Source organism: Pantoea allii (assembly GCF_002307475.1).
In the GTDB taxonomy this organism is placed as follows: domain Bacteria; phylum Pseudomonadota; class Gammaproteobacteria; order Enterobacterales; family Enterobacteriaceae; genus Pantoea; species Pantoea allii.
Genome location: NZ_NTMH01000011.1, coordinates 346029 through 402300, shown reverse-complemented (window position 1 = coordinate 402300; position 56272 = coordinate 346029). Strand labels below are relative to the sequence as shown.

Sequence of the window (56272 nt, the reverse complement as noted above, 5' to 3'; positions counted from 1 at the left end):
GCCCGGGAGCGCCGCCTGCGTGCGGCCAGACGTCAACATGCCAGTGAACCGACAGGAGAGGAAAAGTGAATACCCGTCGTCGTCATCGTCTGTATGTTGTGCTGGCGATACTAACCGGATTTGGGCTGGCCACGGCGCTGGTGATGTATGCACTGCGGTCCAATATCGATCTGTTTTACACGCCGGGTGAAATTATCAATGGCAAAGGCGAAGCGCATATCAGGCCTGAGCCGGGACAGCGCCTGCGCGTGGGCGGCATGGTGATGCCCGGCAGCGTGACACGCGATCCCCAAACCCTGGCCGTCGCCTTTCAGCTTTATGACGGCAGCGCCGTGGTCAGCGTTAACTTTGTCGGCATCTTACCGGACTTGTTTCGTGAAGGTCAGGGCGTCGTAGCCCAGGGCGTTCTTGAACCCGGCAATCTGATTAACGCGAAAGAGGTGCTGGCGAAACATGATGAAAACTACACGCCACCCGAAATTACCATGGCAATGAAGCCCGCACCGCAAGGGCAGGAAGCCGTGAAACAGCAGGCAGGGAACACACCATGATGCCAGAAGTGGGCAGTTTTTTACTCTGTCTCGGCTTAGCGCTGGCGCTTCTGCTCAGCGTTTATCCACTGTGGGGCGCATGGCGTCAGGACGCGCGTTTAATGGCAATGGCGCGCCCACTTGCCGCCGGTTTGTTTGCCTGCATCGCGGGCGCATTTATGCTGCTGGTATGGGCCTTTATCGTTAATGATTTCACCGTCAGCTATGTCGTGAATAACGCTAATACGCTCCTGCCGGTGTATTACCGCATTGCCGCGACCTGGGGCGCGCACGAAGGCTCGTTGCTGTTGTGGGTGCTGCTGCTCAGCAGCTGGACGCTGGCCGTGGCAATATTCAGCCGTGGTATGCCGCAGGACGCGCTGGCCCGTGTGTTGTCAGTGATGGGGATGATTAATCTGGGCTTTTTGCTGTTTATTATCCTCACCTCAAATCCGTTTAGCCGGACGCTCCCCGATTTTCCTGTAGACGGTCGCGATCTCAACCCAATGTTGCAGGATATCGGTCTGATTTTTCATCCGCCACTGCTGTATATGGGTTATGTCGGCTTCTCCGTGGCCTTTGCGTTTGCCATCGCCTCGTTAATGGCGGGACGGCTGGATACGGCCTGGGCCCGCTGGTCGCGCCCCTGGACCACCGCCGCCTGGCTCTTTCTCACCATCGGCATTGTGCTGGGTTCAGCCTGGGCTTATTACGAACTGGGCTGGGGCGGCTGGTGGTTTTGGGACCCGGTCGAAAACGCGTCCTTTATGCCGTGGCTGGCGGGCACCGCCTTGATGCATTCGCTGGCGGTCACGGAAAAACGCGGCACCTTCAAAGCCTGGACGGTGTTGTTGGCCATCACCGCGTTCTCACTGAGCCTGCTCGGCACCTTCCTGGTTCGCTCTGGCGTGCTGGTGTCGGTGCACGCGTTTGCCTCCGATCCTGCGCGCGGCATGTTTATTCTGGCATTCCTGGTGATTGTGATTGGCAGTTCACTGCTGCTGTATGCCATTAAAGGCGGACAGGTGCGCAGTCGGGTGCAAAATGAACTCTGGTCGCGCGAATCTTTCCTGCTGGGGAATAACGTACTGTTGATTGCGGCCATGCTGGTGGTGCTGCTCGGTACGCTATTGCCCTTAGTGCATAAGCAATTAGGCCTGGGCAGCATTTCGGTAGGCGAACCCTTCTTTAATACGATGTTTAGTTGGTTAATGGCCCCGCTGGCATTGATGCTCGGTATTGGGCCGTTAGTGCGCTGGCGACGTGATGAACCGCAAAAACTGGTGCGCCGTTTGGTGTTAGCGCTGCTCGTCACGCTGATTGCGTCCGTGCTACTGCCCTGGTGGTTGCAGGATCGTGTTGAAGCCATGACGGTGGTGGGATTACTGATGGCGGTATGGATCATCGTGTTGACCCTGATGGAGCTGCATGAACGCGCCACCCATCGTCACCGTTTTTTCACCGGATTACGTCATCTTTCGCGCAGCCACTGGGGCATGGTGCTGGGACACCTTGGCGTGGGCGTCACCGTGATTGGCATTGCGTTCAGTACTCAATACAGCGTTGAGCGCGATGTAAGAATGAAAGCAGGCGACAGCGTCGATATCCATCACTACCATTTTGTTTTTCGTGATGTTCAGGAGTTACAAGGCCCTAACTACAGCGGCGGCGTCGCAGTCATTGATGTTTCTCGCAAGGGCAAGCCGGAAGCCATCCTGTATGCCGAAAAACGCTTTTACTCTGCTGCGCGTACCATGATGACCGAGGCGGCTATTGACGGGGGTTTTACCCGTGATCTTTACGCTGCGCTGGGTGAAGAGCTGAATGACGGCAGCTGGGCGGTGCGTCTTTACTACAAACCTTTTGTTCGCTGGATCTGGTTTGGTGGACTGTTCATGGCTGTCGGCGGCCTGTTCTGTTTACTGGACCCCCGTTATCGCTCACGCAAGAAAGCCGATCCTGAGGCGCAGGCATGAAAAAAATTCTGTTTGTTCCGCTGGTATTATTTTTACTGCTGGCAGCCGCCCTCCTGTGGCAACTGTCACGGAATGCTGAAGGGGACGATCCTTCCCGGCTGGAGTCAGCTCTGATTGGCCAGCCCCTGCCCGTTTTCAGGCTGGAGGCGCTGGATAAACCGGGTCAAACCTATAATCAGCAGACGCTGATTACCGGTAAGCCGCTGTTGCTGAACGTCTGGGCGACCTGGTGTCCAACCTGCCGTGCCGAGCATCGCTATCTTAATGCGCTGGCAGAGCAGGGCGTCCGTGTTGTAGGGCTGAACTACAAAGACGATCGCCAAAAGGCGGTGACCTGGCTGAATACGCTGGGCAATCCTTATGCGCTCAGCCTGTATGATGGTGACGGAATGCTGGGCCTCGATCTTGGCGTCTACGGCGCACCTGAAACTTTTCTGATTGATGGCAACGGGATTATTCGCTATCGCCATGCCGGTGACCTGAATCCGCGCGTCTGGCAACAGGAAGTGAAGCCGTTGTGGGATAAATATATGAAGGAGAGCGGCGCATGAAATCCCTTGTGATGATGATCTGTGGGCTGCTGTTTAGCGCCAGCCTGTGGGCCGCGATGGACACCTATGCATTTGACTCCGTCGCCCAGGAAGAGCAGTACCGGGACATCACGGCCTCGCTGCGCTGCCCTAAGTGTCAGAACAACAGCATTGCCGACTCCAACGCCATGATTGCGTCAGATATGCGGTTAAAAGTTTACCACCTGATGAAACAGGGACAGAGTCGTCAGCAGATCATCGACTATATGGTGGCGCGCTATGGCCATTTCGTCAGCTACCAGCCGCCTGTCACCCCATCCACCCTGATCTTATGGGCCGGGCCGGCACTGTTTGTGGTACTGGGCGCTGCCGTGATCGTGCTGCGTAGTCGTCAGCGTAAAACCCGCAGCGAGCTTGATGATGAAGAACAGCAGCGCCTGGCGGCGATTCTGAAGTCGGACAGGAAAGTATAATGGCGGTTTTTTTAATCACGATGTTGCTGCTCCTGCTGGCGGCCTGCGTGCTGTTTTTGGCTGCAGGCTGGCGACAACGCGAGGCGCGCGGAGATGCGCGCGACAGCCTTAACACACATTTTTATCAGCAACGGTTGGCTGAACTCACTCAGGATGAAGAACAGGGCGTGATTGCCGATCGGGCCGTGATGGAGCGAGAGTTACAGCAAACCCTGCTCAGTGACATCCCGCCTGCGTCGGAGACCCACGCGCACAGCAGCAGCCGTCGTTGGGTGCTGTTACCCGGCCTTATCGTGTTGATCGTCGTGTCTGTGGCGAGCTATCTCAAAACCGGCGGATTAACGCAGTTGAGTAGCTGGATGCAGATACAGGAAGACTATCCTGCGCTGCGCGCGCAGGTTATGGACCCTCATGCCCGGCCGCTTACCCTGGAGCAACTCTCACGTTTACAGCTCGGTTTGCGCAGCCAACTGCAAAGCGAACCTGATAATCCTGGCGGCTGGGCGATGCTGGGCCGTCTTGGTATGGTACTCAATGATGCCACAACCGCCCGGCAGGCGTTTGAGCGAGCACTCCAGTTAGCACCCAACAATATGGCCTTAAAGCAGGATTATGCCGAGGTACTGACGCGATCGGGCGATCCTCAGGATAACCGCCAGGCCGGGCTGTTGCTTAAGGATCTGCTTAAACAGCATCCGCAGAATATCCGCACGCTGAGTCTGCTGGCCTATAATGCGTTTGAACAGCAGCAGTATTCGCAGGCCATAGACAGTTGGGAAACGCTGTTGCACGTGTTGCCGACCGATGATCCTCGTCGCGACGGCATCGCGCGCAGCATTGAACAAGCCAAAACAGACGCCGGGCAGCAAAACACACAGCTGGCGGTCGACGTGACACTTTCTCCGCAGGCAGAAAAAATGTTACCGCCGGGCGGAGTCATGTATATTTCGGTTACTGACGGTATATCGCCTGTCCCGGTGGCGGTGAAGCGGCTATCGCCCGGCCATTTTCCCGTATCGTTGACGCTGGATGACAGTAATGCCATGTTGCAAGATCGCCGTCTTTCGGCGCAGAAACAGATCCAGGTGCGCGTCAGAATTTCACGCAATGGCCGCGCCAGTCCAGAGCCGGGTGACTGGTTCGGGCTTAGCGCAGTGGTTCCCTGGGATGGTCATCAGCACATTGCCGTGGCGATCGATCAGCAGCAGCCTTAACCGGCTGCTATCTGGCAATGTCTGAATCTGTAAACCGCACGGGAGATATCAGCTATGCTTGCTGCAATGCGCTGATCTACCCGGTGAAACTTGCAGGGTATAAATAACTTACATGCACAGGGAGAAAAAAATGGATCACCGCCTGACCAGCCTGGCCTTGGCCAGTGTGCTTCTGGTTGGTTGTGCCAGTTCAAAGCCTGACGACGACGCGCCTGCAGGGCGTAGCGATCCGCTTGAAGGCTTTAACCGCACAATGTTCAACTTCAACTATAACGTGCTGGACCCGTACGTGCTGCGCCCTGTGGCAGTCGCCTGGCGCGACTACGTGCCCGTGCCTGCACGTGCTGGCCTGAGCAACTTCCTGGGTAACCTTGGCGAGCCAGCCAGTATGGTGAATGCTATCCTGGTCGGCGATCCGCGTAACGCAGGTATCCACTTTACGCGCTTCTTCCTGAATACGGTGCTGGGGCTTGGCGGTTTCATCGATGTCGCCGGTAAAGCCAATCCGGAACTGGCACGTCAGGGATCGCAGCGTTTTGGTACTACGCTGGGCCATTATGGTGTGGGCTACGGTCCTTATGTGCAGTTACCTGGCTATGGGAGCTTCACGGTGCGTCAGGACGGCGGTGACTACGTCGATACGCTTTATCCTGTGCTTGGCTGGTTGACCTGGCCCATGTCGATTGGTAAATGGACACTGGAAGGCATTGAATCACGCGCGCAACTGCTGGACTCGGATGCCATCCTGAAACAGCAACGCGATCCTTACGCCTTTGTGCGTAGCGCCTATTTCCAGCGCTATGACTTCCTGGCGCGCGGCGGCAAGCTGAAGCCAGAAGATAATCCTAACGCTGCGGCGATTCAGGGCGATCTGAAAGATATTGATTCTCAGTAAGCCACGGCGAGTGAAAAGCCGCCTGTGCAAAGGGCGGCCTCAGGATTGGCGCAGGATGATGTAACGCTGTTACGCTGCCGTCCTGATAACGTTGATGATCGTTGGACAATAAAAAAGCGACACGCAGTGTCGCTTTTTTTATGCGTTTAGCGCATCAGAACTTGTAGTTAAAGCTCGCGCCATACAGCCAGGCTTTACCGCTGGAGTTAAAGGTATAGTTGCCTTCCTGTACGGTGACTTTCTGACCGTGCATGTAAGACACGCCGACGTCTACCGATGCAGCGTCGTTAAACGCATAAGAGGCACCGGCGCTCAGCCACAAACGGTCCTGATCCGGGATAGAGATAGAACGTTTATCTGCCGGAACCGGGCTGTCATCAAAGGCGATACCGCTGCGGAAGGTCCAGTTTTTGTCGTACTGATAGGTGGTACCCAGTGCGATGCGGTAGGCATCATGGAAACCCTCATCTTTGTAAAACAGCGTCTGGCCGTTTGAGCCCGTCGCTTTCAGCTCCTGGAACTGGCTCCAGCTGGTATAGGCCAGGCTATAGTGCACGGCCCACTGCGGTGCCACTTTATGCCAGCCTGAAACTTCCCACATTTCTGGCAGGTTCAGGGTTAGTGACCCCGGAATGGTATTACCGCTTGTGCCAAAAGGTGCACCGGGAAGATTAAAGGCATTGATAGCGGCGGGCAGATTACTTTTGTAATCCCCATCGAAATCGACTTTCACTTCAGAGCGGTAGGTGAAACCGAAACGGTTATTTTCATCCACTTCATACAAAATACCGGCGTTCCAGCCGTAGCCCCATTTGTCACCTTTCAGGCGGGCAATCTGCGTATCAGCCGGAATTCCGAGTGCAGAGAAGGATTCGCCAGCATAACGCTCAATTTTTGCTTTGGCATAAACAGCGTCAAAGCCCACACCGAAGCTGAAATGCTCATTCAGACGATAAGCGGTGCTGAGGTTCAGGTTAGCGGTCATCAGGTCGGTTTTACCGCCGAATCCCCCCGCGGTATAGCCATCGTTAAATTCTGTCGCCAGGCCGTAGTTTGAGGTCGCTGATGCGCCAACCCACCATTGATCGTTAATCGGCTGGACGTAATGCAGGTTAGGGATCCACTGATTGGGGGCGATGTTTTTCGCATCCAGACTGCGTCCCGATGGACTTTGCCCACTGATATCGACCTGAGGATCAATATAAACCGCACCGATAGAAAACTCAGGACGATCCATGAGCGCCATGGTTGCCGGGTTACGACTGGCTGAGGCCGCCGTATCACCCATTGCGCCTTCGCCAGAATAAGCGCGACCTAAACCAATGGAAGAAAATTCATTTAACTGAAATCCGGCTGCGTATACGTTAGAGGAAATTAGCGCTACTGCAGCTGCCACGGCTGACTTTGCGAACAGGTTTTTATGGTTCATGACCACAACCTCATGTGAATTATTATTTAACGTTGTGACGTCGCGTAACAAGGAACGGCGGATTGTATGGACTGATGTCAAACGTACATATCAGACCAGTGCGGAGAGTATAGGTCCGACCTGTACACATGTTGCAATATTGTTTTTAAAATATTTCCAATTTGATCGATGAAAATTCGATCTGCTTAACACTTCTCAGGATAAAACGGCAAGAGAGGCAGGATTAAAACTGATCCATATCAAATTTTATTGTGATATTCGTCACTTAGCGCGGTGTGTCTGGCAGCCTGAAAAATGAAGGCGTAAAATTTTTAGCAGAAAATTACCCACCTTATGATGTGTTGTCAGGAGAGACCCATGACTGATGCTTTAAAAAAATGTAGCGCGACAGAAACGGCCGCGTGCTGTTGTGTCGATGTCGGTACGGTGATGGATAATTCGGACTGTACGGCCAGCTGGTCAGAATGGTTTGCCCGGCGTGCCGAGGCGGAAAGTAAACTGGCCCGCCTGACTGAAAAAGCGCGGCAGGTCGAGTCCGAACCCTGCGTTATCCAAGCCAGCATGGTGGAAGAGGCCGACGGCGTGCAGCTTAATATCGATTTCACCTTTAGCTGTCAGGCTGAAACCCTGATTTTTCAACTCGGTTTACGTTAAGGCTTTCGACGCCGCTTCTGTGCGGCGTTTTTCATTTTCGTGTTTCTCATCTCACTTTTCTCCTCCTGATGTTGGCGGCGCCCCGGCTTGTGGTTAACACTGTGGATCAGGTCAGACCTCTTTCGGCAATGATGCCTCGGTCACGATGTACAGGTGAAAACAATGAGCAAAGCGCAGTCACTGCTGACGCGTAATGGCGAGCGCATCGCCATAACCCACGGATTACGTACACCTTTCCTTCGCCAGGCTACGGGTTTTCATGGCATCCCAGCGGTCGAGCTGGGCCGCATGGTGATAAGCGAAATCATGGCCCGCAGTGAGCTTCCGGTCGACATCATCGAACAACTGGTCTTCGGGCAGGTGGTGCAGATGCCGGAAGCACCGAATATTGCGCGTGAGATTGTGCTGAGCAGTGGCCTGAGTGTGAATACCGACGCCTACAGCGTCAGCCGGGCCTGCGCCACCAGCTTTCAGGCGGTGGCAAACGTCACTGAAAGCTTACTGGCCGGTACCATTTCTGCGGGCATTGCGGGCGGGGCTGACTCCTCCTCGGTGTTGCCTGTCGGGGTGAATAAAACGCTGGCGCGTGCGCTGGTGGACATGAATAAAGCGCGCAGCCTTTCGCAGAAGTTACATATTCTACGGCGGTTGCGGCCCCGAGATCTGTTACCGGTGCCGCCTGCGGTCGCGGAATATTCCACAGGATTACGCATGGGTGATACTGCAGAACAGATGGCGAAAACGCACGGCATTAGCCGGGAAGAGCAGGACGCGCTGGCCTTGCGATCGCATCAGCGTGCAGCCCAGGCCTGGCAGTCAGGCGTGCTGAATCAGGAAGTGATGGCCGCTTTTGTACCCCCGTGGAAAACGCCCATTGAACAGGATAATAATGTGCGCATGGATGCGAAAGCCGCCGACTATGCCCGACTGCGCCCGGCGTTTGACCGCCAGCACGGTACCGTCACCGCGGCAAACAGCACGCCGCTTACCGACGGTGCGGCGGCAGTCATTTTGATGCGTGAAGGCCGGGCAAAAGAGCTCGGGTTACAGCCGCTGGGCTACTTACGCAGCTATGCGTTTACCGCTATCGACGTCTGGCAGGACATGCTGCTAGGGCCGGCCTATGCTTCCCCTTTAGCGCTGGATCGCGCCGGAATCACGCTAAGTGATTTAACCCTGATAGATATGCACGAGGCGTTCGCGGCGCAGACGTTAAGCAATTTAAAAATGTTCCGTGATGAACGCTTTGCCCGGGACGTGTTAAACCGTCCGCATGCGCTGGGCGAGGTCGACGAGGCGCGCTTTAACGTCTCGGGCGGATCGATCGCCTTTGGGCATCCCTTTGCCGCCACCGGTGCGCGCATGATCACCCAGACATTAAATGAATTACGCCGCCGGGGCGGAGGGCTGGGTTTAGTCACGGCCTGTGCCGCCGGGGGTTTAGGTGCAGCAATGGTTCTGGAGGCCGAATAATGGAACAGAGCGCTTTCACATTACAGATGCGGGACGATCACGTTGGCGTGATCACCATTGATGTGCCAGATGAAAAGATGAATACATTAAAGGCGGAATTTGCGGCGCAGATTGCGGCGATCATCGCGCAGGCGCGCAAGAACCCGCAGTTGCTGGGGCTGGTGCTGATTTCCGGCAAGCCTGACAACTTTGTTGCAGGTGCCGATATCAGCATGATCGATCGTTGTCGAAACGCCCATGAGGCGGAAGCGCTGGCGAGACAAGGACAGGAGGTGATGGCCGCTATCGCAGCCTTACCTTTTCCGGTGGTGGCAGCGATCCACGGTGCCTGCCTGGGCGGTGGTCTTGAGCTGGCGCTGGCCTGTAACACGCGCATCTGCTCGCTGGATGATAAAACCCGCATCGGCCTGCCGGAGGTACAGTTGGGATTACTGCCGGGCTCGGGCGGTACCCAGCGTCTGCCTCGCTTAATCGGCGTGCAGAAAGCGCTACCGCTCATTCTTACCGGTAAAAACCTGCGAGCAAAACAGGCGAAAAAGCTGGGCATTGTGGACGATGCCGTGCCGCAGGCCATTCTGCTGGATACCGCCATTGCGCAGGTAAAAAAAGGAAAATTCCGCAGAGCGCCGCTGCCATTGCGCGATCGACTGCTGCAAGGCCCGGTGGCTCGCCAGGCGCTGTTCGCGCTGGTCAGGCGTGAAACCGACCGTAAAACGCAGGGTAACTATCCTGCGGCACAGCGCATCATCGAGGTGGTACGCATCGGCCTGGAGCAGAACAGCCAGGCCGGTTATGCCGCCGAGGCACGCGCGTTTGGCGAGCTGGCGATGACACCCGAGTCGGCCGCGCTGCGCAGTCTGTTTTTTGCCTCAACAGCGCTGAAGAAAGAGAACGGGACCCGTGCTGAACCACGACTCATCCAGCGGGTTGGGGTTTTGGGGGGCGGACTGATGGGCGGCGGGATCGCCAGCGTCAGCGCCATCAATGCCGGGTTGCCGGTGCGCATCAAAGACATCAGCCTGCAAGGCATCAACCATGCGCTGCAAACCAGTTGGGCGCTGCTCGGTAAAAAAGTGAAACGTCGGCAGTTAAGTCCGGCGCAGCGTCAGCAGCAGATGGCACGCATCAGCGGCGGCACGGATTATCAGGGTTTTGCTCACCGCGATATGGTCATTGAGGCGGTGTTTGAGGATCTGGCGCTTAAAAGGCAGATGGTGGCCGACGTCGAGGCGCATTGTCAGCCTGATACGATCTTTGCGTCTAACACGTCATCGATCCCTATTGCGGAGATTGCCGCGACGGCCCAGCGTCCGCAGAACATCATCGGTCTGCATTACTTTAGTCCGGTAGAAAAAATGCCGCTGGTGGAGGTGATTCCGCATGCGACAACCTCACCTGAAACGCTGGCCAGCACGGTCACGCTGGCACGAAAACAGGGTAAAACGCCGATAGTGGTGGCGGACAAACCGGGCTTTTACGTCAACCGTATTCTGACGCCTTACATCAATGAAGCCATGCGCTGTGTGGTGGAAGGGGAGCCGATCGATCACATCGATCGGGCACTGGTGAAGTTTGGTTTCCCGGTCGGGCCCGTTCAGTTACTGGATGAAGTGGGGATTGATGTCGGCAGTAAAATCTCCCCGGGGTTACAACAGGCTTATGGCGAGCGGTTTGCTGCGCCTTCTGCGCTGGATGCGGTGATTCAGGACGGACGCAAAGGGCGTAAAAACGGTAAGGGGTTTTATCTGTATGGATCGTCGCGATTCGCGCGCAAAAAAGTCGATCCCGCGGTGTACAGCTTATTGAAGCGTAAACCGGTGAAGACGCAGAGTGGCGCGCAGATTGCCGAGCGTTGTGTGTTGATGATGGTAAACGAAGCGGTGCGCTGTCTGGATGAGCAGGTTGTTCGCTCGCCGCGGGACGGTGATATCGGTGCCGTGTTTGGCATTGGCTTTCCGCCGTTCCTGGGAGGGCCGTTTCATTACATTGACAGGCTGGGCGCAGCAGAGGTTGTGAGCAGATTAACGCGGCTTGAGCAGCAATACGGTGACCGTTTTGCGCCCTGTGACGCACTGCTGCGCGCGGCGGAGCAGCAGACAAAGTTTTACACTTCTTCATAAATACGAATACCCATCCTGATTCAGGGGGTTAGAAACGCGCCGCACAAGCGTGAGGCGCTACACGAATCTGACAGGTGCTTATTTAATAAACAACCGGTTGACTATACTGAAGTCATTAGGGTACAACACGACGTTCATTCGCAGAATGAAGCGCCTGACGCGAATGCATCAGGCGATGTCGACAAACTACAGCGGTGCTTTATGCAAGTTTTTATCATGCGTCACGGCGATGCGGCTCTTGAGGCTGCCAGTGATTCGGTCAGGCCTTTAACGCTTTGTGGATGTGACGAATCACGTCAAATGGCAAACTGGTTAAAAGGTCAGTCTGTTGACATTGAACGTGTACTGGTCAGTCCTTATCTGCGTGCGCAGCAAACGCTCGCCACGTTTCGTGAGGCCTTTCCTTTGCCAGACGGTGAGGATATTTTGCCGGAACTCACGCCCGGCGGCGATCCCGGTCTGGTGGGATGCCATTTGCAGGCGCTGGCCAATGAAGGGGTGAAATCGGTGCTAGTGATCTCTCACTTACCGTTGGTGGGATACCTGGTGTCGGAACTGTGCCCCCAGGAAACACCGCCAATGTTTGCCACTTCTGCAATCGCCTGCGTTGACTTCGATCCCGCTGAAAGCCAGGGCACATTGCTGTGGCAGATTAGCCCGAAAAAACTGGCGAAAGCCATGTAATGATGTCGGGCCATAAAAAGGCCCGAACATGCATGAATCCACAACGGAACAACCATCCCGTCAGGCTTTTCCCGAACAGATTACGCAATCACAAAACGTGATACCGAGCCTGCCAGCGTTTGTGCCTGGTCATGAAGCGCACTGGCCGCCGCAGAGGACTGTTCCACTAACGCCGCGTTTTGCTGCGTCACGTTATCCATTTCAACGATAGCCACGCCCACCTGCGCAATGCCGCGGTTCTGCTCTTCAGATGCCTGAGAAATCTCGTTCAGTATCTCTGTCACATTGCTGACTGAGGTAACGATTTCACCCATGGTGTTGCCTGTCTGACTGACCAGTTGCGAACCCGCGCTGATACGGGCAACCGAATCCTGAATCAGCGTTTCGATTTCTTTCGCGGCTAACGCGCTGCGCTGCGCCAGGTTTCTCACTTCACTGGCGACGACGGCAAAACCCCGACCCTGTTCGCCGGCCCGTGCCGCTTCGACCGCAGCGTTCAGTGCCAGAATATTGGTCTGAAACGCGATGCTGTTAATCACGGAGGTGATCTCCGAGATTTTTCCTGAGCTGGCAGAAATTTCATTCATCGTGCTGACCACGCTGGTAACCAGTTGTCCGCCACGGCTGGCCGTGTCGAAGGTTTCCTGCGCCAGTCTGCTGGAATGATGAATATTATCGGCATTCTGTTTTACGGTGGATGTCAGCTGCTCCATGCTGGCTGCCGTTTGCGCAAGGGCGGCCGCCTGACTTTCCGTTCGCGCAGACAGGTCATTATTCCCGGAGGCGATTTCTGCCGACGCCTGACTCACGCTGGTGACGCCGCTGCGGATACCGCTGATAATCCGGCGTAGTTCATCACTCATTTCACCTACCGCATGCATGAGTTCGCCCAGTTCATCCCGGCGAGAGGTGTGCATCACGGTGCTGAGATCGCCACGTGCCATTTGTCGGGCAATATGCAGAAGCTCAGATAAGGGACGCGTCAGCTGGCGGGTAATAAACAGCGCAATAAGAATACCCGCAATGATGGCACCAATAACAATGGTCGCCATCAGCCAAACGGCTTGTCTGGCATCGTGATTGGTGGCGTCCAGCTGTTGGGTAAACAACGCATTGCTCATATCGGTCAGGGTTTTGCCTGCCGCCGCCAGTTCGGCTGTGGCCTCTTCGCCCGCTTTTACCGAAGCCATCATCGCGCTGATATCCGCTTGTTTTGTCACGAGCTGTTCACTGATTTTGTCGATTGCTGCAGCGTCTGCGGGGGTAAGCCGAGATTTGATCTGCGCAATAAGTCCGACGGTTTCAGTGAGGAAGCTGCTGAGCACATTGCGATCTTCATCTTTATGCTCAAGGCCAAAGAGTTTCACCCGCACCGCTACGCCGCTCAAATGCTTATTGATCTCCTGCAACGCGGCGGCGGTCTGCGCGTCACCGTTATTGCTTGCGGCGAGCTGACCAATAGCACGCATCTCATCAGCCACGGAGAGGTTCGTCAGCGCCTGCGTACCGTCACGGACGGCCTGCACGGTACCGGCCCGTTTCTGCCGGTAAGTGGCAATGGCCGACGGCATCGCGGTAATCATTGCCTGCTGACTGTCATCCCAACGAAAAACGCCCAGGTTTTTCAAGTTCTGATCTACCTCTTTCAGCATGTCTTCGTTCAGAACGATGAATTTTTCATCATGTGTTTTAACGAATTGCAGGCGGGCATCTTTGGCCTGTGAAAACCGGTCATTGACGCTTTTAAGCTCCCTGAGCTTTTCGGCCCGCACGCTAATGTCATTCAGATTTTTAATGCCGCATATCGCGACAGCCAGACTCAACAATAAAATAAGCCCAAAACCGAGCATGAGCTTTTTGCCCACTTTTAAATTCTCAAAAAAATTACTCAACCCGCTCATTCAAAAAGTTCCCTTGGTCAATGTGCCAATAATGTTTAAACGTAATATGCCTAAATGCTTGAACGTTATCGGCAGCGGGAAAATTGTATTCAGTATAAATAGTTTCTTAAGCAAATAGTCTGCGTCAGCCTGAACAGAAATCAGCAGAACGCCCGGACAATAAGGGGCGGAATGACGCGTGATAAGGGAAGAAGGTGTAACGCAGTGGCGCGGATTCCCCCGGCAAAGGGGGAACAAGCGGGACGGCAGGGCAAGGGGCTTAAGACGTTTTTCTGCCTGAATATCAAGGCAATTCTGGCGGTTGCCACTCTTCAATTTCAATAAGAACTAATAACGCGGCATCGCCGCCAAACATTTTGGGTGCCTGGTGAAAGGCCATGACCCAGGGATGCTGGGCCAGCCACAGTGGCGTTTGTTGCTTTAAAATATGTTTACCATGTCCGGTCATCACGCTGGCACAAAAGAGGTGTTCGCGACGACAGGCGGCAATCAACGCGCCTAACTCCTGCTTGGCTTGCATCTGGGTCAGCCCGTGCAGATCAAGAAAAATCTCTGGCGTGTAGTCACCCCGGCGCAGCTTCTTCAGTTCAAAATGGCTCACGTCGGCACGAACATAGCGCGTTGCCCCTTCAGTGGACAGCAGCGGCTGGAATTCATCTGAAAAGTAGTGGCTGTTATCCGCTTGTTCAGACAGCAGTCTTTTTATCGGGACTTCCCGGGTTTTCACTGCCGGTTTGTGCACGATAGTATCTTGTTTTAATTGACGCGTGCCCGTCATCAACTGGCGAAACAGCGCTTGATCATCCTGGCTCAGGGGGTTTTTTTTACTCATTATTCGTAAATCATATCTGAGGTGGCTGATTAACAGCAGAAGCCGATACCTTACCGTTAACCGTCATTAATTGTCAGCTTTTTCACCTTGCCGCGCTGAATTCTCCTCGGCTTCGTGGCAAACTATCGGCCGATTTAGTAAAAGGCCTGCGGAGGGCTACGTGGACAAAATTTTCGTCGATGAGGCAGTGAATGAACTGCACACCATTCAGGATATGCTGCGCTGGTCGGTAAGCCGCTTTACCGCTGCCGGAATCTGGTACGGACACGGCACAGATAATCCCTGGGACGAAGCTGTCCAGCTGGTTCTGCCCACGCTGTGGTTACCCTTAGATATCCCGGAAGATATGCGTAACGCGCGCCTGACAGCCAGCGAACGCCATCGCATCGTTGAGCGCGTCATTCGCCGCGTGAACGAACGTATCCCGGTCGCCTATCTCACCAACAAGGCCTGGTTCTGCGGCCATGAGTTTTACGTTGATGAACGCGTTCTGGTGCCTCGTTCACCTATTGGTGAACTGATTGAAAACCGCTTTGCCGGTTTAGTGACGGAAAAACCGCGTCATATTCTGGACATGTGTACCGGCAGCGGCTGTATTGCGATTGCCTGTGCCTATGCGTTCCCGGAAGCTGAAGTCGATGCGGTGGATATTTCTCATGATGCGCTGGCGGTGGCCGAGCAGAATATTGAAGAGCACGGTCTGATGCATCACGTGACGCCGATTCGCGCCGATCTGTTCCGCGAACTGCCGCCGGTACAGTACGATCTGATCGTGACTAACCCGCCTTATGTTGATGCAGAAGATATGGACGACCTGCCGAGCGAATATCAGCATGAACCCGAACTGGGTCTGGCTGCGGGCAGCGACGGGCTTAAACTGGTGCGCCGTATCCTTGCCTGCGCGCCGGGCTATTTGAGCGAACAGGGCGTGCTGATTTGCGAAGTGGGTAACAGCATGGTGCATATGATGGAGCAATATCCTGACGTGCCTTTCACCTGGCTGGAGTTCGACAACGGCGGTGACGGCGTCTTTATGCTCACCCGTCAGCAGATCGTTGATGCACAGCACCATTTCTCATTTTATAAAGACTAAAAGGGTGAGCGAACTTTCGCCCGTCAAACCGTAACAAGGAATCTCAATGGCCGGAAACAGCATCGGACAGTTCTTTCGCGTCACCACGTTTGGTGAATCTCACGGTATTGCCCTGGGCTGTATCGTTGATGGCGTGCCGCCGGGCATTCCGTTAACCGAAGCCGATATCCAGCACGATCTTGATCGTCGTCGTCCGGGAACGTCGCGCTACACCACCCAGCGCCGTGAGCCGGATCAGGTGAAAATTTTGTCCGGTGTCTTTGACGGCATCACCACCGGTACCTCGATTGGCCTGCTGATCGAGAATACCGATCAACGTTCGCAGGATTACGGTGCCATCAAAGACCTGTTCCGTCCGGGCCATGCGGATTACACCTATGAGCAAAAATACGGCACACGTGACTACCGTGGCGGTGGCCGTTCATCGGCACGCGAAACCGCGATGCGCGTGGCGGCCGGCGTGATTGCTAAAAAATACCTGCAGATGAAGCACGGTATCCTGGTTCGCGGCTATCTGGCGCAGATCGGCGACGTTGCCTGCGAACTGAAAGACTGGAGCATCGTTGAACAGAATCCCTTCTTTTGCCCGGATGCCGACAAGCTGGAGGCGCTGGATGAACTGATGCGCGCCCTGAAGAAAGAAGGGGATTCGATTGGGGCCAGGGTCACGGTTATGGCGGAAAATGTCCCACCAGGCCTGGGCGAACCGGTTTTTGATCGCCTGGATGCTGACCTCGCGCATGCACTCATGAGCATTAACGCGGTGAAAGGTGTGGAAATCGGCGACGGTTTTGCCGTAGTGAATCAGCGCGGCAGCCAGCATCGTGATGAAATCCGCGCCACCGGTTTTCAGAGCAATCATGCAGGCGGTATCCTCGGCGGCATCAGTAGCGGCCAGACGATTAGCGCGAATCTGGCCATGAAACCGACCTCCAGTATTACCGTACCGGGTAAAACTATCACCCGCGATGGCGGGGAAGTGGAGATGATCACCAAAGGTCGTCACGATCCTTGTGTGGGCATCCGTGCCGTGCCCATTGCAGAAGCCATGATGGCGATCGTGCTGATGGATCATCTGCTGCGCCAGCGCGCGCAGTGCGGTGAGGTTAACTCGACGGTGCCACGTTGGTGAGCCTATGAAAATCTTGCTGATGGTGAGTGCGCTCCTGCTGAGTGCCTCCAGCCTGGCGGCAACGCCGTGGCAACGTATCCAGCACCCTGTTGCGGGTGAGCCCAATGCGATTGGGGGCTTTGCCAACGGCTGTATCGTGGGTGCCCAGGCGTTGCCGCTTAACTCGCCGGATTATCAGGTCATGCGCCAGGATCAGCGCCGCTATTTCGGTCATCCCGACCTGATCCTGTTTATTCAGCGCCTGGCAACCCAGGCGCATAACCTCCAACTGGGAAACGTGCTAATTGGCGATATGGGCATGGCGGCAGGCGGGCGCTTTAGCAGTGGACATGCCAGCCACCAAACCGGGCTGGACGTCGACATTTGGCTACAACTGCCTAAAACCCGCTGGAGCGCGCAGCAACTCCTTAAACCGCAGCCGTTGGATCTCGTCACCGCTGACGACAAGAACGTGGTGGCGCGTCACTGGCAGCCTGAAATCGATAGCCTGATCAAACTGGCGGCGAAAGATGAGGATGTGACACGTATCTTCGTCAATCCGGCGATTAAAAAGCAGCTTTGTGCCGATGCGGGTAGCGATCGCGGCTGGCTTCGAAAAGTGCGTCCCTGGTTTGCGCATCGCGCGCACATGCACGTCCGCTTGCGCTGTCCTCAGGGCAGCACCGAGTGTGAAGAGCAGGCCCCACCGCCTGCGGGTGATGGCTGTGGAGCCGAACTACAGAGCTGGTTTTTGCCCAAACAGCCTGGTTCTGCGCCGGTAAAACGTGAGCCACCGCCGCTGCCTGCGGCCTGTCAGGCACTGCTGGATAAACATTTACTGTAAGGGTTCCCATGGAATGGTTCGTTGTCAGCCCGCTGTTGGTTGTGCTGCTGTTTTTTATTGCCCTGCTGGCTGGGTTCATTGACTCCATTGCGGGTGGCGGCGGACTGTTAACGGTTCCCTCTTTGCTGGCTGCCGGGCTGTCACCGGCGCAGGCGCTGGCGACCAACAAGCTGCAATCGGTCGGCGGATCTTTCTCATCCAGCCTCTATTTTGTCCGGCGCGGGGCCATCCGACTCAGCGAGCAGCGGCTGAATATCGCCATGACCTTTTTGGGGTCGATTGGCGGGGCCATTCTCATCCAGCACCTGCAGGCTGATATGCTGCGTCAGGTGTTGCCGCTGCTGTTAATCGCTATCGGCATGTGGTTTCTGCTGATGCCACGTATCGGTGAAGAAGACCGCGTTCACCGTCTGCAGGGGCTGCCTTTCGCCCTGATTGGCGGTGGCTGTGTCGGCTTTTATGACGGTTTTTTTGGGCCGGGTGCCGGCTCATTTTACGCACTGGCCTTCGTTACGCTGTGCGGCTATAACCTGGCAAAAGCCACCGCGCACGCCAAGCTGCTTAACTTCACCTCCAACTTTGGTAGCCTGCTGTTTTTTATATTTGGTGGCAAAGTGGTGTGGGGCACAGGGCTTATCATGATGCTGGGGGCATTTTGTGGTGCCCGGCTGGGTGCACGGCTGGTGCTGGCACGTGGACAAAAGCTGATCCGCCCGATGGTGGTAATCGTTTCGGCGGTCATGAGCGCCAAACTGCTCTGGGACAGCCACGGCAGTGAATTGATGGCCTGGCTGACCACGCTGAATCTGTAATACTTTTACGTGATGACTTAATGACAACAACTCATAACTACGAACAGCTGATCGCGCTGTTTGATGATTGCTTTAGCCACGACTTTCAGACCCGTCTAATTAAAGGCGATGACGAACCGATCTATCTTCCTGCGGATGACGAATCGCCATGGAATCGGGTGGTATTTGCTCATGGATATTACGCCAGCGCGTTACATGAAATTTCGCACTGGTGCATCGCGGGTGAAGCCCGGCGCAAGCTGGTGGATTTTGGTTACTGGTATTGTCCGGATGGCCGCGACGCGCAAACGCAAAGCCAGTTCGAAGCGGTAGAGGTTAAGCCGCAGGCGCTGGAATGGATGTTTTGTGTGGCTGCAGGCTTTCCCTTCAACGTCAGTTGTGACAATCTCGAAGGAGATTGTGAGCCAGATCGCATTGTGTTCCAGCGAAAGGTTCATGCCCAGGTCATGAACTACCTGGCGTCGGGTATTCCTGCCCGTCCCGCACGCTTTATTTCAGCCCTGGCTGACTATTATGGCAGGCCTTCTCTGACCGCATCGCAATTTCCCTGGCCGGACGATTTGTGATGCAGAAGGGACTTAATAACAGAGGAATGATGAGATGATCGCAGAATTTGAGGCACGTATTCTGGCCCTGATTGACGACATGGTTGAGCACGCCAGTGACGATGAGCTATTTGCCAGCGGTTATCTGCGTGGCCACCTCACGTTGGCAGTGGCGGAAGTGGAACGCCTGGACGAACACACGCCGCAAGCGTTACAGATCCAGGTGACACGAAGCCTGCAAAACGCTATCGCCGCCGGAGAATTATCGCCCCGGGATCAGGCGCTGGTGATTGGTATGTGGGATAACCTGTTTTTACAGGCCCGCCAGCAATCTGCCTGAATGCACGGGGCGGTACGCCGCCCGTGCTAGTTCCCCGCTTTTTTGCCCTTCAGCAATTTTCTTACCCAATAACGATTTGGATTGAGCGCCGCCAGCGTGCTGGCATCCAGCGGCTGGGGTTCGCCGCTGAGCTGAGCCGCCAGCACTTCTGCCGCCAGGGGCGCACTGCACAATCCACGTGAGCCAAGCGCGCCAAACACATAAAGCCCTGAAAAATACGGTGCCGTTTCGCTTTCTGCTTCGCGGGTGCGTTGCTGTGCAAGATCCGCATAGGTGGCAAGCGTCGCCGCGTAATCCGGCACGCTGCCCACCATGGGCAAATGGTCCCGGGTGGCGCAGCGTACGCCATTGCGCGCCTCGCCCTGGCTGACGTCCACTTCATCCACCCACCCGCTGTGGGGCAGGCAGTGCTGCAGACGGCTGCGGTTTTGCTGCTGGTCGTCTTCACGGTAGGCCGTCGACGTATCGCCACGGTGATAGCTGGCGCCGATACAGTGCGTCCCAAACTGTGGGCTGGCTGGGGTGAGATAACCGTCATAACAGAGCACCGTTTTCAGCGCCGATAACGTGGGTGAAGCCGGAATATGACTGACCTGGCCGGCGACCGGATAAACCGGCAGCGAGTCGGTCTGGGTCAGATGGGTAATCGCATGACCGTTGGCCAGCACCACAGCCTGGTGGCAGGTGGCGGGTTGTTCACTGAAGGTCAACTGCCAGCCTTGCGAATGCGGCTCCAGCGCGGTGACGCGGTGCAGCCAGTGAACACGCAATCCGAGTCGTTCACCGTGGGATAACAACGCAGACGTCAATTCAGCCGGGGCTAACCAGCCACCCAGCGGATAAAAGATGCCGCCACAATCCAGCGCCACGTTGGCCAGTGCCTCCGCCTCGTCGCGATTGACGCTGTAAGCGACCTCAGCCGGTAAGGCCATCTCCAGCATCTGCGCAATCTTGCTGGCGCTTTTCTCGTCCCAGCCCAACTGTAATACACCGCTCCAGTCATGTTCGTAAGGGAGATCGAGTGCGTCATACAGGCGACGGGCGAAACTGAATGCAGCAGGAAAGAAGCTGGCCAGCGCGGGATCGTGCTGATTCAGCAGGGGATACAGCGCGCCCTGGCGATTACTGGACGCGCCCAGAGCGGGTGCCTCATCGGCACAGTAGAGCGTTACCTGAAAGCCCCGGCGCAGCAGCGCAAGGGCCAGCGTGGCGCTTGCCACGCCGCCGCCAACCAGGGCAATCTCCTTGCCGGACAGCGCAGGGCGCGCATACCAGGGCTGGCGATGCGCCAGCGCGGGTGCGGTCTCCAGCGAACCGCACAGCATTTCCCGTTTTGGCCCGAACCCTTTACGCCGGGTCACCGCAAAGCCCGCCTGTTGCAAACCGCGCCGCACAAAACCCGCCGCCGTAAAGGTCGCGAAGGTGCCACCCGGCCGCGCCAGCTTTGCCATCGACTGGAACAGGTCAGGCGTCCACATATCGGGGTTTTTCGACGGCGCAAAGCCATCTAAAAACCAGGCATCGACCTGACGATGCAGACTGTCATCAAAATTATCAATTAGCGCATTAATATCGCCTAACCACAGATCCAGCGTGATGCGGCCCGAATCAAATAACACACGTTGGCAGCCCGGCAGTGCCAGGGGCCACTGGCACTGAAGTTGTTCAGCCCAGGGGGCCAGTTCGGGCCAGTGCTGATGCGCCGCCGTCAAATCGGCCTGGGTCAGCGGAAATTTTTCAAAGCTGATGAAATGCAGTCGTTTTAAGGCCGCATCAGGATGGTGGCGCTGAAAGGAATCAAAGGCTTGCCACAGCGTCAGAAAATTAAGGCCTGTGCCGAAACCGCTTTCGGCAACAATCAGCAGATCGCGCGGATGCTGATGAAAGCGTTGCGGGAAATCATTGCCACCCAGAAAGACATACCGCGTCTCTTCCAGACCGTTGTCATTGGAAAAATAGACGTCGTTAAACGCTCGGGAAACAGGTGTACCCTGTTCGTTCCAGCTCAGTTGGGCGTGTTCAACCTGGGGCAGTTTCACAGTAAAGGCTCATTTTTCAGGGAGTGTCAGGATTTTATCGGTCGACGTGACATGACGCAAATTTACAAAAGGAAATGGCTGATCGGACTTGTTCGGCGTACAAGTGTAAGCTAGAGTGCTCGTCAAATAACAGAAGTGGTGAGGATGATTGAATGAAACGTGCTGTGATTACTGGCTTAGGGATCGTTTCCAGTATTGGTAATAACCAGCAAGAGGTGCTGGCATCTCTGCGTGAGGGCCGCTCAGGCATCACTTTTTCCCAAGAGATGAAAGATTCCGGCATGCGTAGTCACGTCTGGGGTAACGTTAAACTCGATACCACTGGCCTCATCGATCGCAAAGTTGTGCGTTTTATGAGTGATGCGTCCATCTATGCTTACCTCTCTATGGAAGAGGCTATCAAAGATTCTGGCCTGAGCAACGAGGCTTACCAGAACAATCCACGCGTTGGTCTGATTGCAGGATCTGGCGGAGGTTCCCCACGTTTTCAGGTTTTTGGTGCGGATGCCATGCGCAGCCCACGCGGTCTGAAAGCGGTAGGCCCTTATGTGGTGACCAAGGCGATGGCGTCAGGCGTTTCAGCCTGCCTGGCCACGCCGTTTAAGATCCACGGCGTAAACTATTCGATCAGTTCAGCCTGTGCGACTTCCGCGCACTGTATCGGTAACGCGGTTGAGCAGATTCAGCTGGGCAAACAGGATATTGTTTTTGCGGGCGGCGGCGAAGAGCTGTGCTGGGAAATGGCCTGTGAGTTCGATGCAATGGGCGCACTGTCTACGCGTTACAACGAGACGCCAGAAAAAGCCTCACGTACCTATGATAACGAACGCGATGGCTTTGTCATTGCGGGCGGCGGCGGTATGGTCGTGGTTGAGGAACTGGAGCATGCACTGGCACGTGGTGCGCACATTTACGCTGAAATCGTAGGTTACGGCGCAACCTCAGATGGTGCAGACATGGTCGCGCCATCGGGTGAAGGCGCAGTGCGCTGCATGAAGATGGCGATGCACGGCGTGGACACGCCAATCGACTACCTGAACAGCCACGGTACTTCTACCCCGGTCGGTGATGTCAAAGAACTGGGCGCGATTCGTGAAGTGTTTGGCGATAACACGCCGTACATTTCTGCTACCAAAGCGATGACCGGCCACTCCTTAGGGGCGGCGGGCGTGCAGGAAGCCATCTACTCGCTGCTAATGCTGGAGCACAGTTTTATTGCCCCAAGCATCAATATCAGCTCGCTGGATGCGGCGGCAGAAGGCATGAATATCGTGACGCAGCCGACAGAAAAAACGCTGACCACTGTGATGTCTAACAGCTTTGGTTTTGGTGGCACCAACGCCACGCTGACCATGCGCAAATACCAGGCATAACGCTGGATTAAAACGTCATGCTGCACGCAGCATGACGTGAACCCTACGAAAAGGTCGGCGCTTGCCGGCCTTTTTTACGTTGGGATTGCCACTCAGCCACTGTTGCGTGATGAGCCTGCTGAAAGCAGCCTGACCAGCTTGTCGCACCCGGCCACAATCTCATCGGGCGTTAGCGCCGCAAAGCCTAAAATCCAGCCTTGCTGAGGTGCGCTATCGCCGTACAGTGGGCTGAGTCGGGGCAGTAATAAACCCGCCTTTGTCGCCTGTAACGTTAAGGCGGCGTCGTCGCCCTGCACCAGCGCAACGGTTGTCTGCAATCCACCCGGGCAGGGAAACGGCCTGAGCCATGGCGTCAGACGCTGGGCTAGCTGCTCCAGCAGGCGATCGCGACGGCTGTGATAAAGCTGGCGCATCAGCCGCAAGTGGCTGGCAAAATGCCCCTGCTGCATAAATTCTGCCGTTACCGCCTGCGGCAGCAGTGCGCTATGCCCGTCCAGCAGGCTGCGTGCCCGGCCTAAAGGTGCCACCAACGGGACAGGCACCACCATCCACGCCAGACGCAGCGAGGGAAACAGCGATTTCGAAAAGGTTCCGAGGGTAATGACCCGGCTATCGTTGTCGAGCGCGTGCAGCGCAGGCGCAGGGCGATCGTCATAGTGAAACTCGCTGTCGTAATCGTCTTCAATCAGCCAACTGCCGTGACGACGTGCCCAGTCCAGCCAGGCGAGACGGCGCGGCAGACTTAAGGACACGCCGGTGGGATACTGATGCGAAGGGGTCAGATACATCAGTTTTGCGGAACCGGGTTGGGGAACCGCACCCTCGGCATCCACCTGAATACCGCGCACTCTGGCCCCCGCAGAAAGAAAAGCATTACGCGCCCCCGCATAGCCCGGCTCTTCCATCCAGATCTCATCACCCGCATCAACCAGCATTAGCGCCAGCAGCTGCAGCGCCTGTTGTGAACTGGTTAAAATAATCACCTGATCAGCCTCGCACTGCACGCCACGTGACAGAGCCAGATAGTCAGCAAGCGCGCGGCGCAGTGGCAGATAACCCAGCGGATCGCCGTAGCCCATCACGTCAGGGCCAGCGGTGCGCTGAACGCGGGCGGTTAACCGCCGCCAGAGAGGATGAGGAAAGGCACGTAAATCCGGCGAACCTGCCGCAAACGCATAGGGAAAGGGCGCATCCTGACAGCCGCCCGTTGCCAGCATCTGCTGGCCGCGCTGTGAGAATGTCGCCATGCGATTGGCGCGCACGCGGGGCGAACTGCCCGGCAGCGTGATGGCGACGAAGCTGCCGCGACCGGATTCACGCCGCAGGTAACCTTCACTTTCAAGCTGGGCGTAAGCGGCTTCAACCGTGACGCGCGACAGCGTTAAATCGGTTGCCAGCTGACGCGTTGAGGGCAGTTTCTGCCCGACCTGAAGGTGCGCGGTTTCAATCCACTGACGAAGTGTGGCGCACAGGCGGTCGCGCAGACCACCGGTTGCCTGATGATGAAACAATTGCAGCAGCGGCGACGTCATAATGGTCTTATCACCTCGTTGAAAGCGGTATTATTCAGTAGGCCACTTTGCCGTAAACTGCCTGTCTGTCACAACAGGAGAAAAAAGAATGTCATCTGTTTTAGGTTTTCCCCCGGCGTTACCGCAGCAGAGCGTTGCGTATCTGCAGGCCAAGCTGGCTTATTACACCGATGCCTGGGATCTGGCTGACGATCTGGCCCACCAACGGCAGGGGATTGTCGTGATCGATGCCCGTCAGGTGGAAGCCTGGCGGGCAGGCCATATCAGCGGCGCGGTAAACTTCCCTCATCGGGAAATCAATGAAGCCAGCACGGCTTCTCTGGATCGCGACCTGCTCTATGTGACTTACTGCGATGGCATCGGCTGTAATGGCTCAACCAAAGCGGCGTATCAGCTGGCGTTACTGGGATTTAAAGTCAAAGAACTGACTGGCGGGCTGGATTTCTGGAAGCGAGACGGTCATCCGATGACATGGGGCGATGAGGCGGGCGAATGGCCGCAGACAGCTTCTGCGGCATCCTGTGGGTGTTAAATTACAACACCAGCCACAGTAAAAAGGCCAGAACAATCAACCCTACGACCGCGCTCAGCACCGGGCGCGCTGCCAGCGATTGCAACGCCGGCGGCAGCGAACCGGAAATGGGCGCCCATATCGGATGCGGATTCAGTTCGTTGTCGGCCAGGGCTTGCTCATGGGCTCTTTCAGCCCGACGCGCAAACAGGAAGTTAAGCAGATCCTGGGTTTGCGTCGGGGTCAGCACCATTTGCGGCGTGGCCTGAAAACGTTGCAGGCTGTAATCCTGCAGCATCTGCTGTTCACGCTGATCCAAAGGATGTTTTAACGAGGCTTCAATCAGCTGTAACGTCGGCGCACTGTGCTGGCTCAACGTCTGACGCACCTGCAAATACTGTGTAAGCAGCGGGTAATGGCGCGACGGAATAGGATCGCCGCTGGTGAGATTGACCAGCTTCAGCGCAGCGGTCCATATTTTGCCACTGGATTCGCCTGTCGCGGCAGCCAGACGAACAATTTGCTGATTCAGCGCCTGATGCTCCGCAGGCAGCAGCGAACGATCGCTGGTACGGCTCTGTTGGGGTTGCGGAATTGCCATCTGACCATTTTGCAGCATGGTTAATACCTGGCGCAGCTGGTCCTGGGTTAAGGCGCTCAGCACCGTCTGACCAAACTGCTGGCGGATAAAATCACTGACCGCCTGACGATTATTACCTTTCGGCAGCAGGTCGGTCAGTTGCGTCATTAACTGACGTGTGCCGTGGCCTGTCTGCACCTGCGCCAGGCGGGCATTGAGAAACTGCTCCGCAGCCGGAAAATGGCGCGACTGAAGCTCTGCTTCGCTTTTAACACCCACTTCATGGCGTAAACCGGCCCAGAGTTCGGGCGCCTTAAGCGTGCTAAGCGACATAATGCGCACAATCAAACGCTCAAGCGTCGTGCGCTGGGCAGGAGAAAGGGGCTGTTCACCGGCAACGCTTCCTGCACGCGGGGCGTCAGTTTGCGGATTAACAGATGAACGATCGCCGACCGGCACACCGGGGCCGCTGACAGGTTGCATGGCGGATTCCTTGGGAAACAGAACAGCGTGGGGTGCGCCGGAAACAGAATACGCTATGATAACAAAAGCCCCTGGGAAATCCACGGGGCTTGTGTGTTTCGCACAAAGATTTACTTACTGATGCACGGTGGCGGGTTTACGGCGCAGTCGTTTCCACACCAGAGGCACAATCAATACGGCTACAGCCAGGATAAGCAGCACCTTGGCAATCGGGCTTTCCCACAGGATAGCCATTTCACCATTGCTGATAGACAGCGCCCGACGCAGGTTTTGCTCCAGCATTTCACCCAGTACAAACCCCAAAATCAGCGGTGACATAGGGAAATCCATTTTTCGCAGGATATAGCCGAAAATGCCCAATCCCACCATCAGCAGCAGGTCAAAGGTGGTGCTGTGAACCGCATAAACGCCCACCGCGGAGATGGCGGCGATAGCCGGGACTAAGAACCACAGCGGAATCGTCAGCATACGCGCAAACACGTTAATCATCGGGATGTTCATGATCAACAGCATCAGGTTGCCAATCAGCAGCGCGGCAATCAATCCCCAGACAATATCCGGCTGCTCAGTAAACATCGCCGGGCCAGGGGTGATGTTATACAACGTTAGCGCACCGACCATCACTGCGGTGGTACCGGAACCGGGAATGCCGAGCGTCAGCATCGGAATAAACGAGCCACAGGCGGAGGCATTGTTCGCCGCTTCCGGCGCAGCCACACCGCGAATATCCCCTTTACCAAACTGATCGCTGCCGCTGATTTTTTTCTCGGCCATGTAGGCGATAGCACTGGCGATGGTTGCGCCCGCGCCGGGTAACACACCCACAAAGAAGCCAATAAACGAGGCACGCAGTGTGGCACCGGTAGACATGGCGGCCTCTTTCATATTGAACATCATGCGGCCACTGGCGCGGACCACTTTCTGCCCGCTGTGTGTGGATTCCAGCATCAGCAAAATTTCGCTGACCGAGAACAGGCCAATGACCACCACCACAAACTGGATGCCGTCAGAAAGGTGCACACTGTCAAAGGTGAAGCGATAGACGCCGGTATTGGCATCGACGCCCACGGTCGCCATGCTCAGCCCGATCAGGGCCGACAGGAACGACTTAAGTGGGTTCTGACTCATCATGCTGCCCAGACAGGCAATGGCAAAGACCATTAGCGCAAAATATTCGGCCGGGCCAAACGCCAGCGACCACCGAGCGAGCAACGGGGCGAATAAGATGATGCCGAGAATGGCGATGGTGGAACCGACGAAGGAACTGACGGCAGAGATCGAGAGCGCCACACCCGCTTTGCCTTGCTGCGCCATCGGGTAGCCATCCAGCGCGGTCATGATCGCGCCGGCATCGCCCGGGACGTTGAGCAAGATGGAGGAAATGCGCCCACCGTATTCACAACCCAGATAAACCGTCGCCAGCAGAATCAACGCTGATTCGGCAGGCAGGTGCAGGGCGAACGCCAGCGGCATTAAAATCGCCACGCCGTTGATCGGCCCGAGTCCGGGCAGTAAGCCGACGATCGTGCCGATAAAGCAGCCGATGAGGGCAATCAGCAGGTTTTCAGGCGTCATGGCAACGGCAAAACCGTGCATCAGGAAAGACCAGGTTTCCATTATTTCTCTCCTTAATTGAACAGGCTGCCAGCGGGCAAGGTCACGTCAAGTAAACGGTCAAAGGCGTAGAACAGTGACCATCCCATTACCGCACCGGAGAGCAGGGCGGCCCACCAACGTGCACCAAACAGCATGCCGAGACCGAAAGTCAGCAGCGAAGTGGATAGCGGAAAGCCCAGGGTTTCAAACATCCCGCCGTAAACCAGCATCATCACCGCCAGCGCCACCAGACGTTTCATCGTGGCTGCCGACGGCCACTGGATGTCATCCGGTTTTCTCAGCAGCAGCATCAGGGCACAGAAGGCCATCAGGCTGAGAAGGATGAGCGGAAAAGGACGCGGTCCAACGGGCTCATAGCTGTATTCGCTTTGAATTTGCCAGGCGATGACCAGGCCTGCCAGGCACATCATTAGCCACAGGGTGGCGAAAATACGATCGCTCATGATGTCTCCCGGTTACTTAGCCAGACCAAAGGATTTCGCCTGCTCGCGGTAAGCGGCAACCTGATCTTTCACGTATTTATCCAGTTCTGCGCCGAACATATTGAATTCAAACAGGCCACGCAGTTCGCGCTGCTTTTTGAACTCTGGGGTTTGCACCATTTTCTCGAAGGCGCTCTGCCACCACTGATAATCGGCATCGCTGACTTTAGGGCCAAGATAGAAGCCACGAATAATGGGCCATTCCACGTTAAATCCCTGCTCTTTGGCGGTCGGAATTGACGCCAGCTGATCGGGCAGGCGTTTGTCTGCCATTACCGCCAGCACCCGCAGTTTGCCCCCTTGTAAATGCGGCACCATCTCGCTGAGATCGCCCGACATTACCTGAATATGATTCCCCAGCAGGGCGGTGACCACTTCACCTCCGCCTTCGAAGGCGACATAGCGCATTTTGCGTGGATCAATACCGGCTTCTTTAGCGATCAGCGCGGTTTTCATCCAGTCCTGGCTGCCGATGGAGGCACCCGCGCCCACCACCACTTTGGTCGGATCTTTTTTCATCGCGGCCATGAGCTCGCCCAGGTTTTTCCACGGCGCGTCTTCACGGACGGCAATCATGCCGTAATCGGTGCCAATTGCCGCCAGCCACTTAACGTCATCAACCGAATAGCGACCAAACTTGCCCTGGGACAGATTCAGCAGCGAGCCACCCGAAAAGGCCACAACCGTTCCGGCTTCGGCAGGACGCTGCGCAATGATCGCGTTATAGGCCACTGCACCCACGCCGCCTGGCATATAGGTGATGCGCATCGGTTTCTCAATCTGTTTGGTTTCCATCAGCGAAACCTGAATCAGCTTACAGGTCAGGTCGAAACCGCCACCGGGTTTAGCCGGTGCGATGCATTCCGTTCTGTCTGGTGCAGCGGCATAGCCGGATGACGGCAACATCAAGGCCAGCAGGGCAGAGGCGAGGGCGGTATGGATTATTTTTTTCATCGTGCGCTCCATCTTTCTTCCAGAGTGTGATTACCACCGACAATTCGGCGTTGCTGAATTGTTAAATTAGTAACCTTTCATTTACCTTTCATTGATAAGGTTTAGTGAAAGGATGTGATATGCGTCTCTTACTGGTTGAAGACACGGCGGAACTGGGGCGATGGTTACAGAAAGCGTTAACCCAGAAAGGCTTTGCCGTGGACTGGGTGGTCGATGGCGTGGCGGCCGACCACAGCCTGCAAAGCGAAGACTATGCGCTGCTGGTGCTGGATGTCTCTTTGCCGCGTCTGGATGGCATCGAGCTGTTAACGCGGCTGCGCCGTCGGGGACAAAATATGCCAGTGCTGCTGCTGACCGCGCGCAGTACGCTGGACGACCGCGTGCGCGGCCTGAACACCGGTGCCGATGACTACCTGACCAAACCCTTCGAACTGGATGAACTGGATGCGCGTCTGCGTGCGCTGTTGCGGCGTTCACAGGGGCAATCGCCACAAAATCAAACGCTGGGACAGCTTGAGCTTAACGGCGAGGGCTACTTTTTGCTGGACGAAAAACCCCTGGCGCTGACGCCGCGTGAGTCCAGTGTGCTCACCACGCTGATGCAGCGCCGTGGCCGTCCGGTCTCGCGGCAGCATCTCTATGAGCAGACCTTTACGCTGGTGGACGAGGCCAGCCCGGAAAGCATTGAGCTGTATGTCCATCGGGTGCGCAAAAAACTGGCCGGGAGTGATGTGGGCATTGTGACGCTGCGAGGGCTGGGCTATAGCCTGGAAACCCTGCCATGCGACTGATTCATTCTCTGCGCGGTGAGCTGCTGGCGTGGCTCGGCCTGCCGCTGGTGCTGCTGTGGATTCTGTCGGTTTATACCCATTATCAGAGCGGCCTGGCGGCGGCGAATCAGGCCTACGATCGCTCCCTGCTGGCCTCTGCGCGTACCGTCGCCGAGCGGCTGGTGGTTCGTCATCAGCATCTGGAGGTGGATGTGCCCTGGGTGGTGCTCGACAGCTTTGAGCGCAATATGAATGACCGCCTGTATTACCAGGTGATTTCGCCCCAGGGCAAAACGTTATCGGGCTATGACGGGCTGCCCCCGATTCCTGCCACCAGCGAAATGTCTGCAGCCTATCCCGCGTTAGTGCATTTTTATGACGGGCTTTACCAGAAGCAGCGCATTCGGGTGGCTGCATTATGGCAGCCGGTCAGTGACTCGGGCGTGGAAGGCATGGCGCTGGTGCTGGTGGCGGAAACCATTCACTCCCGTGAGGCATTTGCTCAGGGGCTGATGCGCACTGCGTTACTCAGCCAAAGCGCGCTGGTATTCATCACGCTGTTACTGGCGAGCATGATGCTGCGCCGGGTATTGCGGCCGCTGCGCCGTCTGTCACGCATCGTGCTGCGCCGTAACGGCGCGGCGCTGACACCGTTACCGTCCCTGCCGTGGTCGGAGTTACAGCCGCTCATCATCGCCTTTAATCGCTACCTTGAGCGACTGAGAGGGCTACTGGCGCGGCAGGACAGGTTCAGCGCCGATGCCGCTCACCAGCTTCGCACCCCGCTCACCATCCTTAAAACCCAGATCAGCACGGCGCTGGACAGCGACCGGCCTGAACAGTGGCGCGAAAGCCTGCAGGGCATGCAGCATACGCTGGATGACACCATCCTGCTGACCGATCGCCTGCTGCAACTGGCGCGAATTAAAGCCCGTCACGGGGAAGATAAGCCCATGGCGCGGGTGGATTTAGCGGCCATCGTCCGCGAGGCCTGCTTTAGCCGTTATGCCGCGGCACGCGCAAAATACATTGATCTGGGTTATGAGGGTGATGAACACAGTGAGGTGAAAGGCGACGCGCTGTTGCTGGGCGAACTCTGTGCCAACCTGCTGGATAACGCGATTAAATATACCCCTTCTCAAGGGATGATCACTGCGCGCCTCCAGAGCGGAACACTTCAAATTGAAGACGCGGGGCCGGGGATTAGCCCGGACGAGCAGCAAAAAGCGCTGCAGCCTTTTATCCGGCTGGATAATGCCGCTATGCATGCCGGCGCCGGCATTGGGCTGGCGCTGGTCCAGGATATTTGTGCCTGGCACGGCGCTGCCGTAACGCTGGATCGCAGCCCGTTACTGGGCGGGCTACGGGTTACCGTCCAGTTCAATGTGGATCGGTGTTAACCGGTTTGCGCGCGGTTAACGGCCTGCGCAGCCGCTGGGCCAGCAGAACGCCTGCCAGCGTCAGACCGCCGCCAATCCAGTGATAGCTGTGCAGATGTTCATGCAGAAACAGCACCGCAATGATGGCGGTAAACACCGGTGTCAGATTCATAAAAATACTGGTAATGCTGGCCCCTAACTTTTGAACGCCATGTATCCACAGCCAGGGCGCAAGAATAGAGGCAAACAGCCCGGCAAAGGCCACCAGGGGAAGATTGCGCGGCGTGAGCGAGACATCTGACGTCATCAAAAAGCCGGGTAACAGCAACAAAACGCCAAAGGCAATTTGCACGTAAAGGCTCTGCCAGACCGGCAACGGAATCGACCAGCGTTTTGTCATCACGCCATAAAGCGCATAGCAGCTGGATGCCGCCAGCATCATCGCTTCTCCGGCACCGATACCGTGATTCAGCAGCTGGTGAAGGTTGCCTGCGCTGACCAGCCAGATTAAGCCGCAGAACGAGATCAGGCTGCCCACCAGAATGCCCACCGTCGGCGCAATCCGCAGGACCAGCACGCTGAGCAACACCGTTAACAGCGGAATCAGCGCCGCAATAATGCCCATAAACAGGGCGCTCACGCTGTGGGCGGCATAGTAAGCCAGACTTTGATACAGCGCCATGCCCAGCAGGCCCAGAACCATCAAACGCCAGAGGTGCGGCCTGATCGCCTGCCAGCGCCGTATCACGCCGGGTAACACAAACGGCGTTAACACCAGCAACGCCAGTAGCCAGCGATAAAAGGAGATGGCTGCAGGCTCGATTGCCCCCGCCGATAATTTATTAACGATAGCGTTAACCGACCAAATCAATACCGCAAACAGCGGAAACAGAAAAAACATAGCATGACTCCAGCCTCAGACCCGCGGCAGTTTACGCCTGTCTGACATGCTTCTGCCAGCCTTATGGTCGACGGCATGGGGAGGTTAGGCTAAGGCGGGGCTTTTGTGCCAGAATAGCGCCCTTAAATGCAACACACAGGAAAGCCGTGGTGAAAATTCTCGTCGATGAAAATATGCCCTACGCCCGTGAACTCTTTAGCCGTACGGGCGATGTGGTTGCCGTACCTGGCAGGCCATTACCCGAAGCGCAATTAGCCGACGCTGATGGACTGATGGTGCGATCGGTCACTCAGGTTAACGCGGCGTTACTGCAGGATAAACCTGTCAGGTTTGTGGGCACGGCCACGGCCGGGACGGATCACGTCGATGAAGCCTGGCTGGCGCAGGCGGGCATCGCGTTCTCGGCCGCACCCGGTTGTAACGCCATCGCCGTCGTAGAGTATGTTTTTTCTGCCTTGCTGCTGCTGGCTGAACGCGACGGTTTCCTGTTGCGCGATCGTACCGTAGGCATTGTTGGCGTGGGTAACGTGGGCAGCCGTCTGCAGAAACGCCTGGAAGCCTGGGGCGTGAAAACGCTGCTGTGCGATCCACCCCGGGCTGACCGTGGGGACGAAGGGGATTTTCACTCGCTCGATACGCTGGTTGAGCAGGCCGATATTTTGACGTTTCATACGCCACTGTTTAAATCTGGCCCTTACAAGAGCTGGCATCTGGCGGATGCTGCGCGACTGATGGCCCTGAAGCCTGACACCATTCTGATTAATGCCTGCCGCGGCCCGGTAGTCGATAATGCCGCGCTGCTGGAAGTGCTGAACATGCGCCACGATCTGAGCGTGGTGCTGGACGTCTGGGAGCCGGAGCCGGATCTCTCCCTGGCACTGCTGGATAAGGTTGATATCGCCACAGCCCACATTGCCGGTTATACCCTGGAAGGCAAAGCGCGCGGCACTACCCAGGTTTTCGAGGCCTGGTGCGACTTTATTGGGCAACCGCAGCAGGTGCCGCTCGGCAGCCTGTTACCCACGCCGGAATTCAGCCAGATCCGTCTGAATGGGCCGCTCGATCAGCCAACGCTGAAACGGTTAGTGCATCTGGTGTATGATGTGCGCCGCGATGATGCGCCACTACGAAAAGTGGCGGCAAAACCGGGCGAGTTTGACCGCCTGCGCAAACAGTATGAAGAGCGTCGTGAATGGTCATCATTACAGGTGAACTGTGATGATCAGGCCACCGCTGATCTGCTTATTCAACTGGGCTTTAACGCCATATTATCCTCAACCTGATTGGTTCCGCCTGCGTGAACGGCGGGTGAAGGTAGGGATAATTCTGAATCCCCGGGCGGTGACATCACCGCCTTCTGTTTTTATGTCATTGTCTGAGGTAAACCAACATGTCTGACGGCTGGAATATTGCGCTACTTGGCGCAACAGGCGCAGTAGGGAACGCTGTACTGGAACTGCTGGCTCAACGCCAGTTCCCGGTTGGTGAATTGTATTTGCTGGCGAGCGATAACGGTGCCGGTGAAATTAAACGTTTCGAAGGCCGTTCTGTTCGGGTCGAAAACGCGGCGGAGTTTGACTGGTCACAGGCGCAACTGGCCTTTTTTGTTGCCGGTCGCGAGGCATCAGAACGCTATGCAGAAGAAGCGGCGAGTGCAGGCTGCCTGGTTATCGACAGCAGTGAGCTGTTTGCCCTGTCACCGGACGTGCCGCTGGTGGTGCCGGACGTCAATCCCCAGGTGCTGGCGGATTACCGTAATCGCAATATCATCAGCGTGGCAGATAATCTGGTGAGCCAGCTGCTGACGGCGATTAAACCGCTGGTCGATGCGGCAGGTTTAGGCCGTTTACAGGTGACGAATCTGATCTCTGTCTCCACGCACGGCAAAGCGGCCGTGGATGCGCTGGCAGGGGAAAGTGCACGTTTGCTGAACGGCGTGCCCGCTGACGAGCACCATTTTGGTCGCCAGCTGGCTTTTAACCTTCTGCCGCAGCAGGCGGACAGCGAAGGCAGCGTAGAAAGCGAGCGTCGCCTGGTCGATCAGGTGCGTAAAGTGTTACAGGACGACGGGTTGCCGGTTGCCGTCAGCAGCATTCAGGCACCGGTGTTTTATGGCAATGCGCAGATTGTCCACATTGAAAACCTGCGCCCGCTGTCAGCCGAAGAGGCGAGGGCAGAATGGGCACTGGCGGCCGATATTCGTCTGAGTGAAGAGGCCGAGGTGCCGACGCCGGTCACGGATGCCTCCGGCACCGATGAAATGAGCATCGGCTGTGTACGTAATGATTACGGCATTCCGGAGCTGTTGCAGTTCTGGTCAGTGGCGGACAACGTTCGTTTCGGCGGCGCGCTGATGGCCGTAAAAACCGCTGAGAAGCTGGTCCAGGAGTACATGTACTGATGTCAGAAGGTCAGACAAAAAAACTGGCACTGGGCATTGAGTACGACGGCAGCCGTTACTATGGCTGGCAACGTCAGCAGGAAGTGCGCAGCGTGCAGGAAAAGCTGGAGCGGGCGCTGTCGAAAGTGGCTGACCATCCGGTCAGCGTATTCTGTGCCGGCCGCACCGATGCCGGGGTCCATGGCACCGGACAGGTGGTGCATTTTGAAACCGTGGCGCCGCGTGCCGATGCGGCCTGGACGTTAGGCGTCAACGCCAACCTGCCTGATGATATCGCTGTGCGTTGGGTAAAGGCGGTGCCGGATGACTTTCACGCCCGCTTTAGCGCGACGGCCCGGCGCTATCGTTATCTGATTTACAATCAGCGGCTACGTCCGGCGATTCTGGGCAACGGTGTGACGCACTTTTACTATCCTCTGGATGTGGAAAAGATGCAGCGTGCCGGTCAGTGCCTGCTGGGCGAGAATGATTTTACGTCTTTTCGCGCCGTGCAGTGCCAGTCGCGAACGCCGTGGCGCAATGTGATGCACCTTAATGTCACGCGTCAGGGGCCTTATGTGATTGTCGACATCAAAGCGAATGCCTTTGTGCACCATATGGTGCGCAATATTGTCGGAAGTCTGATGGAAATTGGCTGTGGAAATCAGCCAGAATCCTGGATGGCTGAACTGCTGGCCGCCAAAGACCGTACCCTGGCAGCGGCGACGGCGAAAGCCGAAGGGCTTTATCTGGTTGCGGTGGATTATCCCGCGCATTTTGCTTTACCACAGCCGGCGATGGGGCCATTGTTCCTCGCGGATTAATTAACCTTACGTACAAGGGATCGTTATGGAGTTCATCCATTTTGTGGTCGATTTTATTCTGCACATTGACGTGCATCTGGCCGAATTAGTAGCGCAGTATGGCATCTGGATTTACGCCATTTTATTCCTGATTTTGTTCTGCGAAACGGGATTAGTGGTGACGCCGTTTTTGCCAGGGGATTCGCTGCTGTTCGTGGCAGGGGCGCTGGCCGCGTTGCCGGGTAACGATCTCAACGTGCATCTCATGGTGGCGCTGTTGGTCATTGCCGCTATTCTTGGGGATGCCGTGAACTACACCATTGGCAAACTGTTTGGCGAACGGCTGTTCAGTAACCCAGACTCAAAGATTTTCCGCCGCAGCTATCTCGATAAAACCCATGCGTTTTATGCCCGTCACGGGGGGAAAACCATTATTCTGGCCCGCTTCGTGCCTATCGTGCGCACCTTTGCGCCTTTCGTCGCCGGAATGGGGCACATGTCCTATCGCCACTTCGCGCTGTTTAACGTCACCGGCGCGCTGGCCTGGGTGCTGCTGTTCTCCTATGCGGGTTATCTGTTTGGCGATTTGCCTGTGGTGCAGGAAAATCTTAAGCTGCTTATCCTCGGGATCATCGTGGTATCGATTCTGCCGGGTGTGATTGAAATCTGGCGTCATCGCCGCCAGGCTAAGCAGTAAAATCCACCCTGAGCAGCGGCATTGCTCAGGGGTAAGACCAGATTTTTATCCACAGTCTTAATTGGTTGTGGTTTAATGAGCGACATTTACCGTCTGCTGAAGCGGTTTTCAGCAGTATCGAGACGACTGGACCAGGTCAGTTTTTAACAGAAAGGTCATCAATGAGCTGGATTGAACGCATTCTTAATAAAAGCAACATTACGCCTGCACGTCGTGCCAATATTCCGGAAGGAGTGTGGACGAAATGCGACAGCTGTGGCCAGGTACTTTATCGTGCCGAGCTGGAGCGTAATCTTGAGGTCTGCCCTAAGTGCGACCACCACATGCGCATGCACGCCCGTGAGCGCCTGGCGAGCCTGCTCGATCAGGGCACGCTGGTCGAGTTGGGCAGCGAACTGGAACCCAAGGACCTGCTGAAGTTCCGGGATTCCAAAAAGTATAAAGATCGGCTGGTGGCTGCACAGAAAGCCACGGATGAAAAAGATGCGCTGATTGTGATGAAAGGTCAGCTGCACGGTATGCCGGTTGTGGCAGCCGCCTTTGAATTCGCCTTTATGGGCGGGTCAATGGGTTCTGTGGTTGGCGCACGTTTCGTGCGGGCGGTGGAGCAGGCGCTGGAAGATAACTGCCCGATGATCTGCTTCTCTGCCAGTGGCGGGGCGCGTATGCAGGAAGCGTTAATGTCGCTGATGCAAATGGCCAAAACCAGCGCCGCGCTGGCGAAAATGCAGGAGCGGGGTTTGCCGTATATTTCGGTCCTCACCGATCCAACCATGGGCGGCGTCTCTGCCAGCTTCGCGATGCTGGGCGATCTGAATATCGCCGAACCTAAAGCCCTGATCGGCTTTGCCGGTCCGCGCGTGATTGAGCAGACCGTGCGTGAAAAACTGCCGCCGGGCTTCCAGCGTAGTGAGTTTCTGATTGAGAAAGGGGCGATTGATATGATCATTCGTCGTCCTGAAATGCGCTATAAACTGGCGAGTCTGCTGGCAAAAATGATGAATCTGCCAGCACCGCTGCACGACGGTGAAGCGTTCGCACCTGCGACGACCGACCCGGAGAGCAACGAGGCCTGACAGGAGACCGAAGGCGCGCGGGTCGCGCCTTCCACCAATGCACCGTATACCTTGCGGCTTTCACCGGGTATAAATTTGCAAAACGGGACATATGGACAATCTTCACCTTCCTCAAGCCACGTCGCCTTTGGCCACGTGGCTTTATTATCTTGAACACCTCCACTCTCAGGCGATAGAACTGGGCCTGGATCGTATTCGCCTGGTGGCGCAACGTCTGGACCTGCTTAAGCCTGCGCCCTTCGTGTTTACCGTTGCGGGCACGAATGGCAAAGGCACCACCTGTCGCACTCTGGAAACCCTACTGATGGCCGCCGGTTATCGGGTCGGGGTTTACAGCTCACCGCACCTTGTGCGTTACACCGAGCGTGTCCGGGTTCAGGGGCAGGAACTCAGTGAAGCCCAACACAGCGCCAGTTTCGCCGACATTGAAGCGGGTCGCGGTACGATTTCTTTGACCTATTTTGAATTTGGCACGCTGTCGGCGCTTAACCTGTTTAGGCAGGCAAAGCTGGATGTGGTCATTCTGGAAGTCGGGCTGGGCGGTCGGCTGGATGCGACCAACATTGTCGATGCGGACGTCGCGGTCATTACCAGTATTGCGCTGGACCACACCGACTGGCTTGGCCCGGATCGTAACAGTATTGGTCGGGAAAAAGCCGGTGTCTTCCGCCAGGCTAAACCGGCGGTCGTCGGTGAACCGGATATGCCCGCCACCATTGCTGAAGTCGCCCGTGAAAAAGGCGCGGTGTTAATGCAGCACGGGCGCGACTGGCAGTACCGGCAGCAGGCAGAAAGCTGGTCACTGCGCGATGCGCAAGGCGAGCTGAGTGATTTGCCTCTGCCTCAGGTGCCGTTGCCTAACGCGGCTACCGCCCTGGTGGCGCTTCGCGCTTCAGGGCTGAAAGTCAGCGAGGCGCTAATCCGTGCGCATTTGCCGCTGGCGATTTTGCCCGGCCGTTTCCAGACGATCAGCGAATCACCTCGCGTAATTTTGGATGTTGCCCATAATCCCCACGCCGCAGCCTATCTGGCCTCGCGACTTGCGGCGCTGCCGCAGTCAGGTCGGGTACATGCGGTCGTTGGCATGCTGCACGATAAAGATATTGCTGGCACGCTGGCGGCGCTGTCACCTCAGGTGGACAACTGGTATTGCGCGCCGCTTGATGGCCCTCGCGGTGCCAGCGCGGAACAACTCATGGCGCACGTGACCTCCGCTCAGGCGTTCGCGGATGTTGAACAGGCCTGGCAACAGGCGCGCCAGCAGGCGGAACCGCAGGATATCATTCTGGTCTGTGGCTCTTTCCTGACGGTCGCGCAGGTCATGGAATCGATTGAAACGGAGAAAGGACGTGGCGAGTAAGTTTCAAAACCGTTTAGTCGGTACCGTTATTCTGGTAGCCGTCGGCGTAATCGTATTGCCGGGGCTGCTGGATGGTAAGAAAAAGCATTACAAAGAAGAGTTTGCCGCGATCCCTCTGGTGCCCAAACCCGATGATCAGCAGGACAGCGAAATGGTGCCGCCGGTTACGCAGTCGCTTCCTGCGCAGCCGCCAGCGGGCGCGGGCAGTGCTGTCAGCCATCCTGATGCGGATGACGCTGACGCCACCGAGGGCAGCAGTCAGCCAGAGCACAGCAGCGAGCCGAGCGTGGTATCGCCGCCGCCGGTACATTCGTCGACGGCCACGACCACCCCGAAAGCCAAACCGGTGGAGCCAACCCGACCCAAACAGGTTGAACAGGCTAAACCGAAATCGGCAGAGCAGCCGCAGAGCAAACCGGTGGAAAAAAACCGGCCGGTTGAACAGGCTAAGCCGGTTGAAAAAACCAAACCGGCAGAACAATCTCAGCCTGCGGAAAAGTCCGCCCCAGCAGAGCAGCCTAAAGAGACTCAGCCTGCCGGTCAGGCCTATGTCGTGCAGTTGGGTGCGCTGAAAAATGCCAGTAAGGTCAATGAAATCGTCGCGAAGTTGCGCTTGTCGGGCTACCGGGCTTATACGGTGCCGTCCACGCCGGTACAGGGACAAATCACCCGTATTTATGTCGGGCCGGACGCTTCAAAAGCCAAAATGCAGGCGGCGGTGGCTGAGCTGAAAAACGTGTCGGGCTTAAGCGGCGTCGTAAAATCTTACAGCGCACGTTAAACCGCTGATTGGTGCTGCCGATAAGATTAACAGGCAGCGCCTTTCGCCGCGGGAACGGGGACACCGGGAGCGGCTCAGGCGTGAATAGCAACCACTTTTCAACCTGTTAATGGGTTAATAATGACACAGGCGAAGACGGATTTTTTCATCGCCTTTTTTATGGATGCAGAACCTGAAAACCCCTACGCAAACGTTTTCTTTTTCTGTTAGAATGCGCCCCGAACTGGAAGCAGGGGTGCAATGGCACTGGCGCTGGAAGAGTTCATGATCTGGATTGATTACGTCATTATTGCGGTAGTTGGTTTTTCGGCTTTGGTCAGCCTGGTTCGAGGGTTTGTCCGCGAAGCCTTATCTCTTGTTACCTGGGGATGCGCGTTTTTTGTCGCCAGTCATTACTATGCCTACCTTGCAGTCTGGTTCACAGGTTTTGACGACGAACTGGTTCGTAACGGAATCGCGATTGCGGTGCTGTTCATCGCGACCCTGATTGTGGGGGCAATCGTGAACTACGTTATCGGCTCGCTGGTTGAGAAAACCGGCCTGTCGGGAACCGATCGGGTATTAGGCGTTTGTTTCGGGGCGTTGCGTGGTGTGCTCATCGTGGCCGCTTTGCTGTTCTTCCTTGATACATTCACGGGCTTTTCGAAGAGCCCGGACTGGCAGCAGTCTCAACTTATTCCCGAGTTCAGTTCTATAATCAGGTGGTTTTTTGACTACCTGAAAAGCACGTCGAGTTTTTTGCCCCGGTGAGGCCACCGGGCGTACGGCTTAATGAGGAAATGACAACATGTGCGGTATTGTCGGTATCACCGGTTTCATGCCGGTCAACCAGTCGATCTATGACGCGTTAACGGTGCTCCAGCACCGTGGGCAGGATGCCGCAGGCATTTGTACCATCGATGCGCTGAACTGCTTTCGTCTGCGTAAGGCGAATGGTCTGGTCAGCGACGTCTTCGAAGCGCGTCATATGCAACGTTTGCAAGGCAACATGGGGATTGGTCACGCACGCTATCCTACCGCGGGCAGCTCCAGCGCTTCTGAAGCACAGCCGTTCTACGTCAACTCGCCGTACGGTATTTCTCTTGCCCATAACGGCAACCTGACCAATGCACATGAACTGCGTAAACGCCTGTTCGAAAAGGGTCGCCGTCATGTGAATACCACCTCAGATTCTGAAATTCTGCTGAATATTTTTGCTCAGGAACTGGATCGTTTTCAGCACTATCCGCTGGAAGCCGACAACGTTTTCGCCGCCATTGCGGCGGTGCACCAGCAGGTTCGTGGCGCGTATGCCGTGGTGGCGATGATTATCGGTCACGGTATGGTGGCCTTTCGCGATCCTAATGGCATTCGTCCGCTGGTGCTGGGCAAACGCGTCATTGCCGATGGCCGTACCGAGTACATGGTGGCGTCTGAAAGTGTGGCGCTGGACACCCTGGGTTTTGAATTCATCCGTGACGTTGCACCGGGTGAAGCGGTCTATATCACTGAGCAGGGACAGCTTTCTACCCGTCAGTGCGCCGAAAATCCTAAAAACAATCCTTGCCTGTTCGAATACGTCTATTTTGCCCGTCCGGACTCATTCCTGGATAAGATTTCGGTCTACAGCGCCCGCGTCCGTATGGGCACCAAGCTGGGCCAGAAGATTGCCCGCGAGTGGGAAGATCTGGATATCGACGTGGTGATTCCGATTCCGGAAACCTCAATGGATACCGCGCTGGAAATTGCACGTATCCTCGATAAGCCTTACCGTCAGGGCTTTGTTAAAAACCGCTACGTCGGCCGCACCTTTATCATGCCGGGTCAGCAACTGCGCCGCAGCGCGGTTCGCCGCAAGCTCAACGCTAACCGTGCTGAGTTCCGCGATAAAAACGTCCTGCTGATTGATGACTCTATCGTGCGCGGCACCACCTCTGAGCAGATTATCGAGATGGCTCGTGAAGCGGGCGCGAAAAAGGTTTACCTTGCGTCTGCCGCACCGGAAGTGCGTTTTCCCAATGTCTATGGCATCGATATGCCAAGCGCGACCGAGCTGATTGCCCACGGTCGTGAAGTAGAAGAAATTCGCCAGATCATCAAAGCGGATGCGCTGATTTTTCAGGACCTTGATGACCTTATCGAAGCCGTACGGGAAGAAAACCCGGATATCGTTCAGTTCGAGTGTTCCGTCTTCAACGGTATTTATGTGACGAAAGACGTCGATCAGGGCTATCTTGAATATCTGGAATCCCTGCGTAATGACGACGCAAAAGCCATTGCCCGTCAAAATGAAGTGGAAAATCTTGAGCTGCATAACGAAGGCTAAGCTAACCTGAATGCAAATAAGAGGGCGGGACTTATCCCGCCCTCTGTGTTTTCTGCCGGTCTGCGCTATTATGGTGCGCTTTGCCACTGCAAGGTTGAACGATGAAACGACTCATTATTGGTATTTCTGGTGCAAGCGGCGTGATATTTGGCATCCGGCTGTTGCAGGTTTTGCAGCAGGTCAGCGATGTGGAAACGCACCTGATCATCAGTCAGGCAGCACGTCAGACGCTGAGCCTGGAAAGCGACTACAGCCTGCGGGACGTCCAGGCGCTGGCCGATGTGGTTCACGATGTGCGCGATATTGCCGCCAGCATCTCCTCCGGGTCGTTTAAAACGCTGGGAATGGTGATTCTGCCCTGCTCGATGAAAACCCTGTCCGGTATTGTGCATAGCTACAGCGACTCGCTGCTGACACGTGCTGCGGATGTGGTGCTGAAAGAGCAGCGCAAGCTGGTGCTGTGCGTGCGTGAAACACCGCTGCATATTGGTCATCTGCGGATGATGACCACCGCGGCTGAACTGGGGGCCATCATTATGCCGCCGGTACCTGCCTTTTATCACCGTCCCACCACCATTGATCAACTGGTCGATCAGACCGTTAATCGGGTTATCGACCAGTTTGATATTGAACTGCCGCAGGATTTATTTGTGCGCTGGCAAGGTGCATAAGTTTCTTCTTCCGCACTTCTTTGGTGCAGAAACGCGGGAGCGATCACTGTTCCTGCATTTCCTGAACTAAAAGTTCACAACATCGCTTTTTCTCTGCGACATCACTGATATATTCCATTCACAAACCCAGCCTTTTCGTGGCTAAACGGCTGGCTGGGCAGGCGGTAACGTTGCAGAACTGGCATGAAACATGCACAGAAAAAGGCAGTGTTAGTCGCAAACACACATCATGCACCACATAACAATAAGCATTTTACTTGAGGGTAATCTATGAAGAAGCGTGTTCTGGCTCTTTCTTTAATGTTGGGCCTGTCCAGTGCGGCCAGCGTATTTGCAGCAGTACCGACCTCGATTCGTGTCGGCACTGACCCAACATATCCGCCGTTTGAGTCGAAAAACGCGCAAGGACAGCTGGTCGGTTTTGATATCGATCTGGCTAACGAAATCTGTAAACGTATTCATACCAAGTGTACTTACGTAGAAAGCGACTTTGATGCGCTGATCCCCTCTTTGAAAGCCAAGAAAATCGACGCCATCATCTCCTCGCTGTCTATCACCGCTAAGCGTCAGGAAGAAATTGCGTTCTCTGACAAGCTCTATGCCGCCAATGCGCGTTTAGTGGCGCCTAAAGGCGCAAAAATTGAACCCACCCCTGAGTCGCTGAAAGGCAAAAATATCGGCGTACTGCAGGGCACCACCCAGGAAACCTATGCTAATCAGAACTGGCGTCCAAAAGGTGTGACCGTCACGCCTTATGCTAACCAGGATCTGGTGTATCAGGATCTGACCGCTGGTCGTATCGATGCTGCGTTCCAGGACGAAGTTCAGGCTGCCGAAGGCTTCCTGAAACAGCCGGTTGGCAAGAGCTATGCGTTTGCAGGCCCGGCAGTGAAAGACGATAAAATCTTTGGCGTCGGCACCGGCATGGGATTGCGTAAAGATGATACCGAGCTGAAAGCGGCCATCGACAAAGCGTTCGAATCTATGCGTAAAGACGGTACCTACGACAAAATTGCGAAGAAATATTTTACTTTCAACGTGTACGGTGACTGATCTGTCGTCTTCGCTTCTGCTGTTCGCATAACAGGATTCGCCTCTGGTTGCCCCAGCCTGTCTGGCCGGGGCAACGTTGTGCGTTATCGTTTATGTGTTAACAGAAGCAACGCGGCCCGTCTGTAGGGCGGGCACCGCGTCGTTTCCACCCCACGACAGGACTTTTTTCCATGTTGTATGGCTATTCTGATGTCATTTTAAAAGGGACGCTGGTCACGCTTGAGCTCGCGCTGAGTTCAGTCTTGATGGCGGTGATCCTGGGTCTGATTGGTGCTGGCGCGAAGCTATCGCGTAATCGCCTGCTGTCCCTGATTTTTGAGGGCTACACGACGCTGATTCGTGGCGTGCCCGACCTCGTTCTGATGCTGCTGATCTTCTACGGTCTGCAGATTGCGCTGAATCATCTCACCGATGCGCTCGGACTGGCCCAGTTCGATATCGATCCCATGGTTGCGGGCATCATTACGCTGGGGTTTATCTATGGCGCCTATTTTACCGAAACCTTCCGCGGTGCCTTTATGGCGGTGCCAAAAGGGCAAATCGAAGCGGCCACGGCGTTTGGTTTTACCGGTTCCCAGATTTTCCGCCGAATCCTGTTTCCGGCGATGATGCGCTATGCGCTGCCCGGCATTGGTAACAACTGGCAGGTGATCCTGAAAGCCACCGCACTGGTTTCCCTGTTAGGTCTGGAAGATGTGGTTAAAGCCACGCAACTGGCTGGCAAAAGCACATGGCAGCCGTTTTATTTTGCTATCGTAGCCGGTGTGATCTATCTGGTCTTTACCACCTTATCTAACGGCATTCTCTGGTGGCTCAATCGCCGCTACACGGTCGGTGTGAAGAGGGCGGAGCTATGATCGAGATTCTTCACGAATACTGGAAAGCGCTGCTCTGGACAGACGGTTATCGCTTCACCGGCGTAGCCATTACCCTGTGGCTGCTGATTGTCTCGGTCGTGCTGGGCGGCTGCATGGCGGTGTTGCTGGCGATTGCGCGCGTGTCACCGAATCGTTTTATCAGCCTGCCGGTGTGGCTCTTTACCTACGTTTTTCGCGGTACGCCGCTTTATGTGCAACTGCTGGTGTTCTACTCCGGCATGTATACGCTGGAAATCGTTAAAGGCACGGAGCTGCTGAATGCGTTTTTCCGTAGCGGCCTGAACTGTACGTTACTGGCTTTCACCCTGAATACCTGCGCCTACACCACGGAAATTTTCGCCGGTGCGATTCGTGCTGTGCCACACGGCGAAATCGAAGCCGCGCGGGCCTATGGTTTTTCCACCTTTAAACTGTATCGCTGCATTATTTTGCCTTCTGCGTTGCGCACGGCCTTACCGGTTTACAGCAATGAAGTCATACTGATGCTGCACTCAACCGCTCTGGCTTTTACCGCAACCGTGCCAGATTTGCTGAAAATCGCCAGGGACATTAACGCGGCAACCTATCAGCCCTTTACCGCGTTCGGCATTGCGGCCGTGTTGTACCTGATTATTTCTTATGTGCTGATTAGCCTGTTTCGTCTTGCGGAACGTCGTTGGCTGGCGCACGTGAAACCTTCTTCATCGCATTGAGTAAGACTATGGCTGATAACAAATTAAGCGTCACCGACCTGCATAAACATTACGGTGAACATGAAGTATTAAAAGGCGTGTCATTGCACGCCAATGCGGGCGATGTCATCAGTATTATTGGCTCGTCGGGTTCAGGGAAAAGTACCTTTTTACGCTGTATCAACTTCCTCGAAAAACCGAGCGAAGGCGCCATTGTGGTCAACAACACCGCCATTACCCTGGTGCGCGATACGGATGGCCAGTTAAAAGTGGCAGACAAGGAGCAGCTGCGCCTGCTTCGTACCCGTCTGACGATGGTCTTTCAGCATTTCAACCTGTGGAGCCACATGACCGTGCTGGAAAACGTCATGGAAGCGCCGATTCAGGTGTTGGGGCTGAGTAAAGCCGAAGCACGCGAACGCGCCATTACCTATCTGAACAAGGTCGGCATTGATGAGCGGGCGCAGGGAAAATATCCCGTACACCTGTCCGGTGGTCAGCAGCAACGCGTTTCGATTGCCCGCGCACTGGCGATGGAGCCGGAAGTGCTGCTGTTTGATGAGCCCACCTCTGCTCTGGACCCCGAACTGGTCGGTGAGGTGCTGCGCATCATGCAGAAACTGGCCGAAGAGGGCAAAACCATGGTGGTGGTCACGCACGAAATGGAATTTGCCCGTCACGTTTCCAGCCACGTGATTTTCCTGCATCAGGGAAAAATTGAGGAGCAGGGACCCCCGACGGAATTATTCGGTAACCCGAAAAGCCCACGCTTACAGCAGTTCCTTAAGGGATCGCTGAAGTAGTTGAGTTACCTGTCATTCAGCAGGCGCATGGCGGTGGTTTCGTCGGTCACCAGGCCCGATATCCAGCCGCCGTTCACCGCAGCCTGAATGGCAGCATATTTTCGCTCACCACCGGCAAAGCCGATGATATTGCGCGTCGTCTGGCTTTCCAGCGTCACGCTGGTTAACAGCGCGTCGGTTTCCCCCAGAACGCGTTCGCCCTGCTGATTGAAGAAGTGGCCGAGCATTTCCCCGACAACGCCGCGCGCATTCAGCGCTTGCACCTGACGGTCAGTAATAAAGCCTTCCGCATTCAGTGGGCAGCCGGGGTTAACTTCCCCGATCCCCAGAAACGTCACATGCGCCTGCAGTGCACGATCGACCACGCGCTGATAGACCTGATGCTGACACCACATCTGCTTATCTTCCGGGCTGTCAGCAAACAGCGGCGCGGGGATGAAGAAATACTTGCCCTGCATTTTTTCAGACAGCTTAAGTGGCACGTCATAGCGGGTGCCCGAGTCGTCACGGGCAATCGCGCCAATCATGGAAACACAGTGGTGCTGAGGGCGTTCCACCCAGGGCAGCGCATCGATAATGGCACGCAGCGTTTTGCCCGATCCAATGCCAAACACCTGCGGCTGATCGTCATTGATAAACTGTGACATCACCTCTGCACCTTCCACCGCCAGCATCTGCTGTATGGCGTCGTCGTCAAGGCCACCGGAGGGCACGACGCGACAATGCTGCAGGCCAAATTTTTCCTGCACATCGTGCGCCAGACGCAGGCAGTGCGTGACAGGATGATCGATCTTCACGCTGACCATTCCCATTTCACGCGCCCCTGAAATCAGGCGCTGGGCAACCTGGCGCGACAATCCCAGCGCCCGGGCGATCTCCTGCTGCGTTAAGCCCGCGACGTAATACATCCAGGCAGCACGCGCGGCGAGTTCCTGTTTCTTCTCTTCTTTGTTCATTCCGGCATTCCATCTTCTGTGAACCGCCATTTTATCGCGCAATGCGGCGAAAAGCCTATTCGGGCAAAAGCGCATTTTCTGGGCGAATGTTTTAAATGTGAAATTAATCACAGTACATCGACGTAACCTCTGATTAACATATGTGTATCCGGGCAAATGCCCTTTAGTTAAACAAATGCTTAAAGAGGTCGTGATGACAACGTCAGTTTGGATGCATATCGGCGCAGGCTCGTTCCATCGTGCTCATCAGGCATGGTATCTGCATCGACTGATGCAGCAGGGCGACAGCCGTTGGCATATCGCCCTGGGAAATATCCGCGATGATGCCACGCCGTTACTCACGCAGTTGGCTGCGCAGCAAGGCGAATATGTGCTGGAAACGGTCACGCCAGAAGGCGATCGCGATTACGAAACCATCACCTCGATTCGTCAGGTTCTGCCGTGGGACAAAGAGATCAGCGCGCTGGTGCGGCAGGGTGCCGATCCGGCAACCCGGGTGATCGCGTTTACCGTGACCGAAGCCGGTTACTATTTAACGCCGGAGCATGAACTGGACCTGCAGCAGCCCGATATCCGTGCGGATCTTAACGGCGAGGCACGGACGCTGTATGGCGCGCTGGTGCGCATCCTGACGGCACGTGTTGCCAACGGCGGTGCACCCGTAACGCTGTTGAACTGCGACAATCTGCGTCATAACGGTGAACGTTTTCGCCAGGGCTTTTTAGCTTTCCTGGCGGCGAAGGGCGCAGATCGCCTGGCCGAGTGGGTACGCGAGAAGACGACATCGCCAAATACCATGGTTGACCGTATCACCCCGCGCCCCACGGCAGATGTCGCTGAGCGGGTTCAGGCCGCGACAGGTAAAGATGATGCGGTGCCGGTGATGGCGGAATCCTTTATTCAGTGGGTCATTGAAGACGATTTTATTGCCGGACGTCCGGCGCTGGAGCAGGTTGGCGTCGAGCTGGTGGACTCGGTGCTGCCCTGGGAAGAAGCCAAAATCCGTATCCTGAACGCCACCCACAGTGCAATTGCCTGGGCGGGAACCCTTATCGGCTTGCTTTACATCGATGAAAGCACCCGACAGAAAGCCATCCATCAGATGGCCTGGGAATACGTCTCTCAGGATGTCATTCCCTCCCTCTCTCCCAGCCCGCTGGACCTGGCGGACTATCGGGATGTGGTGTTGTCTCGCTTCAGTAACCCGTGGATCAAAGACACCAACCAACGTGTGGCGGCGGATGGCCTGTCAAAAATTCCCGCGATGGTGACGCCGACCTTGCAGGAATGTTACCGGCGCGGCACGCCGCCAGCCGCCAGCCTGGTACTACCCGCGTTGTTCTATCTGTTTTTGCAGCGTTGGGCCCGGGGCGAGCTGCCCTATGACTATCAGGATGGCGTGCTGCAACCCGACGTGATTCAGCAGTGGTTTGCCCGCACCGATCCGCTGGCGGCGTATATGAGCCAGTCTTCCCTGTTTGGTGAGCTGGCCGCGTCTGACGATTTTCATGCGCGGCTGACCGCGACCGTGGCCGGGCTGGAAACATGGTTGGTCCAGCCAGAGCAACCTCTTGCCGTGGTGTAGGGAGATGACAGGTTCTGGCTATGGATATTGGCCGCTCAGCGCTAAAAGCGCCGATGGTGAAATCACGGCAGCAATGTGGCATCGGAACATGCCGCATCTTATCCGCACCGGGCAGAGCAGAGCCCATGAAGCGGGTAACGCGCAGTTGCCTGAACGTCGCGATGCTGGCGCTGACCATCGTTATACCTCTCGTCAATGCGGCGGGTCATGAGCGGGCGGACGCGCAAATGTACCTCAACGTGCCGAATCCTGGCGTTGTCTGCCCAGGACCAGAGGCTTTAGCGCCGCCTTACACAGTGCCGTGAGCTCTACCGTCAACCATGTCAGTCTCGCTTGCTGACCTGATTAACCTGTAACCGAACAGAGAAGGACCATCGTCATGCACTCTACTGCGTACTGGTTTGGCTTGCCCAAACATCTGATCTGGGGATTTGTGGCTATTGCCGTTTTTATGGCGGGTGACGGCTTCGAGATGGCTTTCCTGTCACGCCATATTACCGATATGGGGTTCACGCCAGGCCAGTCGGCGCTGGTGTTCACCTTTTACGGTTTAGCCGTGGCGCTGGCGGCATGGGCGTCAGGTGTGGTGGCGGAGCTGATTACCCCGCAGCGCGCCATGCTGATTGGTTTTATTTTGTGGGTGGTCATGCATGCCCTGTTTATGAGCCTGGGACTGGGGATGCGTAATTATCCGCTCATGGTGCTGTTCTATGGTATTCGTGGTCTGGCCTATCCGCTGTTTATCTACTCATTCATGATGCTGCTGGTGCAGGTCCTGCCACGGGAACGGCTGGCTGCCGCCACGGGCTGGTTCTGGGCGATGTATTCAGTGGGGATCGGCGTAGTGGGAAGCTATCTGCCAAGCCTGATTATCCCTTCCGTTGGTGAAACCGGCACATTATGGCTGGCGATTGGCTGGGTCACCTGCGGCGGCTTGCTGGCGTACTTTAGCCTGCGCAACGTGCCGGTCGATCGTTCTCGCGTCAACTTGCCTCTGCGGGAAAAAATGACGGAGATGTCGCGAGCGGTGACCATCCTGTTCACCAACCAGCATGTGTTTTATGCCTGCCTTATCCGCATCATTAACACACTGTCGCTGTTTGGCTTTGCCATCATCATGCCGCTGCTGTTTGTGGACCGCCTTGGGTTTACCCTGTCGGAGTGGCTACAAATTTGGGCGGTGTTCTTCTTTGTGACCATCTTTACCAATATTTTCTGGGGCATCATGGGCGAACGTATTGGCTGGATTCGCCAGGTACGCTGGTTTGGCTGCCTGGGAATGGCCGTTTCCAGCCTGGCGTTCTACTACCTGCCTGTCTATGCCGGTCACAATTTCCTGGTCGCCCTTATTCCCGCCGTGATGCTGGGGATTTTCGTTGCGGCCTTTGTGCCGATGACGGCGGTTTTCCCCACGCTGGAGCCGCATCATCAGGGCGCGGCCGTTTCGGTATATAACTTGTCTGCCGGCATGAGCAATTTTGTCGCGCCCGCGATCGCCTCGGTGATGCTGCCGTTTTTTGATATCGTCGGCGTGGTCTGGGCGTACACCGGTCTGTATGTGTTTGCCGGTGTGCTGACGTTTATCATTCGCGTCCCGCAACCGAATCACGGCGCGCTGCGTAGGGTGAAGTCAAAACCCGCCGTCACGTCTCAGTAAACGACAGGGGAGCGCCATGCTCCCCTCTGTCGCTCAGTTTTTTACCACGTCCTGTAACGCGTCCTGCAGCTCATACCAGCGGAAGCGAAAACCCGACGCCTCCAGCCGTTTGGGCAGCACATGTTGCCCGCCCAGCACCAGCACAGAAGATTCACCCATCATCAGTTTTATGGCACTGGCTGGGGTGCGCATGAAAGCAGGGCGGTGCATCACCTCGCCCAGCGTGGCGGCAAACTGCTCATTGCGCACGGCATAGGGCGAAACCATGTTAAAAGGGCCGCTGCAGTCGTCATTGTCCAGCAACCACATAATGCCATTGACCATGTCATCAATATGAATCCACGGCATATACTGTTTGCCGCTGCCGATAGGGCCACCGATACCCAGTTTAAACGGCAGTTTCATTTTACTCAGCGCGCCGCCCTCGCGCGCCAGCACCACGCCGGTTCGCAGCAGGCAGACGCGCGTGCGCTCCGTTTGAGCGGTCAGCGCCAACTGCTCCCAGCGGGCACACAGCTCGTGGGTAAACTCATTTTGGCCGGGATCATCCTCGGTTAATACGACGTCGCCACTGTTGCCATAAAAGCCCGTCGCCGATCCCGAAATGAAGACGCGCGGTGGTGTGGTGCTGGCATTGATCAGTGAGGCGATGCGTTCCGTGATTTGCCAGCGGCTCTCGCACAACTGCTGTTTATGCGCCTCGGTCCAGCGTTTATCAGCGATGGGTTCGCCGGCCAGGTTAATGACGGCATCGATGCCGTCAAGCGACTGCTGTTGCGCCAGGCCTGACCAGAGCGCGATATCCTCCCCCAGCTTTTCTCGTGCGGCGGCCACGTCGCGGGTGACCACGCTAACCTCGTGACCGAAGTGTTGTAAACGTGGGATAAGATGGCGGCCAATAAGCCCGGTTCCACCGGTGATTAAGATATGCATAGTGCGGCTCCGTCTGATTTTTTATTTTTTGCTTACTTCATCATAGAAGAGTCGTACCCGTGTGGCGTGAGCCGCTTCGTAATTTAGCGAGTTGACCCCAAACATCGGACCAGCGCCTGGTTGTTTTCAGAAATAAAAGTCGGTAAACATGAGGCACCCCTTTTAGCCATTCGAGGTAGCAGATGAATTACCCTTCCATCACCCTGTGGTCAGATTCATCTTTCTTTAGTCCTTATGTCATGTCGGCTTATGTTGCGCTCAGCGAAAAAGGGGTGCCTTTTAGCGTAAAGCGTCTCGATTTATCGCAAAACCAGCAGCGTGCGGAAACCTACCGCGATCTGTCGTTAACCTGCCGTGTGCCGACCTTACAGGTCGATGACTTTATGCTGAGTGAATCCTCGGCGATCTGCGAATACCTTGAGGAGCGTTTTGCCGCCCCCGAGTACGAACGTCTTTATCCCAAAGATCGCGAGAAACGTGCGCGCGCCCGGCAAATTCAGGCCTGGCTACGCAGCGATCTGATGCCGATTCGCCAGGAGCGTCCTACCGAGGTGTTGTTTGCGGGAGAGCACTTTGCGCCGTTGTCGCCTGCGGCACTGGAAGCGGCGGATAAACTGATCGCCGCCGTACAGCGCCTGTTACCGGAGCGGCAGCAAAATTTATTTGGTGAGTGGTGCATTGCAGATACCGATTTGGCTGTCATGCTTAATCGACTGGCGCTGCATGGTGATACGTTGCCTGCGCGTTTACAACATTATGCCGAGTTTCAATGGCAGCGAGCATCAGTCCAGTTATGGTTAGCGGAAAGCGGCAAAAATCGCTAGCGATCGGCGCTTGCTCAACCCGTCATAAGTGATTACCTTACGACTGATAAAAACGTGGCAAACAGCGCGTGCATAAAGACACGCTAAACAGGAAAGGGTTACGGATGGTGGATCACATTGCTGGTGGCGAAATCGAATGGGTCGATATCGTAAGCGAAGAGAATGAAGTCGTTGCACAGGCTACGCGTGCGCAGATGCGCGCGCAATGCTTACGTCACCGCGCAACTTATATCGTGGTTCATGACGGTATGGGCAAAATACTGGTTCAGCGCCGTACTGAAATCAAAGATTTTATGCCGGGTAAACTGGATGCAACTGCCGGTGGCGTGGTGCAGAGTGGCGAGGACATGCTGGAATCTGCGCGACGCGAAGCCGAAGAAGAGCTGGGCATTGCGGATGTTCCCTTTGCAGAACATGGCAAATTCTACTTTGAAGATGAGCATTGCCGCGTCTGGGGCGGCTTATTCAGTTGCGTGTCGCACGGCCCCTTTGCCATGCAGGAAGAAGAGGTGGATGAAATCTTCTGGATGACCCCGGATGAAATCACCGCGCGCTGTGATGAGTTTACCGATGATTCGCTTAAAGCCTTATCTTTATGGCTGAGTCGTAACAACGAAAACAGTCACTGATACCTTCTGTTAGCTTTGCGCGCGGTCATGGCCGTTCGCAAAGCTAGCCCTCTGTTTTAATCGCCGCCGCATTCCCGCCTGATTATCAGCTCCCCGTCTTTTAGCCATCAGTCGCGTTGTCAGGGCCACGCCGTCCATTCACCTTGCGCGCAAGAAACGGGCAGGGGATTTATGCTAGTCGGCCTGTCAGAACAGGAAAGCGGTTATGGGTCAACGGTGCGGTTCACCTTCACCGGACGATGACAAGGCGCAGGGCCGGTTCAGCGCTTGCTGTGACTGTGCGCCTGTCAGGCTGACAGCGGCAGGATGCGCACTGTCCAGATCGTACCACCGCCCACCGGTTAACCGCGTGGGCGGTGGTACAATGCGCACCCTTATACTGAGGGTGATCTAAGCCGGTTGCGCTTGGCGCATCTTTTCCCCGCGCCGCCGCAGCACTTCCATCACGATCAGTAATAAAAGCGAAGCCGCAATCATGATAGTGGCGGCCGCTGCAATGGTGGGATCGAGATTTTCGCGGATACCGGCAAACATCTGAATCGGTAATGTCCGCTGCGTTGGGCTGGCAAGGAATAGCGTCACGACCACTTCATCAAATGAGGTCGCAAACGCGAATAACGCGCCGGAAAATACGCCGGGTGCAATCAGCGGCAGGGTGACTTTACGAAACGCCAGCAGCGGCGAGGCACCAAGACTGGCGGCGGCCCGCGTCAGATTCGTGTCGTAACTTTTCAGCACGGCAACCACCGTGATCACCACAAAGGGCACGCCCAGCAGCGCATGGGCCAGTACCAGCCCAAGATAGCTGTTCAGCAGTGACAGTTTGGCGAAGAAGAAAAACATGCCAACGGCGATGATCACTACGGGCGCAACCATGGGAGAGATAATGATCGCCATCACCAGGGCTTTTCCGCGAAACTCACCGCGTACCAGGCCCATAGCGGCCAGCACCCCGAGGACGCTGGCCAACAGCGTCGCCAGTGGGGCAACCAGCAGGCTGTTCATTAGCGCACCGATCCACTCCTTCGAGTGAAAAAAGGCCGCATACCAGCGCAGTGAAAAGCCACTTAGCGGATAGCTCAGAAACGAACTTTCGTTAAATGACAGCGGCACGATGACCAGGACAGGCACAATCAAAAACAGCAGTGCTGCTGCGCCGTAGAAATTAAACAGGTAGCGCCAGACCCGCAGCAACGTTGAACCTTGTTGTCTCATCATTCGCTCCTTAACGCACCGCAGCTTCGGATGAAGTCCGGGTGACACGTGAATACACCACATACAGCAACGTCACGATAATCAGCAACTGACTGCCTAAGGCGGCGGCCATGCCCCAGTTCATGGTGCTGTTGGTAAAGAAGGCGACAAAATAGCTGACCATCTGATCGTCCGGCCCGCCTAACAGGGCAGGTGTCACGTAGTAGCCAATCGCCATCATGAACACCAGCAGCGCACCTGCGGTAATCCCGGCAAACGTCTGTGGCACATAGACGCGCCAGAAGGCCACAAAGGGATGCGCACCCAGCGACACGGCAGCACGGACATAGCTGGGGGAAATGCCTTTCATTACCGCATACAGAGGCAGCACGATGAAGGGCAGTAGAATATGTGTCATTGAGATGTAGACGCCGACCCGGTTAAACACCAGCGTGAGCGGGCTGTCGATGAGACCTGTTGCCATTAAGGTCCGGTTAATTAATCCTCCAGACTGCAGCAGCACAATCCAGCTCGCGGTACGCACAATTAATGAGGTCCAGAAGGGCAGCAGCACCATAATCATCAGGAGGTTGGCCCGGTTAGACGGCTGTTTCGCCAGCCAGTAAGCCAGCGGATAGCCCAGGCCGACGCACAATAAGGTGACGACGGTCGCCATCCACAAGGTGCGTAGCAGAACATTGACATAAAGCGCCTGATCGGGCGACTGTGGTGTGATGTCGCCGGTTTTGGCATCGACCTTATGGTCAAACACCGACAGCAGATAATAACTGGTATAAGGTTTGGCCACGCGTTTCAGGGTTTGCCAGGTGGACAGCTCTCCCCACATCGGCTGCTTGTCGATCAACGTTTGTTTGACGTTAAGGCCATCTTCGGGAGCCTGGCGAGGGACGGCCAGGATCAGCCGACGAAAGGTGCTGTCTTCATAACTTAACCGCTTAGCAATGCCGGAAATCTGGCCCTGTTCACGCGCCGCGCTGACTTCTTTTGCCATAGTGGCAAACAGGCTTTCATCCGGCAGCGCCTTGCCATCCCACTTAGTTAAGGCCTGGCTGGTTTGCGGGAGCCCATCTTTAAGCTCAGGGTTATTCACGCTCATACTGAGAATCGAGCCGATGGGAAATAAAAAACACACCACGACGAAAATCAGTAAAGGGGCAACTAAAAGCAGGGAGCGTTGCGTTTTGATCCAACCAGCCCGGTTAAATTTGTGACGCAGACTGAATGCGCCTTCCGTGCGTCTGACGGGCGCTGAATCCATAACGGGGTTTTGACTCATGCCGACCTCCTCAATGGTGCTGCCGGAGCGGGTCCGGCAGAGGGTTATTTCGCGGCCCAGGCGTTAAAGCGCTGTTCCAGTTCTTCACCATGTTCCAGCCAGAACGTCGCGTTCACCTGAACCGCCTTGGCCATATTGTCAGGCGCAGTGGGCAGTTGGGCTAAACGATCGGCAGCCAGCAGCTTGCCAGCCTGGATATTGGCAGGGCCATAAGGAATATTTTCGGCATAGACCTTTTGGTTTTCCGGCTTCAGCGTGAAGGCAATAAACTTTTCCGCCAGCGCTTTGTGTTTTGAGCCTTTCACAATGGCCCAGTTGTCGAAGTCGTACAGGTTGCCATCCCAGACGATTTTAAAATTATGGCCTTCTGCCTGGGCGGTGCCGATGCGACCGTTATAGGCCGACGCCAGCGTTACGTCGCCTGAAACCAGCCACTGCAGGGGCTGTGCGCCCGATTCCCACCACTGAATGTTCGGCTTGAGCTGATCCAGCTTCTTAAAAGCACGATCCACGCCCGCCGGGGTTGCCAGCACGTTATAAACGTCTTCGCGCTTCACGCCATCCGCCATCAGCGCAATTTCCAGCGTGTATTTCGCACTCTTACGCAAGGCGCGTTTGCCCGGGAATTTTTTCACGTCCCAAAAATCCGCCCAACTGGTTGGGGCCGTTTTTAGCTTGTTGCCATCGTAGGTCAGTACGGTAGACCAGACGAAGAAGCCTGCGCCACATTCGCTTACGCTGCCCTTGGCAAAGTCGGCTTTGTTACCCAACTTGCTCCAGTCCAGCGTTTCAAGCAGCCCTTCTTCACAACCACGTTCCAGTTCCGGGGTTTCGAGCTCGACCACGTCCCAGCCGACCTGTTTGGTTTCGACCATGGCACGGATGCGCGCCATCTCACCGTTATATTCACCCGCTTCTATGCCGTCATGACTTGAGGCCATAAAAGGCTTATAAAACGCTTTATCCTGCGCGTCTTTGTTGGTACCACCGAAAGAAACCACCGTAAGGTTTTCGGCCTGCGCCTGGACAGCCACCGCCGCCAGAACCAGTGCCGCTATATTTTTCATCATCCCCGGACTCCTGAATTATTATGTTTGGGCAGAATCCTCTGCCCGGTGTTTGCTTTGCAATCTTAATGCCAGGGTACTGCCACGCTGCGGAACGGGCGGCGTGGCAGAACGCGAAACTCAATACTTGCCCAGAATACGGTTCAGCAGGTTCAGTGCCGTGCGGAACTGCGCGTCCGGGATGGTGAGCGGGTAGAGGAAGCGGATCACGTTGCCGTGCACGCCGCAGGTGAGCAGCAGCAGTCCCTCGTCCAGCGCCTGTTGCTGAATTGCTTTGGCGATGTCCGCACTCGGCTTGCCTGCGCCATCCATGAATTCAGCGGCGATCATTGAACCATGACCGCGCACCTCTGCCAGCGCTTTACAGCCTGCACCTTGCAGGGTTTCAACCAGTTGTCCACCCAGTTGCAGGGCTTGCTCGCTCAGGTTCTCATCGCGAATCACCTCAAGCACGGCCAGCGCGGCGGCAATGGCCGGTGGGCTGCCGGCGTAGGTGCCGCCCAGACCGCCGGGCAGCGGCGCATCCATCACCTCAGCCCGTCCTGATACCGCCGACAGCGGCATACCGCCCGCCA

Annotated in this window: 56 protein-coding genes (2 of these 56 only partly in view); 40 read left to right on the top strand and 16 right to left on the bottom strand. The window is 56.0% G+C overall.

Annotated elements, in window-relative coordinates:
- The 7 genes from ccmD to mlaA all read left to right on the top strand — a co-directional run.
- Positions 1-69 carry the 3' portion of a heme exporter protein CcmD gene (gene ccmD, locus CMR03_RS04675; protein WP_096010922.1) on the top strand. 162 nt of this gene lie to the left of the window's left edge, so the window shows 69 of its 231 coding nt (coding positions 163-231); its start codon lies beyond the left edge, outside the window; it ends in the stop codon at positions 67-69.
- Positions 66-551, top strand: a complete 486-nt coding sequence (gene ccmE / locus CMR03_RS04670) for a cytochrome c maturation protein CcmE (protein ID WP_096010921.1) — start codon at positions 66-68, stop codon at positions 549-551. Before ccmD ends, ccmE begins: the two co-directional genes overlap by 4 nt.
- Positions 548-2506 (top strand): heme lyase CcmF/NrfE family subunit, encoded by a 1959-nt coding sequence (locus tag CMR03_RS04665; protein WP_096010920.1) that lies wholly within the window; start codon positions 548-550, stop codon positions 2504-2506. The genes ccmE and CMR03_RS04665 overlap by 4 nt, the downstream gene beginning before the upstream one ends.
- The gene (locus CMR03_RS04660; protein WP_096010919.1) at positions 2503-3057 is read left to right on the top strand and encodes a DsbE family thiol:disulfide interchange protein; all 555 of its coding nucleotides are present in this window, start codon (positions 2503-2505) and stop codon (positions 3055-3057) included. Before CMR03_RS04665 ends, CMR03_RS04660 begins: the two co-directional genes overlap by 4 nt.
- Positions 3054-3509, top strand: a complete 456-nt coding sequence (locus tag CMR03_RS04655; RefSeq protein ID WP_096010918.1) for a cytochrome c-type biogenesis protein — start codon at positions 3054-3056, stop codon at positions 3507-3509. The genes CMR03_RS04660 and CMR03_RS04655 overlap by 4 nt, the downstream gene beginning before the upstream one ends.
- Complete coding sequence (gene ccmI, locus CMR03_RS04650) at positions 3509-4723, top strand: c-type cytochrome biogenesis protein CcmI (protein ID WP_096010917.1); 1215 nt, start codon at positions 3509-3511, stop codon at positions 4721-4723. The genes CMR03_RS04655 and ccmI overlap by 1 nt, the downstream gene beginning before the upstream one ends.
- Before the next feature lie 130 nt (positions 4724-4853).
- A complete protein-coding gene (gene mlaA, locus CMR03_RS04645) occupies positions 4854-5618 on the top strand; it encodes a phospholipid-binding lipoprotein MlaA (RefSeq protein ID WP_063880356.1) in 765 nt (254 codons plus the stop codon).
- Between the two features lie 154 nt (positions 5619-5772).
- Here mlaA and fadL read toward each other — a convergent pair whose 3' ends face one another.
- Entirely contained in the window at positions 5773-7047 is a 1275-nt protein-coding gene (gene fadL / locus CMR03_RS04640; RefSeq protein WP_063880355.1) for a long-chain fatty acid transporter FadL, read from the bottom strand.
- Between the two features lie 357 nt (positions 7048-7404).
- Here fadL and CMR03_RS04635 point away from each other — a divergent pair, with 357 nt between their 5' ends.
- From CMR03_RS04635 to sixA, 4 genes are all read left to right on the top strand, one after another.
- Complete coding sequence (locus CMR03_RS04635) at positions 7405-7701, top strand: YfcZ/YiiS family protein (protein WP_063880354.1); 297 nt, start codon at positions 7405-7407, stop codon at positions 7699-7701.
- 162 nt (positions 7702-7863) lie between these two features.
- Entirely contained in the window at positions 7864-9174 is a 1311-nt protein-coding gene (gene fadI / locus CMR03_RS04630; protein WP_096010916.1) for an acetyl-CoA C-acyltransferase FadI, read from the top strand.
- Positions 9174-11294 (top strand): fatty acid oxidation complex subunit alpha FadJ, encoded by a 2121-nt coding sequence (gene fadJ / locus CMR03_RS04625; protein ID WP_096010915.1) that lies wholly within the window; start codon positions 9174-9176, stop codon positions 11292-11294. The genes fadI and fadJ overlap by 1 nt, the downstream gene beginning before the upstream one ends.
- Before the next feature lie 201 nt (positions 11295-11495).
- The gene (gene sixA / locus CMR03_RS04620) at positions 11496-11978 is read left to right on the top strand and encodes a phosphohistidine phosphatase SixA (protein ID WP_063880351.1); all 483 of its coding nucleotides are present in this window, start codon (positions 11496-11498) and stop codon (positions 11976-11978) included.
- 80 nt (positions 11979-12058) lie between these two features.
- Here the strand turns inward: sixA and CMR03_RS04615 are convergent, their stop codons facing one another.
- On the bottom strand, positions 12059-13879 hold the full coding sequence (locus tag CMR03_RS04615) for a methyl-accepting chemotaxis protein (RefSeq protein ID WP_063880350.1): 1821 nt from the start codon (positions 13877-13879) through the stop codon (positions 12059-12061).
- Positions 13880-14162: 283 nt separating this feature from the next.
- A complete protein-coding gene (smrB, locus tag CMR03_RS04610; RefSeq protein WP_096010914.1) occupies positions 14163-14711 on the bottom strand; it encodes an endonuclease SmrB in 549 nt (182 codons plus the stop codon).
- Between the two features lie 160 nt (positions 14712-14871).
- Here smrB and prmB point away from each other — a divergent pair, with 160 nt between their 5' ends.
- Genes prmB through CMR03_RS04580 form a run of 6 tightly spaced genes read left to right on the top strand, consistent with a single transcriptional unit; the run spans position 14872 to position 19456 of the window.
- Positions 14872-15804, top strand: a complete 933-nt coding sequence (prmB, locus tag CMR03_RS04605; protein WP_096010913.1) for a 50S ribosomal protein L3 N(5)-glutamine methyltransferase — start codon at positions 14872-14874, stop codon at positions 15802-15804.
- A gap of 46 nt (positions 15805-15850) precedes the next feature.
- On the top strand, positions 15851-16936 hold the full coding sequence (gene aroC / locus CMR03_RS04600) for a chorismate synthase (protein WP_096010912.1): 1086 nt from the start codon (positions 15851-15853) through the stop codon (positions 16934-16936).
- Between the two features lie 4 nt (positions 16937-16940).
- Positions 16941-17759: a penicillin-insensitive murein endopeptidase gene (gene mepA, locus CMR03_RS04595; RefSeq protein WP_096010911.1), complete on the top strand. Its 819-nt coding sequence runs from the start codon at positions 16941-16943 to the stop codon at positions 17757-17759.
- An 8-nt stretch (positions 17760-17767) separates the two neighbouring features.
- Entirely contained in the window at positions 17768-18571 is an 804-nt protein-coding gene (locus tag CMR03_RS04590; RefSeq protein ID WP_063880345.1) for a sulfite exporter TauE/SafE family protein, read from the top strand.
- Positions 18572-18591: 20 nt separating this feature from the next.
- Positions 18592-19137 carry an elongation factor P hydroxylase gene (locus tag CMR03_RS04585; protein ID WP_063880344.1) on the top strand — a complete coding sequence of 182 codons (546 nt, stop codon included), beginning with the start codon at positions 18592-18594 and terminating at the stop codon, positions 19135-19137.
- Between the two features lie 34 nt (positions 19138-19171).
- Positions 19172-19456, top strand: a complete 285-nt coding sequence (locus tag CMR03_RS04580; protein WP_063880343.1) for a YfcL family protein — start codon at positions 19172-19174, stop codon at positions 19454-19456.
- 26 nt (positions 19457-19482) lie between these two features.
- On the opposite strand, the gene mnmC is transcribed toward CMR03_RS04580, so the two are convergent.
- Entirely contained in the window at positions 19483-21495 is a 2013-nt protein-coding gene (mnmC, locus tag CMR03_RS04575) for a bifunctional tRNA (5-methylaminomethyl-2-thiouridine)(34)-methyltransferase MnmC2/FAD-dependent 5-carboxymethylaminomethyl-2-thiouridine(34) oxidoreductase MnmC1 (RefSeq protein WP_096010910.1), read from the bottom strand.
- Positions 21496-21647: 152 nt separating this feature from the next.
- Between mnmC and fabB the strand changes: the two genes are divergently transcribed.
- Positions 21648-22868, top strand: a complete 1221-nt coding sequence (fabB, locus tag CMR03_RS04570; protein ID WP_063880341.1) for a beta-ketoacyl-ACP synthase I — start codon at positions 21648-21650, stop codon at positions 22866-22868.
- Positions 22869-22960: 92 nt separating this feature from the next.
- Here fabB and pdxR read toward each other — a convergent pair whose 3' ends face one another.
- Positions 22961-24400 carry a MocR-like pyridoxine biosynthesis transcription factor PdxR gene (pdxR, locus tag CMR03_RS04565; RefSeq protein WP_096010909.1) on the bottom strand — a complete coding sequence of 480 codons (1440 nt, stop codon included), beginning with the start codon at positions 24398-24400 and terminating at the stop codon, positions 22961-22963.
- Positions 24401-24488: 88 nt separating this feature from the next.
- Here pdxR and CMR03_RS04560 point away from each other — a divergent pair, with 88 nt between their 5' ends.
- The gene (locus tag CMR03_RS04560; protein WP_096010908.1) at positions 24489-24932 is read left to right on the top strand and encodes a rhodanese-like domain-containing protein; all 444 of its coding nucleotides are present in this window, start codon (positions 24489-24491) and stop codon (positions 24930-24932) included.
- Between the two features lies 1 nt (position 24933).
- Here CMR03_RS04560 and flk read toward each other — a convergent pair whose 3' ends face one another.
- The 4 genes from flk to CMR03_RS04540 form a co-directional block, all read right to left on the bottom strand.
- Entirely contained in the window at positions 24934-25974 is a 1041-nt protein-coding gene (flk, locus tag CMR03_RS04555; RefSeq protein WP_096010907.1) for a flagella biosynthesis regulator Flk, read from the bottom strand.
- Between the two features lie 114 nt (positions 25975-26088).
- Positions 26089-27591 (bottom strand): tripartite tricarboxylate transporter permease, encoded by a 1503-nt coding sequence (locus CMR03_RS04550; RefSeq protein ID WP_096010906.1) that lies wholly within the window; start codon positions 27589-27591, stop codon positions 26089-26091.
- Positions 27592-27602: 11 nt separating this feature from the next.
- Positions 27603-28034: a tripartite tricarboxylate transporter TctB family protein gene (locus CMR03_RS04545; protein ID WP_096010905.1), complete on the bottom strand. Its 432-nt coding sequence runs from the start codon at positions 28032-28034 to the stop codon at positions 27603-27605.
- Between the two features lie 12 nt (positions 28035-28046).
- Entirely contained in the window at positions 28047-29027 is a 981-nt protein-coding gene (locus tag CMR03_RS04540; RefSeq protein ID WP_082875239.1) for a Bug family tripartite tricarboxylate transporter substrate binding protein, read from the bottom strand.
- Between the two features lie 119 nt (positions 29028-29146).
- Here CMR03_RS04540 and tctD point away from each other — a divergent pair, with 119 nt between their 5' ends.
- Together tctD and CMR03_RS04530 are read left to right on the top strand one after the other, a co-directional pair.
- A complete protein-coding gene (tctD, locus tag CMR03_RS04535; RefSeq protein WP_096010904.1) occupies positions 29147-29818 on the top strand; it encodes a transcriptional regulator TctD in 672 nt (223 codons plus the stop codon).
- Positions 29809-31197, top strand: coding sequence for a sensor histidine kinase (locus tag CMR03_RS04530; RefSeq protein WP_096010903.1), 1389 nt, complete (start codon positions 29809-29811; stop codon positions 31195-31197). Before tctD ends, CMR03_RS04530 begins: the two co-directional genes overlap by 10 nt.
- Here the strand turns inward: CMR03_RS04530 and CMR03_RS04525 are convergent.
- A complete protein-coding gene (locus CMR03_RS04525) occupies positions 31178-32077 on the bottom strand; it encodes a DMT family transporter (protein ID WP_096010902.1) in 900 nt (299 codons plus the stop codon). The two genes, CMR03_RS04530 and CMR03_RS04525, sit on opposite strands and share 20 nt — an antisense overlap.
- 149 nt (positions 32078-32226) lie before the next feature.
- On the opposite strand from CMR03_RS04525, the gene pdxB reads away from it, so the two are divergent.
- The 14 genes from pdxB to hisP all read left to right on the top strand — a co-directional run bounded on the left by pdxB (position 32227) and on the right by hisP (position 45555).
- Positions 32227-33360 (top strand): 4-phosphoerythronate dehydrogenase PdxB, encoded by a 1134-nt coding sequence (pdxB, locus tag CMR03_RS04520; RefSeq protein WP_096010901.1) that lies wholly within the window; start codon positions 32227-32229, stop codon positions 33358-33360.
- 107 nt (positions 33361-33467) lie between these two features.
- On the top strand, positions 33468-34478 hold the full coding sequence (locus CMR03_RS04515) for an aspartate-semialdehyde dehydrogenase (RefSeq protein ID WP_063880330.1): 1011 nt from the start codon (positions 33468-33470) through the stop codon (positions 34476-34478).
- Positions 34478-35281: a tRNA pseudouridine(38-40) synthase TruA gene (truA, locus tag CMR03_RS04510; RefSeq protein ID WP_096010900.1), complete on the top strand. Its 804-nt coding sequence runs from the start codon at positions 34478-34480 to the stop codon at positions 35279-35281. Before CMR03_RS04515 ends, truA begins: the two co-directional genes overlap by 1 nt.
- Before the next feature lie 25 nt (positions 35282-35306).
- Positions 35307-35957 (top strand): DedA family protein, encoded by a 651-nt coding sequence (locus CMR03_RS04505; protein WP_063880328.1) that lies wholly within the window; start codon positions 35307-35309, stop codon positions 35955-35957.
- Between the two features lie 161 nt (positions 35958-36118).
- Positions 36119-37033, top strand: coding sequence for an acetyl-CoA carboxylase, carboxyltransferase subunit beta (gene accD, locus CMR03_RS04500; RefSeq protein ID WP_063880327.1), 915 nt, complete (start codon positions 36119-36121; stop codon positions 37031-37033).
- Positions 37034-37124: 91 nt separating this feature from the next.
- Positions 37125-38393 (top strand): bifunctional tetrahydrofolate synthase/dihydrofolate synthase, encoded by a 1269-nt coding sequence (gene folC / locus CMR03_RS04495; protein ID WP_096010899.1) that lies wholly within the window; start codon positions 37125-37127, stop codon positions 38391-38393.
- Positions 38383-39174, top strand: a complete 792-nt coding sequence (gene dedD / locus CMR03_RS04490; protein WP_096010898.1) for a cell division protein DedD — start codon at positions 38383-38385, stop codon at positions 39172-39174. The genes folC and dedD overlap by 11 nt, the downstream gene beginning before the upstream one ends.
- Before the next feature lie 264 nt (positions 39175-39438).
- Complete coding sequence (gene cvpA, locus CMR03_RS04485; protein WP_026021019.1) at positions 39439-39924, top strand: colicin V production protein; 486 nt, start codon at positions 39439-39441, stop codon at positions 39922-39924.
- Between the two features lie 37 nt (positions 39925-39961).
- Positions 39962-41479 carry an amidophosphoribosyltransferase gene (gene purF, locus CMR03_RS04480; RefSeq protein WP_063880324.1) on the top strand — a complete coding sequence of 506 codons (1518 nt, stop codon included), beginning with the start codon at positions 39962-39964 and terminating at the stop codon, positions 41477-41479.
- 101 nt (positions 41480-41580) lie between these two features.
- On the top strand, positions 41581-42150 hold the full coding sequence (locus tag CMR03_RS04475; protein ID WP_063880323.1) for a UbiX family flavin prenyltransferase: 570 nt from the start codon (positions 41581-41583) through the stop codon (positions 42148-42150).
- 270 nt (positions 42151-42420) lie between these two features.
- Complete coding sequence (argT, locus tag CMR03_RS04470) at positions 42421-43203, top strand: lysine/arginine/ornithine ABC transporter substrate-binding protein ArgT (RefSeq protein ID WP_096010897.1); 783 nt, start codon at positions 42421-42423, stop codon at positions 43201-43203.
- A gap of 170 nt (positions 43204-43373) precedes the next feature.
- Complete coding sequence (locus tag CMR03_RS04465; protein ID WP_063880321.1) at positions 43374-44060, top strand: histidine ABC transporter permease HisQ; 687 nt, start codon at positions 43374-43376, stop codon at positions 44058-44060.
- Positions 44057-44773 (top strand): ABC transporter permease, encoded by a 717-nt coding sequence (locus CMR03_RS04460; protein ID WP_063880320.1) that lies wholly within the window; start codon positions 44057-44059, stop codon positions 44771-44773. Before CMR03_RS04465 ends, CMR03_RS04460 begins: the two co-directional genes overlap by 4 nt.
- 8 nt (positions 44774-44781) lie before the next feature.
- Positions 44782-45555 carry a histidine ABC transporter ATP-binding protein HisP gene (gene hisP, locus CMR03_RS04455; protein ID WP_063880319.1) on the top strand — a complete coding sequence of 258 codons (774 nt, stop codon included), beginning with the start codon at positions 44782-44784 and terminating at the stop codon, positions 45553-45555.
- A 5-nt stretch (positions 45556-45560) separates the two neighbouring features.
- On the opposite strand, the gene CMR03_RS04450 is transcribed toward hisP, so the two are convergent.
- Positions 45561-46511 (bottom strand): sugar-binding transcriptional regulator, encoded by a 951-nt coding sequence (locus CMR03_RS04450; RefSeq protein ID WP_096010896.1) that lies wholly within the window; start codon positions 46509-46511, stop codon positions 45561-45563.
- 193 nt (positions 46512-46704) lie between these two features.
- Here CMR03_RS04450 and dalD point away from each other — a divergent pair, with 193 nt between their 5' ends.
- The 3 genes from dalD (at position 46705) to CMR03_RS04435 (ending at position 49753) form a co-directional block, all read left to right on the top strand.
- Entirely contained in the window at positions 46705-48096 is a 1392-nt protein-coding gene (dalD, locus tag CMR03_RS04445) for a D-arabinitol 4-dehydrogenase (RefSeq protein ID WP_096010895.1), read from the top strand.
- Positions 48097-48116: 20 nt separating this feature from the next.
- Positions 48117-48401 (top strand): hypothetical protein, encoded by a 285-nt coding sequence (locus CMR03_RS04440; protein ID WP_128604140.1) that lies wholly within the window; start codon positions 48117-48119, stop codon positions 48399-48401.
- 74 nt (positions 48402-48475) lie between these two features.
- Positions 48476-49753, top strand: coding sequence for an MFS transporter (locus CMR03_RS04435; RefSeq protein WP_096010893.1), 1278 nt, complete (start codon positions 48476-48478; stop codon positions 49751-49753).
- Positions 49754-49786: 33 nt separating this feature from the next.
- Here CMR03_RS04435 and CMR03_RS04430 read toward each other — a convergent pair whose 3' ends face one another.
- Complete coding sequence (locus CMR03_RS04430) at positions 49787-50686, bottom strand: TIGR01777 family oxidoreductase (protein WP_096010892.1); 900 nt, start codon at positions 50684-50686, stop codon at positions 49787-49789.
- A gap of 182 nt (positions 50687-50868) precedes the next feature.
- On the opposite strand from CMR03_RS04430, the gene yfcF reads away from it, so the two are divergent.
- Positions 50869-51510, top strand: coding sequence for a glutathione transferase (gene yfcF / locus CMR03_RS04425; RefSeq protein WP_063880313.1), 642 nt, complete (start codon positions 50869-50871; stop codon positions 51508-51510).
- A gap of 104 nt (positions 51511-51614) precedes the next feature.
- Positions 51615-52139 carry an NUDIX hydrolase YfcD gene (yfcD, locus tag CMR03_RS04420; RefSeq protein ID WP_096010891.1) on the top strand — a complete coding sequence of 175 codons (525 nt, stop codon included), beginning with the start codon at positions 51615-51617 and terminating at the stop codon, positions 52137-52139.
- Positions 52140-52529: 390 nt separating this feature from the next.
- On the opposite strand, the gene CMR03_RS04415 is transcribed toward yfcD, so the two are convergent.
- From CMR03_RS04415 to CMR03_RS04400, 4 genes are all read right to left on the bottom strand, one after another.
- Positions 52530-53354 carry an ABC transporter permease gene (locus CMR03_RS04415; RefSeq protein WP_063880311.1) on the bottom strand — a complete coding sequence of 275 codons (825 nt, stop codon included), beginning with the start codon at positions 53352-53354 and terminating at the stop codon, positions 52530-52532.
- A gap of 10 nt (positions 53355-53364) precedes the next feature.
- Entirely contained in the window at positions 53365-54630 is a 1266-nt protein-coding gene (locus tag CMR03_RS04410) for an ABC transporter permease (protein WP_096010890.1), read from the bottom strand.
- 44 nt (positions 54631-54674) lie between these two features.
- Positions 54675-55700 carry a polyamine ABC transporter substrate-binding protein gene (locus tag CMR03_RS04405; protein ID WP_096010889.1) on the bottom strand — a complete coding sequence of 342 codons (1026 nt, stop codon included), beginning with the start codon at positions 55698-55700 and terminating at the stop codon, positions 54675-54677.
- 117 nt (positions 55701-55817) lie between these two features.
- Positions 55818-56272, bottom strand: the 3' portion of a protein-coding gene (locus tag CMR03_RS04400; protein WP_096010888.1) for a 4-aminobutyrate--2-oxoglutarate transaminase. The gene runs 808 nt beyond the window's last position; 455 of the gene's 1263 nt are visible here — the last part of the coding sequence; its start codon lies off the right edge, out of view; its stop codon occupies positions 55818-55820.

Excerpts from the sequence above, each read along its gene's own strand:
- CMR03_RS04665 (WP_096010920.1), top strand. The coding sequence starts at position 548 with ATGATGCCAGAAGTGGGCAGTTTTTTACTCTGTCTCGGCTTAGCGCTG.
- CMR03_RS04660 (WP_096010919.1), top strand. The coding sequence starts at position 2,503 with ATGAAAAAAATTCTGTTTGTTCCGCTGGTATTATTTTTACTGCTGGCA.
- CMR03_RS04655 (WP_096010918.1), top strand. The coding sequence starts at position 3,054 with ATGAAATCCCTTGTGATGATGATCTGTGGGCTGCTGTTTAGCGCCAGC.
- ccmI (WP_096010917.1), top strand. The coding sequence starts at position 3,509 with ATGGCGGTTTTTTTAATCACGATGTTGCTGCTCCTGCTGGCGGCCTGC.
- mlaA (WP_063880356.1), top strand. The coding sequence starts at position 4,854 with ATGGATCACCGCCTGACCAGCCTGGCCTTGGCCAGTGTGCTTCTGGTT.
- fadL (WP_063880355.1), bottom strand. The coding sequence starts at position 7,047 with ATGAACCATAAAAACCTGTTCGCAAAGTCAGCCGTGGCAGCTGCAGTA.
- CMR03_RS04635 (WP_063880354.1), top strand. The coding sequence starts at position 7,405 with ATGACTGATGCTTTAAAAAAATGTAGCGCGACAGAAACGGCCGCGTGC.
- fadI (WP_096010916.1), top strand. The coding sequence starts at position 7,864 with ATGAGCAAAGCGCAGTCACTGCTGACGCGTAATGGCGAGCGCATCGCC.
- fadJ (WP_096010915.1), top strand. The coding sequence starts at position 9,174 with ATGGAACAGAGCGCTTTCACATTACAGATGCGGGACGATCACGTTGGC.
- sixA (WP_063880351.1), top strand. The coding sequence starts at position 11,496 with ATGCAAGTTTTTATCATGCGTCACGGCGATGCGGCTCTTGAGGCTGCC.
- CMR03_RS04615 (WP_063880350.1), bottom strand. The coding sequence starts at position 13,879 with ATGAGCGGGTTGAGTAATTTTTTTGAGAATTTAAAAGTGGGCAAAAAG.
- smrB (WP_096010914.1), bottom strand. The coding sequence starts at position 14,711 with ATGAGTAAAAAAAACCCCCTGAGCCAGGATGATCAAGCGCTGTTTCGC.
- aroC (WP_096010912.1), top strand. The coding sequence starts at position 15,851 with ATGGCCGGAAACAGCATCGGACAGTTCTTTCGCGTCACCACGTTTGGT.
- mepA (WP_096010911.1), top strand. The coding sequence starts at position 16,941 with ATGAAAATCTTGCTGATGGTGAGTGCGCTCCTGCTGAGTGCCTCCAGC.
- CMR03_RS04590 (WP_063880345.1), top strand. The coding sequence starts at position 17,768 with ATGGAATGGTTCGTTGTCAGCCCGCTGTTGGTTGTGCTGCTGTTTTTT.
- CMR03_RS04585 (WP_063880344.1), top strand. The coding sequence starts at position 18,592 with ATGACAACAACTCATAACTACGAACAGCTGATCGCGCTGTTTGATGAT.
- CMR03_RS04580 (WP_063880343.1), top strand. The coding sequence starts at position 19,172 with ATGATCGCAGAATTTGAGGCACGTATTCTGGCCCTGATTGACGACATG.
- fabB (WP_063880341.1), top strand. The coding sequence starts at position 21,648 with ATGAAACGTGCTGTGATTACTGGCTTAGGGATCGTTTCCAGTATTGGT.
- pdxR (WP_096010909.1), bottom strand. The coding sequence starts at position 24,400 with ATGACGTCGCCGCTGCTGCAATTGTTTCATCATCAGGCAACCGGTGGT.
- CMR03_RS04560 (WP_096010908.1), top strand. The coding sequence starts at position 24,489 with ATGTCATCTGTTTTAGGTTTTCCCCCGGCGTTACCGCAGCAGAGCGTT.
- flk (WP_096010907.1), bottom strand. The coding sequence starts at position 25,974 with ATGCAACCTGTCAGCGGCCCCGGTGTGCCGGTCGGCGATCGTTCATCT.
- CMR03_RS04550 (WP_096010906.1), bottom strand. The coding sequence starts at position 27,591 with ATGGAAACCTGGTCTTTCCTGATGCACGGTTTTGCCGTTGCCATGACG.
- CMR03_RS04545 (WP_096010905.1), bottom strand. The coding sequence starts at position 28,034 with ATGAGCGATCGTATTTTCGCCACCCTGTGGCTAATGATGTGCCTGGCA.
- CMR03_RS04540 (WP_082875239.1), bottom strand. The coding sequence starts at position 29,027 with ATGAAAAAAATAATCCATACCGCCCTCGCCTCTGCCCTGCTGGCCTTG.
- tctD (WP_096010904.1), top strand. The coding sequence starts at position 29,147 with ATGCGTCTCTTACTGGTTGAAGACACGGCGGAACTGGGGCGATGGTTA.
- CMR03_RS04530 (WP_096010903.1), top strand. The coding sequence starts at position 29,809 with ATGCGACTGATTCATTCTCTGCGCGGTGAGCTGCTGGCGTGGCTCGGC.
- CMR03_RS04525 (WP_096010902.1), bottom strand. The coding sequence starts at position 32,077 with ATGTTTTTTCTGTTTCCGCTGTTTGCGGTATTGATTTGGTCGGTTAAC.
- CMR03_RS04515 (WP_063880330.1), top strand. The coding sequence starts at position 33,468 with ATGTCTGACGGCTGGAATATTGCGCTACTTGGCGCAACAGGCGCAGTA.
- truA (WP_096010900.1), top strand. The coding sequence starts at position 34,478 with ATGTCAGAAGGTCAGACAAAAAAACTGGCACTGGGCATTGAGTACGAC.
- CMR03_RS04505 (WP_063880328.1), top strand. The coding sequence starts at position 35,307 with ATGGAGTTCATCCATTTTGTGGTCGATTTTATTCTGCACATTGACGTG.
- accD (WP_063880327.1), top strand. The coding sequence starts at position 36,119 with ATGAGCTGGATTGAACGCATTCTTAATAAAAGCAACATTACGCCTGCA.
- folC (WP_096010899.1), top strand. The coding sequence starts at position 37,125 with ATGGACAATCTTCACCTTCCTCAAGCCACGTCGCCTTTGGCCACGTGG.
- cvpA (WP_026021019.1), top strand. The coding sequence starts at position 39,439 with ATGATCTGGATTGATTACGTCATTATTGCGGTAGTTGGTTTTTCGGCT.
- purF (WP_063880324.1), top strand. The coding sequence starts at position 39,962 with ATGTGCGGTATTGTCGGTATCACCGGTTTCATGCCGGTCAACCAGTCG.
- CMR03_RS04475 (WP_063880323.1), top strand. The coding sequence starts at position 41,581 with ATGAAACGACTCATTATTGGTATTTCTGGTGCAAGCGGCGTGATATTT.
- argT (WP_096010897.1), top strand. The coding sequence starts at position 42,421 with ATGAAGAAGCGTGTTCTGGCTCTTTCTTTAATGTTGGGCCTGTCCAGT.
- CMR03_RS04465 (WP_063880321.1), top strand. The coding sequence starts at position 43,374 with ATGTTGTATGGCTATTCTGATGTCATTTTAAAAGGGACGCTGGTCACG.
- CMR03_RS04460 (WP_063880320.1), top strand. The coding sequence starts at position 44,057 with ATGATCGAGATTCTTCACGAATACTGGAAAGCGCTGCTCTGGACAGAC.
- hisP (WP_063880319.1), top strand. The coding sequence starts at position 44,782 with ATGGCTGATAACAAATTAAGCGTCACCGACCTGCATAAACATTACGGT.
- CMR03_RS04450 (WP_096010896.1), bottom strand. The coding sequence starts at position 46,511 with ATGAACAAAGAAGAGAAGAAACAGGAACTCGCCGCGCGTGCTGCCTGG.
- dalD (WP_096010895.1), top strand. The coding sequence starts at position 46,705 with ATGACAACGTCAGTTTGGATGCATATCGGCGCAGGCTCGTTCCATCGT.
- CMR03_RS04440 (WP_128604140.1), top strand. The coding sequence starts at position 48,117 with ATGGATATTGGCCGCTCAGCGCTAAAAGCGCCGATGGTGAAATCACGG.
- CMR03_RS04435 (WP_096010893.1), top strand. The coding sequence starts at position 48,476 with ATGCACTCTACTGCGTACTGGTTTGGCTTGCCCAAACATCTGATCTGG.
- CMR03_RS04430 (WP_096010892.1), bottom strand. The coding sequence starts at position 50,686 with ATGCATATCTTAATCACCGGTGGAACCGGGCTTATTGGCCGCCATCTT.
- yfcF (WP_063880313.1), top strand. The coding sequence starts at position 50,869 with ATGAATTACCCTTCCATCACCCTGTGGTCAGATTCATCTTTCTTTAGT.
- yfcD (WP_096010891.1), top strand. The coding sequence starts at position 51,615 with ATGGTGGATCACATTGCTGGTGGCGAAATCGAATGGGTCGATATCGTA.
- CMR03_RS04415 (WP_063880311.1), bottom strand. The coding sequence starts at position 53,354 with ATGAGACAACAAGGTTCAACGTTGCTGCGGGTCTGGCGCTACCTGTTT.
- CMR03_RS04410 (WP_096010890.1), bottom strand. The coding sequence starts at position 54,630 with ATGAGTCAAAACCCCGTTATGGATTCAGCGCCCGTCAGACGCACGGAA.
- CMR03_RS04405 (WP_096010889.1), bottom strand. The coding sequence starts at position 55,700 with ATGATGAAAAATATAGCGGCACTGGTTCTGGCGGCGGTGGCTGTCCAG.